Origin of the sequence: Limibacillus sp., from assembly GCA_037379885.1 — a bacterium.
In the GTDB taxonomy this organism is placed as follows: Bacteria; Pseudomonadota; Alphaproteobacteria; order Kiloniellales; family CECT-8803; genus JARRJC01.
Genome location: JARRJC010000011.1, coordinates 1 through 54,108 on the forward strand (window position 1 = coordinate 1; position 54,108 = coordinate 54,108).

The window sequence follows — 54,108 nt, forward strand, 5'->3', positions numbered from 1 at the left end:
AATTAGCAACCACGAGTGATCTAGAAAATCCGCCGCTGGCTTAATGCTGACCAATTGACGAACAACCAAGGGGATAGATTAATGAAAGTTCCTTTAGAGCGGCGTTACACCGATTGACTCTGATCTACCCACATCGGCAGCATTCCAGGGTCTTCTAAAAGTCATGATCAGTTCTTGGCAGGTATTCTGCAGGCGATAGGAGGTCTTTTCGGGTCTCCTCCGCATGAGTCAACCGAACAGCCTTTGGAGAGTAGCTTCTATCGTGCGCATTAAAGAAATCCGGGAAACCGTCGTGCCGATCAAGTCGGCGATCCGCAACGCCTACATCGACTTCAGCCAGATGACCGTCAGCGTCGTCGCCGTGATTACCGATCAGGTGCGCGACGGCAGGCCGGTGGTCGGCTACGGGTTCAATTCGAACGGCCGCTACGCGCCGCAGGGACTCCTGAGGGAACGTTTCATCCCGCGCCTGCAGCAGGCGGAGGCGGAGAGCCTGCAGGACGAAAACGGCCTCATCGACCCGCACAAGGCCTGGGACGCCATGATGGCGAACGAGAAGCCGGGCGGACATGGGGAGCGCTCGGTCGCCGTCGGCGTGCTCGACATGGCGATCTGGGACGCGCTCGCCAAGGCCGAAGAAAAGCCGCTCTACCGCCTGCTCGCGGAGCGCTACCGCGGCGGCGAGGAGGACGAGAAGGTCTTCGTCTATGCGGCGGGCGGCTACTACTACCCCGGCAAGGATGTCGAGCAGCTGCAGGAGGAGTTCCGCCGCTATCTCGGCATGGGCTATTCGGTCTGCAAGATGAAGATCGGCGGCGCCAGCCTGGAGGAGGACCTGCGCCGGATCGAGGCCGGAATCGAAGTGGTGGGCGAGCCCGGCCGCGTCGCGGTCGACGTCAACGGCCGTTTCGATCTGGAGACGGCGATCGCCTATGCCAGGGCGCTCGAGCCCTACGGTCTCTTCTGGTACGAGGAGATCGGAGATCCGCTGGATTTCCAGCTTCAGGCGGTCATGGCCGACTACTACGACAAGCCCATGGCGACCGGCGAGAACCTCTTCTCGCATCAGGACGCGCGCAACCTGCTGCGCTATGGCGGCATGCGGCCCGATCGCGACTACCTTCAGTTCGACTGCGCGCTCTCCTACGGGCTGGTGGAATACATGCGCACCCTGGACGAGGTGCGCGCCGCCGGATGGTCCCCCCGCCGCTGCATTCCGCATGGCGGGCACCAGATGTCGCTCAACATTGCAGCGGGCCTCGGTCTCGGCGGCAACGAGTCCTATCCGGAAATCTTCAAACCCTTCAACGGATTCGCCGACGGTGAGCCGGTGGTTGACGGCTACGTGGGCTTGCCCCAGGCGCCGGGCATCGGTTTCGAACTGAAGAACGAGCTTTACGCGGTCATGAGTCAGCTTTCTTCCTGATGGCTGGCTGGAGCGACAAGAGGAGCCGGCATGCGTGAACTCTACGATATTCCCCGCGAGGTGACCTACCTCAACTGCGCCTACGTATCGCCGCTGCTGAATTCGGTCGCCAGGGCCGTTTCCGAAGGCCTTGAGAGCGAGCGGCATCCCTGGAGCCTGACGCCGGACGATTTCTTCGACCCGCCGCAGCGCCTGCGCAGCCTCTTCGCCGGGCTGATCGGGGCGGAGGCGGAGGATATCGCCATCGTGCCCTCGGCCAGCTACGGGATCGCCACGGCAGCCGCCAACCTGCCGCTCGCCGAGGGGCAGAGCATCCTGATGCTGCAGGAGGAGTACCCCTCCAACGTCTATTCCTGGCGGCGCTTGGCCAAGCAGCGCGGGGCGGAGATCGTGACCGTGCCGCGCCCCGCCAGCGGGGACTGGACCGCGGCGATCCTGAAGCACCTGGACGAAAGGGTCGCCATCGCGGCGCTTGCGCAAAACCACTGGATGGACGGGGCGCTGATCGACCTTGAGCGGGTGGGCGAGGCCTTGCGGGACCAGGGCGCGGCCCTTGCCATCGACGCCAGTCAGTCCTGCGGCGCCCTGCCGTTCGATGTAAAGCGCATTCAGCCGGATTTCATGATCACCTGCGGCTACAAGTGGATGCACTGTCCCTACAGCATCTCCTTCCTCTACGCCGCGCCGGGCCGTCAGGCGGGCGTTCCCATCGAAGAGAACCCCATGAACCGCGAAGGCGGTCGGCAGTTCGCGCGGCTCGCCGACTACACGGAGCGCTATGGTCCCGGCGCGCTGCGCTACGACGTGGGGGAGCGGGCCAACTTCACGCTTCTGCCCGGCGCGATCGCCGCCTTGGAGCAACTGACCGAGTGGGGCGTTGAACAGATCCAGTCCGAGCTGCGTGCGAAGACCGCCCGGGTGGCGGAAGCCGGCAAGGCGCTGGGTCTCTCCGTCCTGCCGGAGGCTTTGCGGGCCGGGCATTTCCTCGGTCTGGTTTTCGAAGACGGCGTGCCCGAGGGCACGGCCCAGCGTTTGGCCGAGCAGAAGATCTTCGTCTCCGTGCGCGGCAACTCCGTCAGGGTCACGCCGCACCTCTACAACGACGACAGGGATATCGAGCGGTTCATCGAGGCGCTGAGGAAGCTCTAGCGCCAAGCCTCTCGAGCCCTGCTATTCTCCAGCTTTGCAGGTCAAGCATGGGGAGGTTCTGCGATGACGCGAGAGGTGACCATCGCTCTTTTGGACGAGATTCAGGATGGTTTCAACCGGCAGGACGTGGACGCGATCCTGTCGCACTTCGTGGAGGACTGCGTCTGGGTGATGGCGCGCGGGCCGGAGGCGCCCGAGGGCCGCGTCTGCCACGGCAAGGAAGAGATCGGCGAGGTCCTGCGCACGCGCTACCGCCAGATTCCGGACATGCGCTGGGAGGATATCCGGCACTGGATCTTCGGCCAGGAAAAGGCGCTCTCGGAATGGGTGGTGCGCGGCACGCCGGCCGGGGGTGAGGGCTTCGCCTACCTCGGCTGCGACCTCTGGGAGTTCCGGGACGGCTTCGTCACCAAGAAGGACACCTACTGGAAGTACATCGGCTAGGCGTCAGGCGCGCAGGAAGGCCGTCATGTCCGCCAGGACCGGCGCGCTGTCCCGCAGGGGCTTGGAAAGCGCCAAAAGAAGCCCGGCGTGCCCGATGTCCGGATAGCGCTTTTCCACCACCGGCACGCCCGCCGCACGGGCCGCTTGCGCCAGATTGGCGCTGTTCTTCGGCAGGACCGTGCTGTCGTCTTCGCCGCTGGCCAGGAAAAGCGGCGGCGCGTCCGGTCCCACCCGGTTGACCGGCTGCGTCGCCTCCAGGTCGCTGGCCCCCGCGAAGGCCCGCTTGGTGGCGCGCCACTTGAGGGGCAGGAAGTCGTAGGGCCCGGCCAGTCCGGCGATCCCAGCGATCCGATCGGGCGTCAGGCCATGGGGCTCCAGGAACTCCGGCGCCAGCCCCAGCATCACCGCGTTGTAGGCGCCCGCCGAGTGTCCTGCGAGAAAGACCTTATTGGTCTCGGCGCCGAAGCGTTCACCCTCCGCCAGGCACCAGGCGAGGGCGGCGGCGTTGTCCTCCAGGAAAGCGGGGTAGGTCACCTCCGGCACCAGCCGGTAGTCAGGGATCGCCACATAAAAACCGGCGGCTGCCAGGGCGTGACCCACGAAGGCGTAGTCCTGCCGCCTGCCCGAGTTCCAGGAGCCGCCGTAGAGGAAGACCACCAGCGGCGCGGGGCCGCCCTCTGCTGGGCCGCCCTTTGCGGGTCCGTAGAGGTCCAGCTTCTGGCGGTCGTGGGGCCCGAAGGAAAGACCGTCGCCCAGCAGCTTCGTGCCCTCGTCGAAGGAGACGACGGCGTTGAAGGCGCCAAGGCGCGTGCAGCCGGTCAGTAGGAGCGGCAGTCCGGCGGCGAGGAGCGTTCGTCTGGATAGCTTTGAGATCATGCCCTTTGAACTAGATCGCTGCGCGCGCGATGGCGAGGGCCTTGCTTTGGCTCTCATCTGAAGCAACTGTTTCTCCCATGAAAAACCTCTTCGCATCGCTTTTCGCCGTCTCGCTCCTAGCCGCGCCTGCAGCGGCGGAGGAAGACGCACCGCTGAAGCCGGTATCGGGTTTCGACGTCACGCGCTACCTGGGCGACTGGCACGAAATCGCTTCCATACCCGCCTGGTTCCAGGATCACTGCGCCAGCGACACCATGGCCAGCTATGGTGTGGAGCCGGAGAGCGGGCTGGTGACGGTGCTGAACCGATGCCGGGACGAGGCGGGGGAGTGGGACGCAGCCGACGGTTATGCCCGCTTTACCGGTCCGCGCGACGAGGGCGGTCTGGAGGTTACCTTCCTCAGCCTCTTCGGTACGCCGATCTGGTTGATTTCGGGCGACTACGTGGTGGTCGCGCTGGATGAGGACTACCGCTGGTCGGCGGTGGGGCATCCCTCGCGCGACTATGCCTGGATCCTGTCGCGCGAGCCGGAGATGGCGGAGGAGACGATCAAGGAGATCGCCGCCCGCTTCGCGGCTGTCGGCTACGACACCTGTGAAATCCTGACCAGTCCCCGCAAAGAAGAAGAGGCGCGCCGTCCGCTCTGTGAGCTCTAGCACGCCTCTACCATCTTCAAGAACGTCGGATCCTTTGAGGATCGCCGGTCAGTCCAGGATGCCGCCGGTGTCGCCTTCCTTCTCACCTTCGAAGGGGGCCTGCGCCTCCTTGTTCTGGTTGGCGCGCTCGCGGCCCTTGGCGCTCTTCAGCGCCTTTTCGACCGTGGCGTTCAACTCGCTCTGCGAACAGAGGCCGAGCAGGACGGGATCGCGCGGGCGAATGTTGGCGGAGTTCCAGTGGCTGCGCTCGCGCACTGCCTGGATGGTGTTCTTGGTGGTGCCGATCAGCTTGCCGACCTGGGCGTCCGACAGCTCAGGATGGTGGCGCAGCAGCCAGGCGACGCCATCGGGCTTGTCCTGACGCTTGGCGACGGGCGTGTAGCGCGGGCCCTTGGTGCGCTTTGCGGGCTGCGGCAGATCCTGCTTGGCCATCTGCAAGCTGGCGCTCGGGTCCGCCTGACAACGCTCCAGCTCTTCCTTGGTGAGCTGATTGTTGGCGACGGGGTCCATGCCGTGGATGCCGGTCGCCACCTCGCCGTCGGCGATGCCCTGAACCTCCAGGCGGTGCAGACCGCAGAAGTCGGCAATCTGCTCAAAGGAGAGCGAGGTGTTTTCGACCAACCATACGGCGGTCGCCTTGGGCATGAGCGGTTTGTTCATCGATCCTCCTTCTGCGCGGCCGGCGCGCTCTTCGGGCCTGTGCCTGGCCGCCTGCCGCCGGGGTCGCTCCCCTCGCGGCGCTTGTTGGCTTTTTCCTTTATGGAATGGCCGGGAATATAGGGGCTTGGCGCCTGCGGATAAAGCCCAATCAGTCGAAGGTCAACATGATCTTGCCGATATGTTCGGAAGATTCCATCAGCCGGTGGGCCTCGGCGGCCCCGGTCAGGGGAAAGCTGCTGTGGATCAGGGGTTTGACGCGGCCTTCCTCCAGCAGTGGCCAGACCTTTTCCCGGAGTTGGGCGGCGATGGCCGCCTTGAAGGCGACGTCGCGCGCCCGCAGGGTCGATCCGGTGATCTTCAGGCGCTTCAGCATGACCGGCAGGAAGTCGACTTCGGCCTTGGAGCCGCCCAGGAAGGCGATGAAGACCAGCCGCCCGTCGGGGGCCAGCAGCTTGATGTCGCGCGAGATGTAGTCGCCGCCCACCATGTCGAGGATCACGTCCACGCCCTTGCCGCCGCTCTCTTCCTTCAAGACCGCGACGAAATCCTCCTCGCGGTAGTTGACCGCGCGCTTGGCGCCGAGCGCGCGGCAGGCCTCCAGCTTCTCAGGCGATCCGGCGGTGGTGTAGACCTCCGCCCCGAAGGCGCTGGCGAGCTGGATCGCCGTGGTGCCGATGCCGCTGGACCCGCCATGCACCAGGAAGCGTTCTCCCGGTTGCAGGCCCGCCCGGTCGAAGACATTGGACCAGACGGTGAAGTAGGTCTCCGGAAGCGCCGCGGCGGCGGTCGCGTCGAAGCCCTTGGGGAAGGGCAGGCATTGGGCCGCCGGGGCTGCGCAATACTCGGCATAGCCGCCGCCGGTCACCAGAGCCGTGACCCGCTCGCCAAGGCCAGGGCTCTCCACGCCCTCGCCCCGCGCCACCACCTCGCCGGCCACCTCCAGGCCCGGAATGTCCGAAGCGCCGGGCGGCGGCGGATAGCCGCCCAGCCGTTGCAGCACGTCGGGCCGGTTCACGCCCGCCGCTTCGACCCGGATCAGGACTTCGCCCGCAGCGGCTTCCGGCAAGGGCCGCTTTGCGGGGCGCAGAACCTCCGGCCCGCCGGGTTCGGTGATCTCTATGGCGGTCATTTCGCTGGGAAGGGACATGAAGGGCTTGCTCCTGCTGAGACTGGCGGGTGGGCGGCGCTTGGCGCTGGCGCCTCTCGGACGCTAGACTGCCCCCCGACCGCGACCGAGTTCAAGCGCAGCCTTTGCAAGGAGGAGGGGCCATGGACAGCGATGACCTGGAGCCGAGAAAGGTGAAGCCCAAGCCCAAGGACCTGGAGCTCTTGGGCGTGGAGGAGTTGGAGGAATACATCGCCGGTCTACAGGCCGAGATCGACCGGGCGCGCGCCGTGATCGACGGCAAGCAGAGCCACAAGGGCGCCGCCGAGGCGCTGTTCAAGCCGCGCGGCTAGTCCCGCGCCAGAACATCAGCCAGCCGAGCGGCCCCAAGAACAACACGATCACCACCCAGCCGAAGCGCGGGCTCAAGGGGCAACGCGCGCCCTCGCGGGCCTTCCAGGGGCCGCCCCGGCTCGACAGCAGCACATGGGCGAGCGGCAGCAGCCAGCCCCCGATCAGGAGGCTCCAGGCAATTATCTGGGTGAGCAGGATCTGATCCATGACAGAGGGCACTCTGCCCTCTAGCGCGCCATTGATAAAGCGGCCTTTCATCAAGTTCTGGCTTTCCACGGGCCGCCCCTTGCGCTTAGCTTCGCCGCAGCGCAGCATAATCAGTATCCAAGAGAGAGAAAGGAAGCGGATCGCCATGCTCAAAGGAAAGGCGGCACTCGTCACCGGATCGACCAGCGGCATCGGGCTCGGCATGGCGCGGGCCTTCGCGGCGGAGGGCTGCAAGGTCATGCTGAATGGCCTGGGCGACGCCGCCGAGATCGAGGCCACCCGCGCGGCCCTGGCCGAGGAGTTCGGGGTCGAGGTGCGCTACAACGGCGCGGACATGACCAAACCGGACCAGATCGCCGCCATGGTCGAGGAGGCGGAGAACGCTTTCGGGTCGCTCGATATCCTGGTGAACAATGCCGGCATTCAGCACACCGCTGCGATCCCCGACTTCCCCGACGCGAAGTGGGAGGCGGTGATCGCGATCAACCTCTCGGCTGTGTTCTATGGGACCAAGGCCGCGCTGCCGGGCATGCAAAAACGCGGCTGGGGCCGGATCGTCAACATCGCTTCCGCCCACGGCAAGGTCGCCTCGCCCAACAAGTCCGCCTATGTCGCCGCCAAGCACGGGGTCGTCGGCCTGACCAAGGTCACGGCGCTGGAGAACGCGGGCAAGGGCGTCACCTGCAACGCCATCTGTCCGGGCTGGGTGCGCACCGATCTCGTGGAGCGGCAGATCGAGGCGCTGGCTGAAAAGCTGGGCGTCTCGGTCGAAGAGGGTGCGGTGGAGCTTTTGCGCGAAAAGCAGCCCTCGCTTCAGTTCGTAACGCCGGAACAGCTTGGCGGCTTCGCCGTCTTCCTTTGCGGTCCGGCGGCGGAACAGATCACGGGCGCTGCGCTCTCCATGGACGGCGGCTGGACCGCGATCTAACGGGCGAGATAGCTGGCGGCGGCTTCGATGACCCGCTCGACGCCTGCGTCGTCGACGTCCAGGTGGGTGACGAGACGAAGCCGAGTCGAGGGACCGCTGATGACGATGTTCTGCTCGGCCATGTGGGCGAGCAGCCCCTCCGCCAGTTCCAGCGACAGGTCCAGGAACAGCATGTTGGTCTCGACCGTCTCCAGATCGACTGAAAGCCCGGGCAGTTCGGCGAGGGCTTCGGCCAGACGCCGGGCGCGGGCGTGGTCGTCGGCCATGCGCTCTATGTTGTTGTCCAGGGCGTAAAGGCCCGCCGCCGCCAGAACGCCGGCCTGGCGCATGCCGCCGCCCAGCATCTTGCGCCAGTGACGCGCCCGTTCGATGAAGTCGCCGGGGCCGGCGAGCACCGAGCCGACCGGCGCGCCCAGGCCCTTGGAAAGACACAAGGACACCGTGTCAAAGCCTTCGGTCACCCGGTCCGGCGCTTCGCCGAGCTTTACCGCCGCATTCATCATGCGCGCGCCGTCCAGGTGCAGCGCCAGGCCCTTGTCGCGGGCCAGAGCCGCGGCGGCGGCCTGGTAGCCAAGCGGAAGCACGCGCCCCCAGTAGGTGTTCTCCAGCGAGATCAGCCGGGTCTTGGCGTAGTGCACGTCGTAGGGCCGCACGGCGGCGGCGAAGCGCTCTAGCGGAACCTGACCGTTATCGGGCGTCGGCAGGGGGTGGGCGCAGACACCGCCAAGCGCCATGGCCCCGCCGCCCTCGTACCCGAAGGTGTGGCAGCCTTCGCCCACCAGATACTCCTCGCCGCGCCCACAATGGGTGAGGAGCGCCAGCAGGTTGGTCTGCGTGCCGCTGGTGCAGAAGAGGGCGGATTCCTTGCCCAGCATCCGCGCCGATTTTTCTTCGAGAGCCCGGACGGTGGGATCGTCCCGGTAGACGTCGTCGCCCAGTTCGGCTTCCAGCATCGCCCGGCGCATCCCGGCGCTGGGCTGGGTCACCGTGTCGCTGCGCAGGTCGACCCGTCCGGGCGCGTTGGGCCGCTGCCGGGCGGCGGGATCGTTGATGGGGTAGGCGTCCGCCATGGGCGTTTTTGTCCGTTCTTCTCAAAACCGTTGCTCGAGTCGCTCAAGCCCGGGGAAATAGGGCAGCACGGGCGCTCCTCTTAAGTCCAGCCCCTTAAACAGTTTTTCGGCGCCGATCACGCTGTCGTCACGAATTCCGGCAATTTTAACTAATTGCTAATAATTTCCACGTTAAGATAGTGGTGCCGAAAAGGAGTCACCTCCTAATCGGTGAATGGTCATTCCATTCGAAGCCTCCCTGTTCCTTATAGGCCGTCGGCTCTGTTCGACGGCCTCTCTTTTTATTTGCCGCCCAAGATACCGAAGCATGCGCCGCTGGGCTGCGCCTGCTGTCGTGCTAGATTCTTGGCCATGACCGTTGGGCTCAAGAAAGTGAAAGATACCCTGTTGGTGGCTCTCTTCGCCGCGTTCCTGGCGTTGCCCGCCCGGGCCGAACCAGCAGATTTGACGCCTCGGGAAGAACGGCCCCTGCTTCATGAGCACCCAAACCGCCATCGCGTCGCGCCGATTCCGCCGCCGCGCAGCGTGCCGGTTCCCCCGCATGAAAAGCCAAAGCTCGCCGAGCCGCCGACGCCCGCCACCGAGAAGTACCGCGGCAGCTCGCCATCGGGGGACAGCGGGAGGACGGGATCCGGCTTGGGGAGCGGCGGGTCGCCCCCGCCAGGCGGACGCTTGTCGCCCCTTAACTAGGAAAGCGGTCTGAACTAGAGGATGGGCGAGGCGAGGCGGGCCAGGCGCACCGCCAGCTTGAAGAAAAGCGAACTGCTTTCATACTCCCCGACGCTGTACTCCCGGCAGTTGGCGAAATCGCGCAACAGCATCTCCTCGACCTCCTTGGCGAAGGCGGGGTCGATCACCACGGCGGTGATCTCGAAGTTCAAGCGGAAGGAGCGGTTGTCGAAGTTGGCCGAACCGACGGCGGCGGCCGTGCCATCCAGAAGGGCGACCTTCTGGTGAAGGAAGCCTTCGGTGTAACGGTAGAAACGCACCCCGTCGCCGACCGCGTCCTCGAAGAAGGAGAAGGCGGCGAGCCAGACCACCCAGTTGTCGGGCCTGTCCGGGATCATGATGCGCACATCGACGCCGCGCAGCGCGGCCAGGTGCAGGGCCGTCAAGACGTCCGAGTCCGGCACGAAGTAGGGACTGACGATCCAGATCCGCTCAACCGCGGAGTTGATCGCCTGCACGAAGAAGAGGCTGCAGGTCTCCACGGGATCGGCCGGGCCGCTCGCCATGACCAGAGCCGCCTGGTCGCCCTCGGGGGCGTCCAGGGCCTGCCAGTTTAGCGACAGATGCTGTTTGGTCGCCCAGAACCAGTCCTTCTCGAAGGAAAGCTGGGCGGCCTGCACGATGGGGCCTCTCAGCTCCACCTGCGTATCGCGCCAATGGCCGAACTTCTCGCTGAGGCCCATGTACTCATCGCCCACGTTCGCCCCGCCGATGAAGGCCACTCTACCGTCGGCGACGACGATCTTGCGGTGGTTGCGGAAGTTGAGCTGGAAGCGGTTGAAAATGCCGGTCGAGGAGCCGAAGCGTGAGACCTGCACCCCCTGGCGTCTCAGCTTCTCGAAGAAGGCGTCGCTGGTCTTGTGGCTGCCTATCTCGTCGTACAGCAGGTGACAGTGCAGGCCGCGCGCTGCGGCCGCCGCCAGCTTCTGCGCGAGCTGCCGGCCGGTGTCGTCGTCGCGGATGATGTAGAACTGAACCAGGACGTAGGACTCCGCCTTGTCGATCGCCCTGAAGATCGCCTCGAAGATGGCCGGGCCGTCGATCAGCAGCCTGGCGTCGTTGCCCAGGGTGAAGGGCATGTCGGCTAAACTTTCGATCACCTTGATCTCACCCAACTGGCGCTGCGAAAGCTCGGTCTGATCGGGGAAGACCTGCCGCTCCATGGGCGCTTGGTGGGCGATCAAGTCGGAAGAGCGCCGCCGGGCCACATAGCCCTGAAAGCGGCGGCGCCCGAAAATCAGGAACAACGGCAGCGCCAGATAAGGCATGGCGATCAGCGATATGGCCCAGGCGATCGCGCCCTCGCTGGTGCGTGCCCGCCAGATCGCAATGATGGCGCAGACGAACCCGGCAAGAACCGTTGCTGTCGCCAGGAGGGCCAGGATTTGGGTCAGTTCCATTGCGATCTTCCAGGTTTCAGGCGGGTCGGGCTCAACCGGTGTCGGCGATAACGCCATCCCCTATCCGGCAAGCAGGCCCTCGCTCTTGTGGCCGGTCTTGGCTTCCTCCCCGGGCTTCCTCGCTGCGACCTCCGCCCAGATCGGCAGATGGTCGGAGGCGATGCCCGCCAGGGGCGAGTGATGGACTCCAGCGGCGAGAACCTCGATCCCGTCATCATGGAACAGCCGGTCCAGCGGCGCTACCGGGCGGTAGGCCGGATAACTCTTGCCCGGAGCATGGCCGCTGTAGCGCTTGGAGATCGCTTCAAGACTGGGGGCGTCATGACTCCAATCGTTGAAGTCGCCGATGATCACCGTCGGCAGATGCCCCTCCAGCTCATCCAGACGCTTCAGGATCGCCGCCGCTTGCAGCCGCCGCCAGCGGCGCAAGAGCGACAGGTGCGCGCCGACGACGCGAAAGCGCAATCCTCTGTCCTCCAGTTCCACGATCACCGCGCCGCGCGGCTCCAGAGCCGGGAGTTCCAGGCGGTGCGCCTCGATGATCGCGACGCCGCGGCGCACGAGAACCGCATTGCCGTGCCAGCCCAGCGAGTCGGGCCGGATCGCGAGGTCGATGACCTGGTAGTCCGTATCCGCCTCAATGGCGCTGGGCGGCAGGCTGGAGGCGCGGCGGCGACCGAACCGGCGGTCGGCTTCCTGCAGGACCACGACGTCGGCGGCCAGTTCCTCCAACACGCCAAGAATGCGCTCGGGCTTGCGGCGGCGGTCGCGGCCGATCGACTTTCGGATGTTGTAAGAAGCGATGCGTATCACGCTGGCACGCGGACTCCGGTCCAAATGGATCCAAGGCCGCCGCCGGGTTCAATTCCGGCAGACGACCGCCGAGGGAATGTTTTAGGCTGCCCGCCAACGCGCGATACGGCAAGGCGAAGAGGGAATTTTGCGCCATGAGCGATCTGAACGAAGACTACCGGCGGCGCTTCGGGCTGGAGCCTGGCCAAGACCTCGAGGCAGCCGGCCCCGCGCCTGAAGGCGTCATCCAGCGGCTTCGGCACAGCAGCATCCGGAAGTTCACGGGAGCAGCGCTGCCGGAGCCGATGGTGACCGCACTGCTCGCCGCCGCGCAGTCCGCCCCCAGCAAGTCGAACCTGCAGCAGTACTCGATCCTGAGGCTCGAAGACCCGGCCAAGCGCGCAAGGCTAGCAGGCATGCTGGGCAACAGCGGATGGGCGCTGGATGCGCCGCTCTTCCTGGTCTTTCTCGGCGATCTGCGCCGCAACAGACGGGTCGGGGAGCTGCGCGGCTATCCCAACAGGAACGACAACGCCGACAGCTTCATGAACGCCGCCGTTGACGCCGCGCTCGCCCTGCAGAGCTTCATCGCGGCGGCCGAGGCCTGGGGCCTCGGCTGCTGCCCGATCAGTCAGGTGCGGGGCGATCTGGAGGGTCTGGGCGCGCTCCTGGAACTGCCGGAAGGCGTCTTCCCCATCGCCGGGCTGGCCGTCGGCTTTCCGGACGAGGAGCCTGCAACCTCCCAACGCCTGCCGCCCTCTCTGGTTCAGCACCTCGACCGCTATGACGATTCGCGCCTGGAAGAGGAGCTGGCCGCCTATGACGACAGGGTCTTCGCGGCGGCGCCCATTCCGCCTGAAAAGCAACGGCATCTGGACCTCTACGGTCCCGCCGAGCGGGGCACCTGGTCGGAGCAGACGGCCCGCCAGCTTTCGCAGCCCGAGCGGCAGGGATTCCGCGCCTGGCTTGCAAGGCAGGGGATATCGCTAGGCTAGGAGCTGCTCCATCACCTGGGCCGTGCGGTCCGGCTTCTCGTACATGATCCAGTGGCCGACGCCGGGCTCGACGTGCAGTTCCGCGCCAGGCTGCGCGGTCTTCAAGATGGCCTCGCGCTCCGGCAGGTAGGGGCCGATGGTGGCGTCCAGGGCGCCCACCAGCAGCTTGACCGGCGCCTCAACCTCCGCCAATGCGCGGGCCAGCGTATCGGTGCCGGATATGGGGCGGCTCTTGACGCGGTGCTGGGCCGTGTTCTGCGCCTGGATGTGGAGCGCCAGAGGATCGATGCAGCCGGGGTCCGAGACCATCAGGATTTCCAGGTTGCGCCGGTGCGCCGCCTCGATCTCCTCGGGCGTCATGTCCGGCCTGCGCCGCACCAAGTCGGGCATGGGGCCGCGCGGCGCGCCGAGCCCTCCCGGTGCGATCAGCAGCAAGAGGCGGCAGCGCGGGCCCAGCAGGCGCGCGAGGTGGCCGGCGATCACGCCGCCGAAGGAAAAGCCGCAGACCGCCGGGCGCTCTCCAGCCTCGAGCAAAGGCTCCAGAGAAAGCATCACACTCTCGGCGAGCGTTTCGGCGGAGACCGGCTGTGGGGCGTCGTCGGACTCCCCGAATCCGGGCATGTCGGGAACCAGCAGGCGGCGTCCGCGCGACAGCGGCGCGATCATCCTGACCCAATGCGCCCAGGTGCCATACCCGCCGTGCAGCAGCACCAGCGGCGGACCCTCGCCCCAGATCCGCCAGACGACCTTCTTGCCTTGCAGGCCGGGCAGGGCCTGCTTCCTGCCCGTCGCCTCCAGCGCTGCCAGCGCCTCGGGCGGACTGCCCTGGCTGAGGTCGATGTCCCGTGGGGTCAGAGCCATGCGAACTCCCGGGCCGCCTCGTAGAGGAAATAGAGTCCGCCGGAGAGGATCAACGCCTCCATGAAAAGCTTGTGGATGCGAAGCGGGGTGGAGCGCACGATCCAGCGTCCGACGTAGGCCAGACCGTAGCCGATCAGGAAGGGCGCCAGCAGCATGCCCGCGCCGAAGGTCGAGCCGGAGAGCAGGCCATAGGGCACCGCGGCGGCGGCGAGGCCCTTGTTGCCGACCTTTACGTCGAGGTGCGACATGGTGCGCTGAAGCGGTACCGACAGCACGAGAAACACGCCCAGCACCAAGGCGACGATGGCCACGGGCAGGGAGATGTAAATGATCGCGCTCAGGATGATGAAGGGCGTCGCCGTGCCGAAGATCGCCAGGAAGGCCCGCCATTCCACCGACTTGCGGAAGACCCAGACCCGCGTGCAGTTCGAGATGACCATGGCGGTGGCGGTCACCGGCACCGTCTCCTTCACCCCGATGATGGGCGCCAGGCAGATGGCCAGCAGCAACGCACCCGCAAATCCGCCGACCGAATGGAAGACGGCGGTGCCGAAAGCGGCGGCGAGCGCCAGAATCAGGGGAAGGGTGTCGATCTCCATCCTATCGCGTCCAAGGTCCGGGTTCGTCGTTTTGTCGACAATCCACTCTAGTGATGGCGCAGGTTTTGTCCAGGCCGGCGGGAAAGCGGCACTGTGGATTTAGCTTACAACGAATAGGGAAAAGGACCCCCGATCATGGCAGCCATGCGCGAGGGTGGTTTCAATGATCGCTTGAATTGTCTACAATCCCATCGCTGACAAGCCCGGTACAGCCTGAAGAATAGAAGCTTGGAGCCCATAGGGATGAACGCTGAGGACGCGAAGACCATCTTCGATAAGATCTGGGAGCAGCACGTCGTGGCCGAGCGCGACGACGGCGAAAGCCTGATCTACATCGACCGTCTGCTGTTGCAGGAGAACTCTTTCCACGCCTTCGACAAGATCCGGCGGGAGGGCCGCAAGGTCCGCAATCCAGGCCAGGCCTTTGCCTTTTCGGATCACTACGTGCCGACGACGGACCGTTCTCGCGGCCTCGATTCCATCGAGGATCCGGAGATCCGCAACATGGTCGAGATCATTGAGCGGGATTCCCGCGACTACGATATCGAGCTCTTCGGCATGGGCGATATCCGCCAAGGCATCCTGCATATCGTCGGGCCGGAGCAGGGCATAACCCAGCCAGGTCTGGTGATCGCGGGCGCGGATTCCCATACCTCCACCCACGGCGCGCTGGGCGCCTATGCATTTGGCGTGGGCTCCTCGGAAGTGGCGCATGTTCTTGCGGTCCAGGGCCTCTGGCGCAGCCGTCCCAAGACCATGAAGGTCGAGGTGGTCGATCCCATACCGTCGGGAACCACCTCCAAGGACTTGATCCTGGCCATCATCGGCAAGATCACGGCCGGCGGCGCGGTCGGCCATGTGATCGAATACGCCGGGCGCGGCATCGAAGAGCTGTCGGTGGAGCAGCGCATGACCGTCTGCAACATGTCGATCGAGGCGGGCGCGCGGGCCGGTCTGGTCTCGCCGGACCAGAAGGTCTTCGACTACATCAAGGGCCGCCCCTACGCGCCGGGCGAAGAGCACTGGGACGCTGCGCTCGCCCATTGGAAGAGCCTCAAGAGCGATCCCGCTGCACGCTACGATCGTCACGTCACCATCTCGGCGGAGGAGATCGCCCCGATGGTGACCTGGGGCACCAGCCCGGACCAGGTGGCGCCGGTCACCCAGCGCATCCCCGATCCGGCCTCCGAGAGCGATCCGCAGCGCCGGCAGCGCATGGAAAAGGCGCTCAAGTACATGGATCTGGAGCCGGGCCAGGAACTGCGCAAGATCGCGGTTGACCGGGTCTTCATCGGATCCTGCACCAACAGCCGCATCGAAGACCTGCGGGCCGCCGCCGCCGTGGCCAAGGGCAAGTCGGCGAAGGTTCCGACCATGGTGGTCCCAGGCTCCGGGCTCATCAAGAAGCAGGCGGAGGAGGAGGGCCTTCATGAGATTTTCCTGGCCGCCGGTTTCGAGTGGCGAGAGCCGGGCTGCTCCATGTGCGTCGGCATCAACGGCGACCAGTTGAAGCCCGGCGAGCGCTGCGCCTCCACCTCCAACCGCAACTTCGAGGGGCGGCAGGGCCGCGGCGGGCGCACCCATCTGGTGAGCCCGGCCATGGCCGCCGCCGCCGCGGTCACCGGCGGGCTCTGCGATGTCCGCGAACTGATGGGGGAGGGCTGAGACCATGGAACCCTTCAAGAAGGTCACCGGCACGGCAGCGCCTCTCGATCTGATGAACGTCAACACCGATCAGATCTTCCCCGCGCGCTTCATCAAGAAGCCGCGCTCGGTCGGCTATGCGCAGTTCACCTTCCACGATGTCCGGCGCGACGATGACGGCGAGCTGAGGGATGACTTCCCGCTCAACCAGCCGCGCTTCAAGGATGCCGCGATCATCGTCGGCAACGAGAACTTCGGCTGCGGGTCGTCGCGTGAGGGTGCCGTCTACACGCTTGAGGAGTCGGGGGTGCGCGTGGTCATCGCGCCCAGCTTCGGCGATATCTTCGCTGCGAACTGCATGAAGAACGGCCTCCTGACCATCCGCCTGCCCGCGGAGACGGTGGCCGACCTGCGTCGTGAGCTGGAAAAGGCAAACGATCCGAGCCTGACGGTCGACCTCGAGTCCGAGACCATCACCAAGCCCTCGGGCGAGACGCTCTCCTTCCAGGCGGACTCCTTCCAGAAGCACTGCCTCGTCAACGGGCTGAACGAGATCGACCTCTCGCTGGAGTTCGCCGACGAGGTGGAGGCTTTCGAGACAAGGCACCGCCAGCGCCTGCCCTGGCTCGCCCCCAAGGAGGCGTGAGCGCCGCAACCATGACGACACAGCCATGACGACACAGCCATGACGACACTCGCCGAGATCACGCTGACCAGGGTCGAGCTGCCGCTGATCACACCCTACAAGCTCTCCTACCGCACCTTCGAGAGCTTCGAGCCCTTTCTGATCGAGCTGCGCGATTCCGAGGGGCGGAGCGGTTGGGGCGAGCAGCATATCTCACCCGGTTCAAGCGCCGAGACCCGCGAGGGTGGCTGGGACTTCCTGCGCGACCTCTGCGAAGCCCTGCTGGGGCTCTCGCCCAGCGAGGCCAAGTCCAAGGTCCTGGCCCGCGCCGAGGAGAGCAAGGTCGCGGCCACCACCTTGGTCACCGCGATCGAGATGCTGGAGGGCGCGGCCTGCCTGGAGAACCGTCAGGAGCGGCGCTTTCGCCTGCTGACCGCCTTCAACGCCTCCGACCGCGAGGGCATCGCCGAGGAGGTCGAGCGGCGTCTGGCCGAGGGCTTCCGAACCTTCAAGATCAAGGTCGGCAAGGACGTGGAGGCGGACATCGAGCGCTTCGCCTGGATCCAGCAGTGCGTCGCCGGCCGGGCCACGCTTCGCGTGGACGCCAACCGGGGTTATTCACGCGAGCAAGGGTGCCGCTTCGCCTCCGCCATCGCGCCGGAAGGGGTCGAGCTCTTCGAGCAGCCCTGCGCGGCGGAGGACTGGGATGCGAACGCCGCCGTCGCCGCCGTCTCGAACGTGCCCTTGATGCTGGACGAGCCGATCTGCGCGCTGGCCGACATCGACCGGGCAGGCGGCATTGAAGGGGTGGGTCTCTGCAAGGTGAAGCTGAAGCGCTTCGGCTCTCTCGAAGCCCTCCAGGCCGCCCTGAAGCGCACCAGGGACAACGGCCTGGGCGCGGTGCTGGGGGACGGTCTGGGCGCTGAGATCAACTGCTGGATGGAGGCCCGCGCCTCGGACGGCCTGTTGGAGAACGCCGGGGAGTTCAACGGCTTCGTGAAGATCCGGCCCGAGGCCCGCCTGCTGGCCGAACCGCTGCCGTTCGAGGCGGGAGAGATTATTCTGCCCGCCGGCTGGTGGCCGCAGATGGACAGGAAACGCCTGGCCGAGCGCAGGCTGGCGAGCGAGCGCTTTGCAAAGCCAGCCGTAAGCCTCACATGACTCATCAAGAACAATGCCAAGACTTGAAGAAGGAGGAACAGCCATGGAGATCATTCCAACAGGGGCCGCTCTGGGCGCCGAGATCAAAGGCCTCAACCTTTCCGAGCCACTGAGCGCCGGAGAAGCCGAGCAACTGCGCGCGGCCTGGGACAAGCACCTGGTGCTGACCTTTCGCGGACAGGACCTGAGCGACCCTGAGCTTCTGGCCTTCAGCCGCAACTTCGGGGAGTTGGACCCGCCGGGCCCCAATCCCTACGGCACCACCTTTCTGCCCGAGTACCCGGAGATCAACGTCATCTCCAACGTGAAGGACGACCAGGGTCGGCCGATCGGCAACCTGGGCGCGGGCGAGGCCGTCTGGCACGCCGACATGACCTATGTCGATCTGCCGCCCAAGGCCGCCATCCTGCATGCGCTGGAGGTGCCGGTGGGCCAGGGCGACACCTACTTCGCCAACATGGTCGAAGCCTACGCGGACCTGCCCGAAGACCTGAAAAAGGCGATCGAGGGCAAGGAGGCGATCCACGACGCTGCCCACAATTCGGCCGGCATGCTGCGCAAGGGCTACGAGGAGGTCTCCGACCCGCGCAAGACGCCGGGCGCCCATCACCCGCTGGTGCGCTACGACAAGGCCACGGGCCGGCGTGCGCTCTTCCTTGGCCGCCGCCCGCATGCCTACATCATCGGGATGGAGCAGGAGGAGAGCGACAAGCTCCTGGATGCACTCTGGGAGCATGCGACCGACCCGAAATACGCCTGGTCGCACCAATGGCAGAAGGGCGACGTCCTGATGTGGCAGAACCTCTGGGTCCTGCACCGCCGGGACGGCTTCGACCCCGACGTGCGCCGCATCATGCACCGCACCCAGATCAAGGGGGACGAGGCGATCGTCGCCTGATGCGCGGTCACGCCTAAAGCGTGATGGTTTGGCCGATCCCCTGGGCCTCGGCACGGTCCAGCACCTGCTTGGCCATGGCGAGGTCGCAGACCGCCATGCCCTGGATCACGGCGATGATGGTCTCCTCGTCATGGCTGCGGCCGGGTTTCGCGCCGACGGCGACCTCACCGATGTCGGCGTCGACGCGGGCGAGCAGGTCTTCCCTGGAAATGGCCCCCGACTTCACCCAGTGATGGAGATCGCCCTGTGCGAGCGCGTAGTCGGTGTCGTCGACGATCAGACGGTCGGCCTCTCCCAGCACCTCGAAGGACACCTCCGGCACCCCGCCCATGGAGAGCAGCAAGGCGCCCTTCTTCAGCCAGCCGGCCGGGATGAAGGGCTCTTTCGCCTGCGTGATGGTGGCGACCACGTCCGCGCCCTTCACGGCTTTCTCGATGGAGCAGGGGGTCAGGACCGTATCCTTCACCTTGCCGCCGAAGGACTCTGCCAGCGCCTCGGCGTTCTCGAGTGAGCGCGAGGCGATCCGCAGCTCCTCGAAGGGCAGCGCGTGGGTCAGGGTGCGCACGAACTCCCGCCCGATCTTGCCCGTGCCGATCAAGGCGGCGGTCCTGGCGCCGGGGGCGGCAAGCCATCTGGCGGCCAGGCCGCCGGTGGCGGCGGTGCGGCGGCGGTGCAGCCAGTCCTCGCCGACCAGCGCGATGGGCTGTCCCCCTTCGAAGTCGGTCAGCCAGCAATAGTAGTAGCCGGGAGTCGCAAGGCGGGCGCCGGCCACGCCCATGGTCTTAAGGTGCGCGCCCTTCAGCCGGCACTTGGCCGGCTTCTCGCGCGGCAGCGTCGTAAAGGCGGAGGAGGGGTGGGAAAGGACGTCGCGCTGGTCGCCGTAGTAGCGATAAGCCAGTTCGCAAGCCTCGAAGGCCCCGTCCAGGTCTTCTTCGGCCAGGGCCATGACTTCCGCTTCGCTAAGATACCGCATGCTTCAATAGATCTCCTTGGTTGCTTAGCCGCCGAAGCGCTCGGCGAACGCCAGCCAGTCGTCCTGATCGACCACCACGTCCCGCTCGGGCAGGGGGCAGAGCCGGTCGGAGAGCGCGCCGGAGTCGCCGTCGCGCCGGATCGCCTGCAAAACATCCGACATCGTCTGGATCACAGCCCGTTGCAGGTCGGAGGGGATGATGACAAGGGAGAAGCCAAGCTCGCCCAGGCGCTCGACCGGGGTGAAGGGCGTGCGCCCGCCCTTGAACATATTGATCATCAAGGGCCCTTCCAGACGCTGCGGTATCGCCGCGATCTGCTCCGGGGTCTCGGGCGCCTCAACGAAGAGAATGTCCGCACCGGCTTCCTTGTAGGCCTGCACGCGCTCCAGCGCGGCCTCGAACCCCTCGACCGCGATGGCGTCGCTGCGCGCGGCGATCAGGAAATCGTCATCACGGCGCGCGTCGGTCGCCGCCTTCAGCTTGTCGGTCATTTCTCCCGTGGAAACCAGCGACTTCCCGGCCAGATGGCCGCAGCGCTTTGGGAATCCCTGGTCTTCGAGGTGGAGGCCCGCGATGCCGGCGGCTTCGAAGCTGCGTACCGTGCGGCGCACGTGAAGCGAAGTGCCGTGCCCGGTGTCGCCGTCCGCCAGGACGGGCAGGCCGGAGGCCTCCACGATCTGGCCGAGACGCTGGGCCATCTCGGCCATATTGACCAAGCCCAGGTCGGGCAGGCCCATGGAGCGGGCGATTGCGCCGCCGCTGGCGTAGACGGCTTCGAATCCGGCGCGGCTCACCATGCCGGCGGAGAGGCCGTCGAACACGCCCGGTGCGACCAAAGGCGCCTTGGCGGCCATCAGAGTCTTCAAGGATTTGCCGGGTCCCGGCATGGAGTCCCTCCCTTCCTGGCTGGCGGAGCCTCAACGTCGTGGACTGTCTACAATAATAGAGCGAGGCACCGTGGATTTTTTACTCAATTAGCAGGAAATATGCGGATTTCCCAGAGTTTTCCCCAGGTCCCCTGGCTGCCATTCGAAAAATCCGCGTCATTTTGTTGACAATTTGCGCCTTGGTCGCCCATCCTAAGGATCTCTGCCGGACCGGCTGCCTTTTGGGGTGTCCAATTTCTCGACAGAGCAGTCTTCCGGCCCGCCGAATGGTCGGTAACAGAGAACGAGTTTATGGGAGGAAAATATGAACCGCACTCTTAAGAACCTCGGTGGGGGCATGATGCTGGCTGCGGCCGGCGCGCTCCTCGCTTTTTCGGGCGACGCCAAAGCCCAGGAACTGCCTGATTGCAACATCGAGGTTGTGATCCACTCCAGCTACGGCGGCGGCACCGACACCACCGCCCGCATGATGATGATCCGCACCCGCCGCGAGCTCGACCGCGATATGGCGGTGGTGGCTCAGCGCGGCGGCTCCGGCGCGAAGGCTCAGAATTACGTGCTGAGCAAGCCCGCCGACGGCTGCACCATCATGGCGCTGACCCAGTCGCACCTCTACACCATGGCCCGCGGCCAGTCCGACATGAAGATCGAAGACATCACCGGCGTTGCCCGCGCGATGGACGATCCCACCTTCATCGTCGTGCGTGGCGACAGCGACATGAACACGCTCGAAGAGATGATCGCCAAGTCCAAGGAGACCCCGCTCAACTTCGGCGTGGCGCAGATCGGCGGCACCGAGCACATCGGTCTTGCCCAGTTCGCCGAGCTGTCCGGCTTGCAGTTCAAGGTCGTGCCCTTCGGCTCCGGCGCGCAGATGGTCCAGGCCCTGCTGTCCGGCGCCATCGACGGCACCGTTCCGAACGTCTCCGAGGCGGGCAACCAGGTCGATGACGGCAGCTTCAAGGCGCTGGCCGTGATGGCCGAAGAGCGTCTGGACGACTATCCGAACGTGCCCTCGACCTACGAGCTCGGCTATGAGGCCAAGACCTCTACGACCCGTGGTTACGCTGTTCTGGCTTCCACCCCGCAGCCGATCATCGATCTGCTGTCCGAGGCGATGGTCAAGGCCATGAAGCACGACACCTTCGCCAACTATCTGGCGAGCGCCGGTCTGAAGCCGGAGACTTCCGTCGCCGGCACGGAAGTGTGGGACAAGCACCTGAAGGAAGAGTACGCGAAGGCCGCCAAGGCCCTCAAAGATCTCGGCCTGATGGACCAGTAACCCAAGACGGAAGTCTCCGCCTCTAAGGAGGACCTCAATGTCCGAACAGCCCGGTGGGGCCGGAGGCATGGAGGGCGCGCGATCCAGCAATGGGATCGTGCGCCTCCTCCATCCGGTCGACACGGTCGTTGCGCTCCTGATCCTGGCCTTCGTGGGATTCCTGTTCTACGAAACCACCCAGTTCGACCGCGTATCGGCCCTCTTCAGTCAGAACATTCCGCCGACCATGTTTCCGCGGATGCTGCTGATCTTTATCGCGGCCCTGGCTCTCGTGATGCCCTTCGAGCACATCCTTTTGAAGCGCAAGGGCAAGAACATCGACAAGGACCGCAGCGACACGGTGAAATGGATCACCTGGGCGACCATCATCGTCCTGACGGTAATCCTGGCCACATCTGAGGTGCTGGGTACCCTTTTGACCCTGGTTTCGGTCTGTCTGTTCATTCCGATGCTGTGGGGCGAGCGGAGGCTGCGGGTCGTGTTGCCTTTCGCGATCATCTTCCCGGTTTGTGTGGCTGCGCTGTTCGAGCTGGTGCTGAAGGTATTCTTCGCGCCCGGCGTTCTGAACATCAGTCTTCGAGCTTTGACCTAAGGGAGTCCCAGATGGAACCGATCCTAGTAGGTCTGGGGCTTCTCTTTGACCCCTTCAATATCATGCTGATCCTGGGCGGCGTCCTGATCGGCGTGCTGGTTGGCGCTCTGCCGGGGCTGTCTTCGCCCATGGCGATCGCACTCTTGATTCCCTTCACGATCCAACTGGAGCCGATCCCGGCCATCGCGATGATGGCGGCGCTGTACTGCGCGGGAACCTTCGGCGGATCGATCACCGCCATCCTGATCAATGCGCCCGGCGCCCCACCAGCGGCCGCCACGGCGCTGGACGGCTATCCCATGGCCAAGAAGGGCGAACCCGGCCGGGCCCTGGGCCTCGCCACCGTCTCCTCGGTGGTGGGTGGCGTCATCAGCCTCATCATCTTCATTTTCGCCGCACCGCTGCTGGCCAAGGTGGCGTTGGAGTTCCGTCCGCCCGAGTACTTCGCGCTGGCGATCTTCGCGCTCTCCATGCTGGCCTCCATGAGCGGCAAGTCCTCGCTGCGCAACCTGATTTCAGGGGCCTTCGGTGTGCTGTTGGGCACCATCGGCGTCCACCTGACGACCGGCGTCGAGCGCTTCACCTTCGACTTCTCTGAGCTTCAGGAGGGCATCAACTTCGTGCCCGTCCTGATCGGGCTCTTTGCGCTGGGTGAGATGCTGAGCCAGTCGCAGACCCTGGACACCGCCTTCGAGCGGATCAAGGCGACGGCCATGAAGCTGCCGACCTTCAAGGAGCTGAAGGAGTTGAAGGGCACGATCCTGCGTTCTTCCGGCCTCGGCACCTTCATCGGCATCCTGCCCGCCGAGGGATCAACGGTCGCCGCCATCATGGGCTACAACGAAGCCAAGCGCTGGTCCAAGAAGAAGGAGGAGTTCGGCACCGGCACGCCCGAGGGCATCGTCGGTCCGGAAGCGGCCAACAACGCGGCCGCAGGCGGCGCCATGGTTCCGACCCTGGCGCTCGGCATTCCGGGCTCGGGCTCCACGGCCCTGATCCTGGCCGCGCTGATCATGCACGGCTTCCGCCCCGGTCCCTACCTGATCAACGAGACGCCGGAATTCATCTACGCGATCTTCGGCGCGATGCTGGTGGCCAACCTCGGCTTCCTGGTGATCGGTCTGGTGGGCGCGAAGTTCTTCTCGATGGTGACCTTCATTCCCAACCGGCTCCTGTGGCCGGCGGTGGTGGTCTTCTCGATGATCGGCGCCTATGCCTACGGCGGGTCCATGTTCGACGTCTGGGTCATGCTGATCTCGGGCATCGTCGGCTTCTTCATGCTGCGTCACGGCTTTGCGCCCGCGCCGCTGGTCATGGGTCTCATCCTGGGACCCCTGGTCGAGGAGAAGTTCTCTCAGGCCATGATCATCTACGACAACAACTTCTTCCGCTTCTTCGAGAGCTGGATCGTGATCCTGTTCTTCGTCCTGACGGTGATCAGCCTCTCCACGCCTCTCTGGGGCGTCTTGAGGGACCGCAGGTCGGCCAAGAAGAAGCCTGCGTAAGAAAGGGGGAGGTGTCAGGTCATGAGCCAAGCCGGAGACAACCCCGTGGCGATCGTCACGGGCGCGGCCCGAAACATCGGCCGCGCGAGCGCTCTCGCACTCTCCGGGCTTGGCTTTGACCTGGTCGTTCACTCCGGCTCCAACCGGGAAGGCTTGGAGGAGACCGTGCGTCTCCTGGAAGCGGCGGGCGTCAGGGCGACGGCCGTGCTGGGCGACCTGACCGAACCGGCGACGGCCGACGCGCTGGTCGAGGCCGCTCGCGGGCTCGGACGCGTCGCCGTCCTGGTGAACAACGCCGCTCTTCGAAGGGCCGTGCCTTTTGAGGAAATGAGCCTTGAGGAGTGGCGGGCCGTGATGGCGATCAATCAAGACGCGGCCTTCCTGACCAGCCGGGCGGCCATCGGCGACATGCTGAAGGCCGGCTGGGGCCGGATCATCAACATCGGCGGTCTTTCCGGCCACATGGGGGCCGCCAAGCGCGCCCATGTGGTGACGACCAAGGCGGCGATGGTGGGCTTCTCCAAGGCGCTCGCGATTGAGTACGCCGATCGGGGCATCACCGCCAACTGCGTGGTGCCCGGGGAGATCGAGACCGAGCGCGGCGGCGCCGCCGGCGAGCGCGCCGCCCATCCCGGCAAGCAGGCCTTTCCCCCGGTCGGCCGGCGCGGCGAGCCGGAAGAGGTGGCCGCCGTCATCGCGCTGCTCTGCGGACCCAATTCGGGTTACATGACCGGCCAGACCTATCACGTCAACGGGGGGCGCTACCTGCCATGATCCAGGACAAGGTCTTCGCGGCGGAAACGCTTGCCGCCTGGGCCTCCGGGCTCAAGGCCGGCGACCTGCCTCAGGAGGTGCGCACCGCCCTTGCGCGGACCGTCTATGACTCTCTCGGGCTGATGGTGGCCGCGCGCAACGAGACCTATGTCCAGGCCGTGATCAAGGCGGCGGACGCCGAGGGCCCCTGCACCCTGGTAGGCCACCCCGGCGGCTACGACGTCATGACGGCGGCGCTGGTCAACGGCACGGCCGTCCACGGAGAGGACTACGACGATACCTTCGAGGGCACGCCGGTCCATGTCGGCGCTGTCGTGGTGCCGGCCCTGCTGGCCGCCGCAGAACGCCAGAAGCTTTCCGGCGAGGATGTCCTGCGCGGCTTGGCGGTGGGCGCGGAGCTTGTCTGCCGTCTGGCGCTCGTGGCGCCCACGGCCATGCATCGCCAGGGCTTTCACCCAACAGCGGTCTGCGGCGCCTTCGGCGCGGCGGCGGGCGTGGCGACGGCCCTGCGCCTGCCCCCGCAGCAGACCGCTTCGGCGCTCGGCATCGTGGGCTCCATGGCCTCGGGCATCATCGAGTACCTGGCCGAAGGCACCTGGACCAAGCGCATGCATCCCGGCTGGGCGGCCGGCGCGGGCTGGCGCGCCGCGCGCATGGCCGAGGCGGGCTTTGTCGGTCCGCGCTCCGTGTTCGAGGGCGAACACGGCGCTTTCCACGCCTTTGCCGTGCCGACCATCGAGCGCGACTTCAGCCATCTCCTGGAAGGCTGGGGCAGCCGCTGGGAGGTATCGAACCTCGCCTTCAAGCCCTACGCCTGTGGGACCATGGCCCAACCCTTCGTGGACTGCGCGCTCGCGCTGCGCGAACAGATCGGCGATCTGGGCGCCATCGAGTCCATCGTCGCGCAGGTCGGCGAGGGCACGGTCCACCGGCTTTGGGAGCCGAAGGCCGAGAAGGCGAAGCCCTCGACCCCCTATGGGGCGAAGTTCTCCGTTCCCTATTGCGTCGCCGTGACCCTGAAGGACGGGGCGGCGGGTCTTGGGCAGTTCACCGAGGCGCGCATCGCAGAGGCCGACATCCTGGCGCTGGCGGAGAAGGTCTCCTACGAGATCGATCCCGAGAACGAGTATCCCAAGAACTACACTGGCGATCTGAAGGCGACGCTGAAGGACGGCAGGGTGCTGGAGGCCAATCAGCCCTGCTTCAAGGGCGGCCGCCGCCAGCCCTTGAGCGACGAGGAGATGGCCAAGAAGTTCCATGAAAACGCGCGATTTGGCGGCTGGTCGGATGACCAAGCCCAGGCTCTGGAGAGCTATGCCCGCGGCCTGTTCGAGCAGCCGGACCTCTCGGGCCTGCGAGAATTCGCGACTTGATAGCAAGGAGAGACGCCGAACCGCTTCCACCGAGAAGGAGAGCGGAAGGCGCGGAAACCAAACAGGGAGATCGATAGGACCATGCCGCACGTACCAGCATCCGATGCTCTGTCGCACATCCGCGTGCTCGACGTCACGCGGGTGCGGTCCGGTCCCACCGCCGCCCGCCAGCTGGCTGATTGGGGCGCGGACGTCGTCAAGATCGAGCCGCCCGAAAGCATCGAGCCGGACGGGTCGCTCGGCGCCGCGCGCCATACGCCGGACTTCCAGAACCTGCAGCGCAACAAGCGCAGCCTGACGCTCAACCTGAAGGAGGCCGAGGGCCTGGAGATCTTCCGCAAGCTGGTGGCGGACGCCGACGTGGTGATCGAGAACTTCCGTCCGGACGTCAAGCAGCGCCTGGGCATCGATTATCCGGAACTGAAGAAGATCAACCCCAAGATCATCATGGCCAGCATCTCCGGCTTCGGTCAGGACGGGCCCTACGCCAAACGTCCCGGTTTCGACCAGATCGCCCAGGGCATGGGCGGGCTGATGTCGATCACCGGCGAGCCGGGGCGCGGCCCCATGCGCGTGGGCATCCCCATCGCGGACCTGACGGCCGGGCTGTTCTGCGCGCACGGCGTGCTGGTGGCCCTGATCAGCCGCGAGAAGACGGGGGAGGGCCAGTGGCTTCACACCTCCCTGCTGCAGTCGCAGATCTTCATGTTGGATTTCCAGGCCGCGCGCTGGCTCACCAAAGGCGAAGTCGCGGACCAGGCCGGTAACAATCACCCCACCTCCGTTCCCACCGGCGTCTTCCAGACCCAGGACGGCTCGGTCAACATCGCGGTGGCGGGCGAGGGCATCTGGAAGCGGCTCTGCAAGGTCCTTGGCAAAGAGGATTGGACCCAGAACCCCGACTATCTCGACAACGCCGCGCGCCTTGCGCATCGCGATCAGCTCAACGACGAGATCGAGGCCATCACCAAGACATACAAGAGCGTCGATCTGGTCGAGATGCTGCTGGAAGCCGGAGTCCCGAGCGGCGAGATCAACAAGATCGACGAGGTCTTCGCCGACCCGCAGGTCCAGCATCTGGGGATCGCCACAGAGGCGGACACGATCCCCTATGGCAGGACCAGCCTTGTCGGACAGCCGGTCGTGCTGACCGGGACCCCCAGCAAGATCGTTCAGCATCCCCCGGAGAAGGGCGAGCACACCTCCGAAATCCTGGAGGAACTCGGGTACGATGCGGCGCGCCTCGCCGATCTGCGCGAGCGGCAAATCATCTGAGCCCTGAAGACGGGGCGGCATTCACCACCAAGACGAAAGAGCGAGAGCCATCATGGAGCAGACGACGGACAAGATGCTGTCCCGCAAGGACGGGGCCATCGGGCATGTGATCTTCAACAATCCGGAGAAACACAACGCCGTTTCCCTGGAGATGTGGGACGCCTGCGACCGCATCATGGACGATTTCGAAAAGGACGGGGATATCCGCGTCGTGGTGCTTTCGGGGGCAGGCGGAAAGTCCTTCGTCTCCGGCGCCGACATCTCGAAGTTCGAGAAGGAGCGCGGCTCCATGGAGGCGGTCAAGCACTACAACGACCGCATCAAGGTGGTCTACGAGCGCATCCAGTACTTTCCCAAGCCGACCATCGCCATGATCAACGGCTACTGTATCGGTGGCGGGCTCAATCTGGCGGCTGCTTGCGACCTTCGCTTCTGCTCCGACAAGTCCAAGTTCGCGATGCCGGCGGCGAAGCTCGCGCTGGGCTATCCCTTCGCCGCCATCAAGCGCTTGATCGACGCGGTCGGTCCGGCCGCCGCCAAGCACTTCATGTTTACCGCCGATCGGATCGACGCCGAGGAGGCCTACCGCGTGGGCTTCGTGTCCAAGGTGGTGAGCGAAGAAGAGCTTGAGGCGTTCGTGACTGAGTACGCCGGCAAGATCTCCGCCAACGCGCCGCTCACGGTCAAGGCCATGAAGCTGATCTCGAACGAGGTCCTGAAGGACGCCGAGGCCCGCGACCTGGCGCTTTGCGACGAGCTGGTGGACGCCTGCTTTGCCAGCGAAGACTACAAGGAAGGGCGCCGCGCCTTCATGGAAAAGCGCCCGCCTGAGTTCAAGGGACGTTAAGGGCGCCGGACAGGTAGGCGCTGCGAACTAGGGATTGCTTTTGCCCTTGCGGGCCTGCCTCAAGGGACTTGCAGCCGCCTCGGCGCTCCGCTCGGCCTCCACCGCCGCCAGTAGACGTTGTTTGGCCGCCATCACGTGGCTCTTCATGTTGACGCCGGCGGCGATGGGATCGCGCGCGGCGATGGCGTGGACGATCTGACGGTGCTCTTCATTCGAGATGCGCATGGACCCCTGCTGCAGGAGCCCCTTGCGGCGGAAGAGGTGCAGTTCCTTGATCAGGCTGCGGTAGAGCCGCTCCAGCCGCTGGTTGTGCGCGTAGGACAGCAGCTTGTTGTGGAACTCTAGATTGGTCGGGTAGTAACGCTCCAGGTCCCGTGACGCCGCCGCCTCGTCCATTTGCTCGACGAGGGAATTGAGTTCGGCCACTTGGGCGTCGCTCGCGCGTTCGGCGATCAGCCGCCCCATCAGTTCGTCGAGCGCGGAGCGGATGTCATAGACCTCCAAGGCTTCGCGGAGACCCAACTCCCGCACGAAGACGCCGCGATTGGGGATGGCGACCAGCAGCCCCTCCTGCGCCAGAGCCCGGCAGGCTTCGCGCAAGGGGCCCCGGCTGGTGCCGAACTTCTCGGACAGCGCGATCTCGTTCACGCGGTCGCCGCCGCGCAACTCACCGCTCATGATCATCTCTTCGATCGCGGCTTGCACGCGACCGCTGAGCGAACCGGCCTCGCCGTATTTGGCCAAACTGTCGTCCATCGTGACCAACCTCGAAAGCGTCAATCAAGTCGAACTATTGTTGACGAAACAGTTCTGTTTATGAAGCCCTAATTATTGAGCAACGGGAGGGGTTTGCTCGAACTGGATAAGCAAGCGGCCCCGAATCCCGTAATTTCGACCATCGTTGAAGTGTCTACAATTGTCGACAAAGTTGGGCGCCTTCTTCGATTAGAAGGGCTTTGCCTGCATGCACACCCATTTCGTATGCATGCGTATACAGCATGGCTGACAAGAGGCTTCTGCGGATTGTGCGCCGCAGCATCGCTGCTTATCTTTTGGTCATAGAAAGAAGAGGAGAAGAGCCATGACCGCACTCGCCAGCAAGCTTCATCTGCATGTTCCCTCGCCGCTCGCGCTGTTGACCCGCGTTGCCAGGTTCTTCACCGCGATCGGATCGAGCTACGCGACGGCGCTTGTCGTGTCGCGCATGATTGAGAGGGACGGGACCCTGTCCGAAGACGGCCGCCGTCTTCTGGGCCTGGAGGAGTAAAGAGGCGTTCTCTCAGGAAAAGGAACTCAATGAAAAAGGCCAGAGCATTGCCCCGGCCTTTTCCTTTTCCGTCAGAGTTCCCGAAAAAAGCGATCAGGAGCAGCCCTCAACGCAGTTTCCTCCGGCGTCGAACGACAGGGTGCGCCCGCTCAAGGGGACATGGACCGGCATGTTGCTGGCCTTCATGAAGGCCTCGGTGCGGGTTCCCGCGATCACCTCGCCGCCCTTGGTCGCTTCCTCGTTGGCGTGAGAGGCGATGACCGAGGCCGGCTTCACCAGTTCGTTGACCACATAGGCCGCCTCGGTCGGACCGGTGGTGAAGGTGTCGCCGATGTTCATGACCGCGAGCTTCGCGCCGTAATGCCCGCGCACGACGAGATCCTGCTCGGCGGTGATGCCGGTGTCGCCGGAAAGGTAGACCACGAGACCGTTGGTGAAGGTCAGGACATAGCCGGTCGGCGGGCCGACATAGGCGGTAAGTCCGGCTTCGGCCATGTGCTCGCCCATCGGGCCGCCGATGAAGCCCGGGGCCAGCCCGTTCGAGTGCACGGCGGGCACCGTGGTGATCTTGACCCCGCCGATGGTCTGGCTGGCGCCGAAGCGCGCCAACAGGGACTTCTTGGGGTCGCCGCCGGCGGCCTTGAGCTTTCCGGCGAAGAAGCTCGGCATCTCGGACCCGGTGACGATGGTCGCGTCCTTGGCGACGGCGATCTCGACCGAGCTCGAGTGGGGCGTCGCGCTGACCGACATGTCCGGCTGTCCGCAGGCCCCGGCGTTCACCGCCGACGTACGGCTGTCACCGATATGGTCGCCGTGTACGTGGCTGACGAGAACTACGTCGATCTTGCCAAGACGCGGGTCTTCGGGACCCGCCACCGTGCGCCCGGCATCATAGAGAAGACGTGTGCCGTTCGGATCCTCGAAGACCATGGCGCGGTCGAGAAGACAGAACTCTCCTTCCTGTCCGCCGAGCGGCGTGACCTTCACGGTGTCCTGCGCGGCGGCGGCAAGCGGGGTGGCAAGCGCGAGCAGGGAGGCGAGGGCGGCTAAGCGACTTAGCATGAATGGCGTCTCCTTCTTTTGGTGTTCGATTTCCGTATCTACCCATGTAGTTCCGCTGTCCGCTCCTACCAGGGGGAGGGGCCGAAGGGTCGGTCATAGGATGGGCTGCTCCAAGACATTCTCAAGCGCGCTCCAGACCAGTCTGGCGGCGAGCAGCAGCAGTATGGCGCTCAAGACAGGCTTGAAGTAGCGCTCACCCAGGTGCACGAGGATCTGGCGGCCCAGCATGGTGCCTAGGAAGCCTGACAGGATCATGGCGGCCATCAGGAAAAGGTACGGCCCGAAGGCGAAGCCCAGAAAGCCGAACATGATGATCTTCAGGCCGTGCTGGATGGTCATGAGGGCCGAATGGGTTGCGACGTGTTCCAGCGGCGGCAGTTTCAGCGTCCTGACCATTGCCGCGACGAACGTGCCGGTGGCGCCGAAGAACATGGTCAGGAAGGTCGAGAATGCGCCGCCCGCGAAGACATGATGGCGTCCGATGGCCGGCAGCTTGCCCAGCACGGACCAGACGATGAAGGCCGCGATGGCGAACTGCACGACCCAGGGCGGAACCTGGATGAAGAGGACACCGCCGAGGGCGGCGCCCAGCAGGGAGCCGAAGCTGAAGGGCAGGATCATGGCCGTTTGAACCTGCCGCAGCATCAAGAGCGTGCGCCCCAGGTTGGAGCCGACCTGAACCACGCCGTGAACCGGGATCAGCGCCACCGGCGGCAGCAACACGGCCAGGAGGGCCAGCAGCATGATCCCGCCGCCAATCCCGAAAGCCGCCGTGATGAAGGAGGTGCCGAAGCTGGCCGCCACCATCGCAAGGGCCGCCCAAACCTCAACCTCGGCGGGGAGCCAAGCGAGGTCGGAGAGGAATCCGGCTTCGCTCACGCCCGGCTGCCCCCGGTCTGTCCGTCAGCGCTTGGCGGCATAGTAGGAAACCCGGCGCTCCAGGTAGGCGAAGAACTCCGAGATCGAGAAGGCGAGCCCGAAGAGCACGATCAGGACCGCCCAGAAGTGCGCCATGAGGAAGTTCGAGGAGTAGAGCTCGAACAAGGCGCCGAAACCGACGATCGAGATCAGCAACTGGCCGATGATGACGCCCTTGACCGCCCGGATGACGCCGATGCGGATGCCGCTCAGAATCTCGGGCAGGGCGGCCCAGATATATATCTTGAAGAAAGCGTCGCGCGGCGAGGCGCCGAAACAGCGGCCCATCTCGACCAGCGAGCGGTTTATCTGCAACAGTCCGGCGCGCGAGTTCAGGATGATGATCCATATGGCGAAGAGCGTGGTCGTGATGATGATCGACTTCATGCCGAAGCCGAACAACACCATCAGCACCGGCACCAGGGCGGTAAGCGGCGCGCTCAAGAAGATGTTGACCCAGGGCAGCAGCATCTCGTCCAGCAGCCGGTTCTTGCCCATCAGCACGCCGACCGGCACGCCGATCAGGATCGCCGCTGCGACTCCTGCAAGGAAGGCATAGGCCGTCTCGCTCAAGGCCTTGATGAAGGCATCGGTGCCGATGATCTCGAACAGCGTCCCGATGACCTCGGAGAGCGGCGGGATGAAGAAGGTCAGGTCCAACTGCCCGAATGCCTCCCAGATCAGGCCCCAGAGGATCAGCGATGACATCCCGGGGAGTTGATATCCAAAGATCTTCATGCCCTTCGCCGCCTATTCAACATAGCTTCTGAGCGAGGCCCAGATGCGGTCGACGATATCGAGATACTCGGAATCGCGCCGGATCGCATCCCGGTCCTTGTGGCGGAATCCGCTGGGCCTGATTATCTCAGACACCCGGCTGGGGCGCGGCAGCAGGATCGCCACCTGATCGGAGACATAGACCGCCTCCTCGATCGAGTGGGTCACGAAGATGAAGGTCTTGTTCTCCTCCTGCACCAGCTCCAATAGGTCTTCCTGGAACTTTCGCCGCGTCTGTTCGTCCACGGCGGAGAAGGGTTCGTCCATCAAGAGCACCTGAGCGTCGACCGAGAGCGCGCGCGCGAGGCCGACGCGCTGGCGCATGCCGCCGGACAGTTCGTGGGGGAAGCTCTCCTCGAAGCCCGCGAGGCCGACATGGCGGATGTACTTCTCGGCGATCGCTTCGCGCTCTGACTTCGCGATGCCGCGCAGCTCGAGGCCGAAAGCCACGTTGCGCATCACGCTGGCCCAGGGCAGCAGAGCGAAATCCTGGAACACGAAGGCGCGGTCGGGACCGGGCCCGGTAACCAGCTTGCCGCTGACCTCGACCTCGCCGCTGTCGGGTTGCAGCAGTCCGGCGATGATCTTGAGAAGCGTGGTCTTGCCGCAACCCGAGGGACCGAGCAGCGAGGTGAGCTGCCCGCGCGGAAACTCCAGGGAGAGGTTCTTGAGCGCTTCCACCTCGCCGTAGTTCTTCGAGATGTTCCGGGCTGAAACCGCGCTCTCCACCGAGAGCGTCTCGCCGGCATCCGGGCTTTCTTTAGTCGGAGATATAGCCAAGGTCGTTTCCTTTGAAGAGATAGCGCTCGAGCCTCTCAAGCAGGTTCAAGAACAGGACGGCCAGCAGGATGATCGAGAAGATCGCCGCATACATGCTGGGATAATCTGCAATGGAGCGGCTGTAGGTGATGATGTCGCCGACGCCGGTCGGGGTGATCTTGAGCTCGGAGAGGATCGCACCGATGAAGCCCGCCGAGATGCCGAGCCGAAGACCTGAGAAGATGATGGGCGAGGCGGCCGGAATGATGATCTTCAGAATGATGTCGCTGTCGCTGCCGAGGAAGGAGCGGCCCATCTCCTTGATCGAGGTCGGGGTGTTGCGCACGGCGCTCGCCGTGTTCAGCACGATGACCGGCATCGCCATGATGCAGACCACGGAGACCTTGGAGGTGAGCCCGATCCCATAGGCCATGACCAGCAGCGGGATGAGGGCGGCCAGCGGTGCTGCCTGCATCACGATGAAGATCGGCGAGAAGAACCAGTCGAACTTGGCCGACAAGCCGATCCAGAGCCCCGCGCCGATGCCCACGACCGCTGAAATTGCGATCCCGACCACGAGAGGGCGCAGCGTCTCCGCGTAGGCGGTGAAAAGCGAGCCGTCGAAGGTCAAGGCGACCAGCGCGGTCATGGACTCTATGAAGGTCGGAAAGGCATAGCTGACCGGGATGCGCCCCGCGATCTCCCACGCGCCGAACACGATGGCCGCGGAGAGCAGTTTCAGGGCGAGCGAGCGTTTGAGCATCGGGACAGGTTTCCTAGCCTTGAAAAGAAGCGAAAGGGAACGGCCGGCGGCCACAGGGTGGGGCCGCCAGCCGTCCAAGCGGGCTTACTTGGCCGCTTCGTCCAGGGGCTTCAGGTACCAGAAGTCCTCGATATTCAGTTCGGCCGGATCGCCGGTCAGCTGTCCGGCTGCCGAATACCACTCGATATCGGCCATGGCCGCCTTGCGGCCGCCGCCGTTCGGGTCGTAGAGGCCACCCTCCACGGCGTCCTTATAGAAGCCGTCCAGGCCGTCCAGGATCTCCTTGGGCAGCTGGCCGATCGGGCCGTCGGGATTGGTCTCCCGGGCGATGATCGTCGGGTCTTCGTTCATGTCCTGCCAGGTGCTGAGCAGGGCCTTGACGAAGATGTCCACCTGCGCCTCGTTCTCCTTGATCCAGTCGAGGTTGGCGAAGAGCGCCTCGTCGCTGGCGTCGACCTCGAACATCGGCAACACGTTGAACTTGTCGCCTTCCTGCTTCATCAGCTTGTTCTTGTTGGAGAGGTCGACGATGGTCGCGTCGGTCTGGCCGGCGATCAGCGCCACGATGCGGTTGGCCGACCCGGGCACGTAGGAGCGCTCCCCAAACTTGATGCCCAGGCGGTCTTCGATCACGTTCGCGATGGAATCGGTGCCGCCGCCGCGCGAGTGCAGCATGATCGGCTCGCCGTCCAGATCCTCGAGCTTGCTGTACTTCTTGGAGGTGACCGGGAAGAACTTCAGCTTGGAGAGCTGGAACACGATACGGATCGGGGCCTTTGATTTCTGCATGGCCGCATAGGGCGTGCCGAAGCCGATGTCCATCTGGCCGCTCAGGACCGCCTGGATGGCGAGTTCCTCGTCGGAGAAGGCCGTCCACTCATAGTCCAGCCCGTTCGCCTTGGCGCGCTCCAGCGCGACGAAGAAGGCTGCGAGTTCGTCCGAAGGCGTTTCCGCCAAGGCGATCCGGATCGTGTCGGCCTTCGCCTGGCCGAGGGTCACGCCCGCAACCAGCAGGACTGCGAAGAGACTCCCGGCGATTTTTTTAAGCAAATGCTTCATGGTCTTATCCTCCCTTGAGGTTGATGTTTTTTCTCTAGCTTCTTTGTTGCTCCTCCCGGTTTTCGGGAGGAGGGTCTTTTCTTCACCGCAGCGCGGCGGTCCTCGGTTCGTCCCGCCGCTCCAACAGGCCGCTCTCCACTTTCGTCAGATGCTTGCGCATCAGGGTCTGCGCGGAGGCGCTGTCGCGCTCCTCGATGGCGGAGACGATGGCGTCGTGCTCGTCGAAGGAGTGATGGTTCGCCGGAGGCGAGGAGGGCCCCTCGCGCAGCCGTCCCCAGACGACCGCCCGCCGCACCGCGTTCAGGTGATCGAACAGGGCCACGAGCAGGGTGTTGTGGGTCGCCTCGGCGATGGTCCGATGCAGGCGGTTGTCCCAGGTCTCGTATTGGCGCCAGCTTTTGGTCTCGCGCGAGCGCTCCAAACAGACGCGCATCTCTAAGAGATCGCCGGAGGTCGCGTGCAGCGCGGCCTCGGCTGCGATCTCCGGCTCGATCAGCAGGCGCGCGCGCATGACCTGCGCCGGATTGCTGTGCTGTGCGACTTCCGAGATCTTGGCGAGTTCGCTCTGCGGGCGCGCACCGATGAAGGTCCCCTTGCCGACATGCCGCCAGACCATCTTTTCCTGCTCGAGGACGGCCAGGGCCTTGCGCAGTTCGGCGCGTGACACGCCCTGCGTCTCGCAGAGCTCGCGCTCAGGCGGCAGCTTGGTGTCGCGCTTCAAGTCGTGCTGTGCAAGAAAGGCGCGAAGCTGGGTGAGAGCGCCTTGACCTTCGTCCATGAACCGGTGAACCCCTCGAAATCAAGACCAATCGCTTGACCAATCTTCTCTGATCATAATACCAATATGGAATTGGTTTCAAATCGGTTCTGAGGGCCTGCCGGGTCGTCGGAGCTGTTTCATGGCCTCGCCAGCCAAGCCCAAAGCCAGCCAGACCCTAAGCCAGCCAGGGAGCATCCTAGAACCATGAGCTATCTTTTCAGCCCGCCGGCCGTGCCGGCCCTGCCGATCCGCGGCAAGGACAGCCTCTTCCCGATCCACCGCATCTATTGCGTGGGCCGCAACTACGCAGCGCACGCGGTGGAGATGGGAGGTGACCCGGACAAGGAGCCGCCGTTCTTCTTTCAGAAGAATCCGGACAACCTCTTGGTCGGCGGCGGCAAGTTTCCCTATCCGCCCGCATCGAACGACGTGCACCACGAGATGGAGCTTGTGATCGCGCTGCATAAGGGCGGCAAGGACATCCCGGTGGAGAGCGCCCTGGATCATGTCTACGGCTATGCCGCCGGGCTCGACATGACCCGCCGCGACCTGCAGGGCGAGGCCAAGAAGGCCGGCCGCCCCTGGGAGGTCGGCAAGGCCTTCGAGCAGTCCGCGCCTTGCGGAGAGCTGGTCGCTGCCGAGGACATCGGCCACCCGACGGAGGGGGCCATCTGGCTGGACATCAATGGCGAGCGGCGCCAGACCGGCGACCTCAACCAGTTGATCTGGAAGGTGCCCGAGGTGGTCTCTTACCTCTCCGGGCTCTTCGAGTTGCAGCCGGGCGACCTGATCTTCACCGGGACGCCGTCGGGCGTCGGCGCGGTGGAGCGGGGCGACAAGCTGCACGGCCACATCGACGGCATCGGTGATATCGCCGTAGAGGTGGTCTGAGGCCCCCTGGCCTTTTTGCCCTGGTCATTCTCGATGGCGGCCCTAGCTGCCTCCTGATGGGGCGGCCCGCAATCGCCGCCCGTTCCGTGACTAGGGGAGCCATTCGATGTCGGATGAGAACAGCCTTGCCGTGATCGGCGCGGGCCTCGCGGGCCTCACCTGCGCCCGGGCATTGGCCGATGCCGGCCTCCGGGTCGAGGTTTTCGACAAGGGGCGCGGGCTCGGCGGGCGGCTCGCCACGCGGCGGATCGACGGCGGGCAGTTCGACCACGGCGCTGCGACCCTGACGGCGGAGCGCGCCGCCTTTGGCGCCTTCCTGGAGAGCAACCCCAGCGCCTGCGCCTGGCCTGAGGGTGGCGGCTGGGTCGGCGATCCCCGCATGAGCGCGCTGGTCCGGCCCCTGGCGGAGGGCCTGGATATCTCGAACTCCGTTGAGATCACCGGTCTCTCGAAGGACCCGGAGGGCTGGCGGCTTCAGACCTCGACCGGTGACCTTGACGGCCGCTACCGGCGTCTGGTGCTGGCGATCCCGCAGCCCCAGGCCGAAGCGCTGCTCCAGCCCTGGCCGGGCATGGCGTCGGCGGTGGCGAAGGCCGCCATGCGGCCCTGCTGGGCGGCGCTGGCGGCGTTCTCCGAGCCGCTGTCCCTCAAGGACCCTCTGCTACGCTTTACCGCCGGACCGCTGGCAAGCGCGATCCACGACAGCGCGAAGCCCGGGCGCGGCGGCGGGCTCGACTGCTGGGTTCTTCAGGCGCGCGAGGATTGGAGCCGCGAGCATCTCGAGCTTGAGAAGCCGGAGGCCGCGGAGCGACTGCTGGCGGCGTTCTTCGAGGCTGCGGAGGTCGCGCCGCGAAAACCGGCGCACCTGGCCGGGCACCGCTGGCGCTACGGTTTCACGGAGAGGCCCCTGGGCGAGCCCTTCCTCTTCAACGCGGAACTCGGGCTCGGGGTCTGCGGCGACTGGTGTCTCGGGGCGGATGCGGAGGCGGCCTACGACAGCGGCCGCGCTCTGGCCGCCGCGATCTGTCTTACCTGAGAGTCACGAGCCGCCGCGCCGCCGAAGCAAGGCGAAGACCATCGGCGCGAACAGGATCACGAGCAGGATCCTGACGACATGGTGGCTCGCCACATAGGCGACCTCGGCGTTCATGGCGAGCGCCACCAGGCTCATCTCCGCCAGACCGCCGGGCGAGTAGGCGAGCAGCACCTGCGCGATGCTCTGCTGGAAAAGCTGATGGAAGGCGAGCGCGAAGAAGGCCGTGATCGCCAGCATCAGGACGGAGGCTCCGAGGCTCAAAAGCAGCGCCCGGCCGACCGTCGAGGCCGCGCTTCCAAGGAAGCGGCAGCCGATCACCGATCCCAAGAAAATCTGCGCCACCATGACCAGTTCCTGCGGCGGCGGCGCGTGGGCGAGATTCGTCAGGTGAACGATCGCGCTCACCAGCATGGGCCCCAGCAGGTGAGGAGCGGGCAGGCGCAGCAGCTTGCCAAGGAAGAATCCGACGATGGCGCAGGCGGCGAGGATCGCGAGCTCCATCCCCGGGATCTCGGAGAAGGGAACGCCGAACTGGCTGCGGTCGCCCAGGTCATAGCCCGCGAAGACCCTGAAGTAGAGGGCCACCATGCAGACCACCACAAAGATGCGGCTGGCGTGCGCGAGCGCGATCTTGCGGTCGTCGCCGCCCATGTCCTTGCCGATCAGCAGCATCTCGTTGAGGCCGCCGGGCATGCCGGCGAAGTAGGCGGTCACCGAATCGAAGCCGCCCACCTTCCGGTAGTAGGGCACCACGATCAGGCCGGCCGCCAGAAGGTAGAGCCCAAGGAAGGAAAGGGAGAGCGCCCAGGCGTCCAGATGGTCGAGAATCTGGGGCGTGAAGCCGGAGCCCAGCATTACCCCCAGGACGGTGATCACGTAGGGCCGCACCTTCAAGGCGGGCAGGATCGGCGCCTTCAGGACGGCGGCGACGGTGTTGAAGGCCATGGCCCCCAGCATCCAGGGCAGCGGCATGGTCAGCCAGTTGAAAACGACGCCGCCGATTGTGCCAATGACCAACGCCAGGGCCATCTTGCCGAGGATGCGGGCGCGGTCCTGTTGCGCGGGCGTTTGGCTGTCCTCTTGCTGGTCTTCTGTTTCAGACATGCGCCTTGATTACACCGAACCCCGGAGGGCGCGCCAGATGCGTTCGGGCGTGGCAGGCATGTCGATATGGTGGACCCCCTTTTGTGAAAGAGCGTCGGAGACGGCGCTGATCACGGCGGGCAGCGAACCCACGACACCCGCTTCCCCGGCTCCCTTGACCCCCAGAGGGTTGGTCGGCGTCGGCACCGGGTGGCTCAGCACCCTGAGCGCGGGCAGGTCGCTGGCGCGCGGCATGGCGTAGTCCATGAAGGAGGCGGTCAGGAGCTGCCCGGAGCCTTCCTCGTAGACCAGCTGCTCCAACAGTGCCTGGCCCAAGCCCTGGGCGACGCCGCCCTGGATCTGCCCGGCCATGAGCAGGGGGTTGAGGACGCGGCCCACGTCGTCTGCGACCAGATAGCTGAGCACCTCCAGGCCGCCGGTTTCCGGGTCGAGCTCTACCTCGCAGATGTGGCAGCCGTTGGGAAAGCTGCAGTTCTGCGTGCTGTCGAAGGATTCGGCCGAGTAGCTGCGCTTGCGCTGGCGCGCCAGCTCTTGCAGCGTCAGGCCCCGGTCGGTCCCGACGATCAGGAAGCGCCCCTCTTCGAAGACGATGTCGGCCTCCGCCGCCTCCAGCTCTTCGGCGGCGTCCGGCTTGGCTTCGGCGATGATCTGCTCGGCCACCTTTCCCAGACTGACGCCGATGGCGGCTGCGCTTCTGGAACCGAAGGTGCCGGTCCCCTTTTCGATGACGCCGGTGTCGCCGTCACGGAACCGGATGTCCTCCACCTCGATCCCCAGGGTTTCGCCCAGCAGTTGGGCGAAGGTGGTGCGGTGACCTTGGCCGGTGTCGCTGGTCCCGACCCGCAGGTCGGCGCCGCCGGTCTCGTCGATGGTGAGGGCGGCGAACTCCGGTTGCGGGCTTCCGATAGGCCCGCCGGCGATCTCGATGGGGTTGGCGATGCCGAGTCCCCTCAGCTTGCCGCGCGCCGCCGACTCTTCGCGTCTGGCGGAAAATCCGGCCCAGTCCGCTTCTTTCAGGGCCTGTTCCATGACCGCCGGGAAGTCACCCGAGTCATAGCTGTAGGTGAGCGGCGTCTTATAGGGCATCTCCTCCGGCTGGATGAAGTTGCGCCGGCGTACCTCTGGCAGCTCCAGGCCGAGGTCGCGGGCGACGAGATCGCAGAGCCGCTCGATGATGTAGGTGGCTTCCGGCCGTCCGGCGCCCCGGTAGGGGGCCATGGATTGCGTGTGGGTATGGATGCCCTCGATCTCCACGAAGACCGGGCCGGTCTTATAGACGCCGACCACCGTCCCGATGTTGTTGACCATGGGGTTGGTGCCGGTCTGGCCCAGATAGGCGCCGATGTTCGCCAGGATGCTGACCTTGAGGCCTTTGAAGCGCCCGTCCTCGTCGTAGGCGATGGCGGCGGTGGCGATCTGCTCGCGGGCGTGGTTGTCGCCCAGGAAGGACTCCAGGCGGCTGGAGGTCCAGCGGACCGGGCGGCCCAATTCGCGCGCGGCGAAGAGCGCGAGGGCGTATTCGGGATAGGGGCCGTTCTTGATGCCAAAGGCGCCGCCCACGTCGCCGGAGACGACCCGGATCTTCTCGCGCGGCACGCCCAGGATCGCGGCCATGCCGTCGGCGATGCGGTGGGGCGCTTGGGTGCCGAGGTAGAGCAGGTAGCTCTCCTCCGCTGCGTCGTAGAGCGCCAGGGCGTTGCGGTTCTCCAGCGCCGCCGCCGCGACGCGGGAGATGTCGAGGCGCTGTTCCAGGCGGCGGGGCGCGGCGGCAAAGGCGGCCTCGGCCGCCTCCCGGTCGCCGAGCTCGACCCGGAAGGCGCGGTTGTCGGGCACCTCGTCCCAGACCGCGGGCGCGCCCTCGGCGATGGCGGCCTCCGGCGTCACCACCGCATCCTCGTCCTCGATATCCAGCTCGATCAACTCCAGTGCGTCCTCGGCGGCCTCGCGCGTCTCCGCGACCACGACGGCCAGCGGATCTCCGACATAGCGCACCCGATCGCTGCTCAAGGGATAGAAGGGCGGTGTGAAGAAGTCGCTGCCGTCCGGCTTGGGCGGTTTGGAGCGGGGCTCGAAACGTCCCATGCCTGCCGCTTTTATGTCCTCGGCTGTGTAGATCGCGAGCACGCCTGGGGCCTGCCGCGCTTCGGACGTCTCCAGCCTCTTGATCGCGCCGTTGGCCGCCGGAGAGCGCAGCACGGCCATGGCGGTTTCGCCTTCCGCTGTCTGGTCCGCGGTATAGCGGCCCTGACCCAGCAGCAGGCGGTCGTCCTCCAGCCGCACCTGGGATTGCCCGATCTTGAAGAGCATCGCTGTCGCTTCCTTAGTCTTGCATTTATCCTGCGCGCGTCCGGCGAGAACCCGGATCCGGGATCGGACGGCTAGAGAAGAGTCTAGGGCCCCAGGCCGTGAAAGCTACCGGGAGCGGGGCGGTTCGGCGCGTCAGGCCGCCTTGATGTTGGACCGTTGGATGTGGTCGAGGTTGCTGCCTTCGATGCGGATCAGGCGGGTCGGCGCGACCCGCTTGGGCGAGTGCACGTGACCGACCTTGTAGAAGTGGGCGTCGCCGGGCTTGAGGGTGTAGCTGCGCGCCTTTTCGACCAGGGCCGGTTCGTCGCCCGAGCCCGGCTTGACGATCTTCCAGTCGATCATCTCGGTGCTGCCCTCGGCCTGCCCATAGATCGCCCAGCTCGGTCCGTGGTCGTGCGGGTTGCCGATTGCCTCGCCGCTGTAGACATGGCCGCAGATGCAAAAGCCGAGATCGGGATCCTCGTAAAGCACTTCGCGGGGCGCTTCGCCCTCCGCGCGGTCCGGCAGGTGTTTGGCGACGAAATCCTTGTCCTTGAGGGCTTTGGAGACAAAGGCGCAGAGTTCCTCCGCGCAGTCCTCCACCGGCTTCTTGGAGAGTTCCGCCCGGATGTCGGCGGCGAGGTCGTTAAGGCTGTAGGGCATTCTCTTCGCGTCCTCCTGTTGATCCCTGTTGAAAGACCGTATTCCTAAGAATTCTAGAACGAAGGAGGTGACCCCTCCTAGAGCCAAAAGGCGCATTTTCCGTGGATTTAGCCCTCTCCAAATGGTTCCATCTCGCCCGTCGCACCGCACAGCGGGCGAGGAAGAAGAACAAGAGGCGGGAGGACGCCATGGAAATCCAATTGCTGGACGGCGGCATGGGCCAGGAGCTGACGCGCCGCAGCAGTCTGCCGCTGACCCCGCTCTGGTCGGCGCTGATGCTGCTTGAGGAGCCGGACTTGGTCGAGCAGCTCCATCTGGAGTTCATCGAGGCGGGCGCGCGCGTCGTGACCCTCAACAGCTATGCGGTCACCGGGCCGCGCCTCACCCTGGAAGGTGCGGGCGAGAGCTTTTCGGCCATGCAGGAGGCGGCCGTCTGCGCCGCGCTGCGGGCCCGTCAGCGCAGCGGACGTCCCGACGTCGCCATCGCCGGGTGCCTGCCGCCGCTGGTCGCCAGCTACCGGTCGGACGTGGTGCCCAGCTACGAGGACTGTCTTGCGGAGTACCGCCGGATGGTGGCCGCACAGGATGCGGGCGTGGACCTGTTTCTCTGTGAAACCCTGACGCGGGCGCGTGAAGTGCGCGCCGCGGTCGGGGCTGCGCATGAAAGTGGCAGGCCGGTGTGGTGCGCCCTGACGGTGGATGACGCGGACGGCAGCCGTGCGCGATCCGGTCAGAGCCTGGGGGAACTGGCGACGGTCGCCGCGGAGGCGGGGGCGCAAGCGCTGCTGATCAACTGCTCGACGCCTGAGGCCACGACCACCGCGCTGAAGACCTTGAGAGGCTGCGGCCTGACGCTGGGCGCCTACGCCAACGGCTTCACCTCGGTCGAGGCGCTGGAGCCAGGCGGCACCGTCGAGGTGCTGGAGGCCCGCAAGGACCTGGGGCCGGGCAGCTATGCCCGGCATGCGCTCGATTGGGTGGAGGAAGGGGCCAGCATCATCGGCGGTTGCTGCGAGATCGGGCCTACCCACATCGCCGAACTCGCGCGGCAGTTGACCGCCGCCGGACACAGCATCTCCGCACCCCTGAAGGCGGCCGGTTAGGGCCATGGGGTTCCGTCCGCTCGACGAGGCCGCCCAGCCGCCGCGTCTGCGGGCGCCTGCCGGCGCCTGCGATTGCCACATGCATTTCTACAACGCCCGCTTTCCCTCCGCGCCCTCGGCCCTGATCACACCGGATGACGCCTGGATCGAGGACTACCGGAAGCTACAGGCGCATCTGGGGTTGGAGCGCGTGGTGGTGGTGCAGCCCACGACCTACGGTCTGGACAACAGCTGTCAGATCGCAGCTCTTGAGGCCTTCGGGAAGAGCGCGCGCGCTGTCTTCGTGGTGGACCGGGATACAAGCGAAGCGGAGTTGCAGCGCCTTCATGCTCTCGGTGGGCGTGGCGCGCGGTTTCATATGCTGCCCGGCGGCGCCCTGGCCTGGGACGCCTTGGAGGATGTGGCCGCCAAGATCGCGCCGCTGGGATGGCACATCCAGCTTCAGCTGAACGGCCGCGAACTGCCCGACCATGCCGCGCGCCTGGCGGCCTTGCCCTGTCCCCTGGTGATCGACCATCTGGGCCGCTTCACGCCGCCGGTGGAGCCGGATCACCCGGCCTTCAGACTGCTGCTCGACCTGCTCGAAAGCGGGCGTTGTTGGGTGAAGCTCTCCGCGCCCTACGAATCCTTCGCCGATGCGCCTTTGGACTATGCGCTACTGGCGCCGCTGGCGCGCGCGCTGGTCAAGGCGGCGCCGGAGCGCATGCTCTGGGCCAGCAACTGGCCGCATCCGGGAAAGGACTGGCTGCCGGAGGACGCCCCGCTTCTGGACCTGCTGTTGGAATGGGTGGGGGACGAGACGCTCTGCGAGCAAATTCTCGTGGACAATCCTGCGGCGCTCTACGGATTTTAGAAGTGCGCGCCGCCTAGGAAGGGCAGATCACGCCTTTGACGATCGCGGTGCGGCCCTGGTCCTGCCGTTCGATGATCTTGTGGGACTGGCAGCGGGAGTAAATCGCGACGGCGCGGATCAGTTCCTGATCGTCGTTCGCAGCACCCCGCTTGGGGGTGACGTAATAGAGGTTCCGCTCCCCGGTAAGGCTCCCGACGATATATTCCCGTCCGTCGATTGTCTTGGGCGCGCCGAAGCGCAAGCCGGGCGCGCTGCGGTACTCGGTCTGATTCGCACAGGCGGCCAAGCCCGTGAAGAGGAAAACGGTCGCGAGGAGGGAGAGGAGTGTCTGTCTCATGATGCGCCGAAAATATGCCAAGCCTTCCCGCAAGGCCAGTATCTTTGACGGCTGGCGCTTCGCTTTTTGGACCTCGGCGGCTCAAGCCCTATATAGTTTCGAGGATCAATGGAGACGGCCGAGAGCGGCCAACGCTGTATAGGAGGATCGCCATGAGCCAACGACGCTGGACCGTTTATCTTTCCGGGGAAATCCACTCCGACTGGCGCGAGCGCATCGCTCAGGGCGTCAAGGAAGCGGGCCTGCCCGTGGAGATCACCGCACCCATCACGGTGCATGAAGACTCGGACGACTGCGGCGTTGCGATCTTCGGCGCCGAGAGCGACAAGTTCTGGCATGACCGGAAGGGCGCGCAGCTGAACGCCATCCGCACCCAGACGCTGCTTCAGGACGCGGATTTGGTCGTGGTGCGCTTCGGAGAGAAGTACAAGCAGTGGAATGCCGCCTTCGACGCAGGCTATGCCGCCGCGCTCGGCAAGCCCTACATCACGCTGCATCCCGGCGAGCACGATCACGCCTTGAAAGAGGTTGACGGCGCCGCCCAGGCCGTGGCGCGCGAGCCCGAGCAGGTGGTCGAGGCGCTGGCCTACATCATCAACGGCAGCATGCCGCAGCGCCGGGCCAACGCCGCCGAGTAGCCTGGTGAACCACATGATTCGATAGTTAAGAGGGCCGTCTCCTTCGAGGCGGCCTTCTTCGTTTCGCCGGTTGTGTCAACTCACCTGATCGAGGCAATAGCGGTACCCCTTGGTGAAGCCGATCAAGGAGACAGACCCCCGCCGCGTGCCGGAGGGCAAAACGTACTCATACCGAAGAATGAGCCCCGCCTTCATGGCGCCGATGAGCGCCGGGCCGCCAATCGATTCCTCGCCGCTGAACTCGTTTCCGTCGATGTCCGCGTAGAAGGATCTCGGAAAGGACGCCTCTTCACTGCCGTACTGGGTCAGCCACTCGCCCCTGTAGCCCTGCTCCTCGATGGCCCAGATGTAGAAGGCGACCTCTCCGTTGATCAGCCAGCAGAGCTTTTCTCCAGGAACGCTGTGATCGAAGCCACTGGTCCAGCGGCCGAAGCGTTTCTCCTCAGAGGCCGAGGTCGGCGAAGGGGACAGCACGGCGAAAAGAAGAGCAAAGACGAACGCTCCGAACGCAGCGCCGCCGCCGCTTTTTCTTGAGTTGGAAGACATGCGCGGAGCTTAACGGCAATCCCCTTAACGAGGAAATTCTCTATCGCTGGCGCAGGGGCTTTCGGCTGCCGGCCAGTCCGGGGGCAGAGCAAACCTCGAGGAGCCAATCGGCGGCTTCAGGCGTTCGGGCGGCCACGCTCCAAGGCGATCAAGCGCTCGTTCATGCTTCTCAAGCGCTTTATGACCGCGGAGAGAACGTGACGAGCGTCATCCGTCAGCTCTCCCATCAAGCGGTCGAACTGGTGAGGGTTGACGGCGTAGACCGTGGTTTCTTCCTTCGCCCTGGCGCTGACCGAGCGGGTTGTCTTGTCCAGCAAGGCCATCTCGCCGAAAATCTCCCCCGCGCCCAGCTCGGCGAGCACGATAATGCCTTCGTCGTCCCTGTGGAGAATCTCCACCGCGCCATCGATGATGAGATAGGCCTCCTTGCCTTCATCGCCGATCTCGTAAATGTCTTCTGCGCGCGCAAAGGTCTTCTTCTGCATGGTTCCCTCCAACGCTCAAAGTTTAGAGCCGACAGAACTAGCGATCGGAGAGAGAAGATAGGGCGAATTTCTTGCAGAGAAATGACCAACCAGTAATTGAGTCGTTTTTTGGAGCGGCCTTGTCACCCTTCGGCGCGCTCCAGCACCCTATCGCCCCCTGGGCTGGGCAAGCTTCGCCGAGCCCCGTCCGAGGGCCCGCAAGAGCTTGACCGCCTGGGTTGCGGGTATGTCCAGCGGCGAGACACGGCTTGCTTCGACGAGAAGGGTGGAGCCCGACCAAGGGCTCGGCGCGCCGGGCAGATAGATCACGACCTGCTCGTCCTGGCGTTCCACCTCGAATGCGATCTGGGAATAGTCGTCGAAGCGGACGATCACCGGGTGCAGCGTGCCGGCCTCGTCCTCCGCCTTGGCGATGGAAGAGATGATGGTCTTGATGATGGCGTAAAGCGGAACGTTGTTCGCCAGGACCTCGTCCAGTCCGCCCACCTTGGATCTAATCAGAGCGACCTTGGCTGCGAGCCCGGCGAGGTAACAGACCGCCAGGAGCAAGATCACGGCCAGGAGGTCGATGAGAGCGATGCCCGCAACGCTCTCAACCGGGACCATTGTCTGGATCGGCTTTGCCAGGAGAAGGGTGAGTTGAAGGGCCTTGCCCAAGACCAACACAAGGATCACCAGGGGCAGGAGAAACAGTATCCCGCCGAAGATGGTGGTTTTGATCATCCGCATCGTCTCACCCTCCGCCTCAGCCCGTTCACGAGTAAAGAATGATGCATAAGCAGGTATCTCTCAATTATAGAGAATACAAACCTTCGGATTGGCGCTTTCACCGGTTTTGGCTGCGGGAGGGGGTCGCTTAGAGTCCGAAGGCTTGGTTGGAGTGCCAACCCCAGGCGTCGCTCAAGATCCGCGCCAAGGGGGTCGTTGCCCTCCAGGAGAGCAGGCTCTCTGCCAGCGTGGGGTCAGCGACGAGTTCGGCGGGATCCCCGGGGCGCCGGTCCTTTAAGGAGTAGGGGACCTTCCGCCCCGTGGCCTTTTCCGCTGCCTGGACGATCTCCAGAACCGATGCGCCTGTTCCGGTGCCGATGTTGACAGAGGTCGTCTGCCCGCCGTCCCGAAGGTAGCGAAGGGCGGCCAGGTGAGCCGCGGCCAGGTCGTTTACGTGGATATAGTCGCGGATGGCTGTCCCGTCTGGCGTATTGAAGTCGCTTCCAAAAACCTCGAGCGCCGCTCCCTGTCCCGAAGCGGCCCTGAGGGCGAGGGGGATCAGGTGGGTTTCGGGGCTGTGGGCTTCGCCGATTTCGCCGCTCGGGTCCGCGCCGGCGGCGTTGAAGTATCTGAGGCTTATGGAGCGGATGCCCTGGCCTTCGGAGAAGGTCTTCAGGGCCCGCTCGGCCTCCAGCTTCGTCTGTCCGTAGGGATTGATCGGCGCGCAGGAAAAGCTCTCGTCGATGGGACTTGTCTCAGGGGCTCCATAGACCGCGCAGCTCGACGAGAACACCAGGTTGGTGAGCCCATGGGCCCTCATGGCTTCCAAGAGATTGAGCGTGCCCGCGACGTTGTTCCGGTGGTAGCGGTCCGGATGTTCCAGTGACTCGGGGATCAGGGTCAGGGCGGCGAAATGGACGACCGCATCCGGCCGCTGGTCCGTGAAGACCTGAGAGACTGCCTCCGGGTCCAGAAGGTCGCCCTTGAAGAAGGGTCCTCATTTGACCGCTTCGCGGTGGCCGGTCGACAGGTTGTCGAAGACGATGGGGGTGATCCCGCTCTCGCTCAGCAGCTTTGCGCAATGGCTGCCGATGTAGCCCGCTCCGCCAACGACGAGGACCTTCTTCATTGATGAATAGCCTCACCCACGCTGCGCTGAGCTGAAGGCTGGAGGTAGGCGCCAAAGCGCGGCAGGTGAAGAAAGCCTTCGCGGCCCACGGCCATTCCTCCCAAGTCTCGTGTAAAGACCGCGCGGCCAAGCTGAGCGTTCATCCGCGAATCGTGCCTCCTTGCCGGTAGCTAGTAAAGGGGCCGCCCCCTTTTCTGTCCGATTGCGCAACTCCTTCTCAATTGAGATATAATGCAATCTGCGACGTGAAGATCTCCCATCAGGAGCAACTAGAATGGAAATCACCTCAAGCCTGATCGCCATGGTGCTGATCGTGGTTCTATGGATTGTCTATCTGATCGACAGGACGCGGCAGGCCGCGAAAGCGGGCGTCCTGGAGGACCGTCTTCAGCATCTAGAGTCGAAACTCAAGGATCTGAAATCCAGGCAAGAGAGCGACAACGACAAGCTCACGCAGCTTGAGATCGAAGTCAGCAACATCCGTTAGCGCCCGCGGTTCTATCCAGTTCCTCAGACCGGCAGGATGATCCGCGTCATCGTCAGGCCGGCGATGATCTCCGTCAGCCAGTCGACCGGCGCCAGGATGAGCCAGTAGAAGGCGTTGAAGTTTATCCCGACCCTTTCAAGGATCAGGGGCAGGGCGAAGAAAAGGCCCAACACGATCCAAAGCCCATAGGCGTCCAGGTCCAGGAAGCGGCGCGACAAACTTCCGGGCAGGAGAGACGCGACCACGCGGCTACCGTCCAGAGGCGGCAGCGGAAGCCCATTGAAGACCCCCAGAAGCAGGTTGATGAAGATCGCGTTGAGCAGGTTGCTCTCGACCCACTCCGCCGCGCCCGCCGGGGCAAGGGGAACCAGGTGAAGCGAGAGGGCCGCCGCGACGGCCATGGCGAAATTGATCCCCGGCCCCGCCGCCGCGACCAGGATCGCATCGCGTCGGGGGTGACGCAGCCGCGCGAAGGAGACGGGCACCGGCTTGGCCCATCCGAAGATCAGCGGGAAGCGCAACAGGACCAAGAGGCCCGGTATCACGATGGTGCCGAGAAGGTCGATATGGCGGAGAGGATTGAAGCTGACGCGGTTTTGCCGCTTGGCCGTATCGTCGCCCAGTTTCCAGGCGACATAGCCGTGAGCGGCCTCGTGCAAGGTGATGGCGAAGACAAGGGGCAGCACCCACGTGGAGACGGCCAGCAGCGACAGCGTTGCCTGATCCTGGTTCACCTCGTCACCAGCCTTTCTCTTCGGGCCTCGACCTGCCCGAGCAGTGCTTTCCCCGGGTCATCGCCCCTCGCAAAGCCGCTTCACCAACTCCTCGGAATAGGAGGGATTCTCCCTTTCCATCCGGAGAAGGCAGTCTGCCAGAGGTTCTCCCTTCTTCTGCAACCCTTCCACCAACCCCTTTTCCGGCTCGTCGGAACCGGACGCGAGATAGCTCAGGACCAGGGCCAGAACGACCGCCATGACAATCAGGGCAAAGCCCATCCAAACCTTTCGCGTAATCGGTGATCGCGCCCCATTCATGCCGCTCTCCTTGCGTCATTGAAGCCGAATAGGGAGCATACCCTGCTGACCGGGAGCGCCAACCGCTTTTCACAAAAGGATTTGTCCTTGTGGCGGCGTTTGTGGCCCTTATGAAGGAATCGGATGAAAGAGGTGAGCCCGCCCCATGTCTCTAGCCAAGTTCAATAAGGCCTTCGCCGCAAAGCCTGGAAAGAAGATGTCCCTTTCGGACTGGGACCCGCGCGACAAGTCGTTCTTCGAGAGCCGTGAAGCAGCGGAGGCTTCTCTCGAGGAGGATACGAGGGCGATCGACCATTTGCAGGATCGCCTCTTTGCCGAGGGCAAGCAGTCGCTCCTGTTGATCTTTCAGGCGACCGACGCCGCAGGCAAGGACGGGACCATCAGGAAGGTGTTCGGTCCGGTCGATCCGCTGGGCATCCGCGTTCACAGCTTCAAGAAGCCCACCGAACAGGAACTGGCCCACGACTTCCTCTGGCGGGTTCACGCCAAGGCCCCCGGCAAGGGTGAGATCGCGATCTTCAACCGCTCCCACTATGAGGACGTGTTGGTGGTGCGCGTTCACGGCTGGGTGGACAAGACGGTCATCGAGGCGCGCTACGACCAGATCAACGAGTTCGAGCGCCTGCTGGCGTTCTATGGGACCAGGATCGTGAAGGTCTTCCTGCACGTCTCGAAGGAAGAGCAGCGCGAGCGCCTGCAGGAGCGGATTGATATTCCGAAGAAGAACTGGAAGTTCAATCCGGGCGACCTTGAGGAACGCAAGCTTTGGGACGACTACGAGGAGGCCTTCGAACAGGCCATCGAGCGCTGTTCCACCGATTGGGCTCCCTGGTACGTGATCCCGGCCGACCGGAACTGGTGCAGGAATGCGCTCGCCGCCCGGCTCGTGCGGCTGACGCTAGAGGACATGGATCCACGCTATCCCGAGCCGGAGTTCGATCCGGGCGGCATCACCGTGGAATAGAGAGGCCGCCCGGTCGATCCTTGCCCTATCTCTAGTAGGTGATCGCGGGCTTCAGAGTCTTTGCCTGGGCGACCCACTTGGCGACCCGCACTTCGCCGGGCACCTGGCGGACAAGCTTCTTGGCCTTGTTCACCTCGGCCATCTTGGCGGCCAGGTTATCCGGCTTGCGGTTGCGCAGTTCCTTGACGGTATCCACCCCGGCTGCCTCCAGCAGTTCCGAATACTCTTCGCCGACGCCGGAGATGCGCATCAGGTCGGCCATGTTGGCCCATTTGAGGAGCCGTTTGGCGTCGACGCCGCTGGCCTCCTCGGTGGCCTTGCGGCCCTTCGGCGTGGCGCAGGCCTTCAAGAGGCCCTCGGTGGTCTTGATGCCGGCTTTGGCCAGCTTCTTGGCAAAGGACGGTCCGATGCCTTCGATGTCTTCGATCTTGTAGCTCATGGAAGCTCTCCCTCTCTGCTACCTCAGAACGACGATTTCTTTCCCGCCCGCGATGCATCGTTTCTTATGGACGGGGCGGTCGTGCCGCCGCCCCTTGAAGGAAAGGTCTATCAGCGCCGCCAGGACCCCAGGACGCCGCGCAGGATCTCCCGGCCCAGGCGGCTTCCCACCGCGCGCGCCAGGGACTTGGTGAAAGCTTCCCCGACAGACTGCCGGCTGGAACCGCTTTTGCTGCTTTTCGCCGCTTTCTGCCGCGCCTTCTCGGCGGCGGTCTCGGCCTCCGCCGCCTCGCGCTGGCGGGTCAGCTCTTCGGCGCGGGCGGTCAGGATTTCGTGGGCGGATTCCCGGTCGACCGGCTGGTCGTAGATGCCGGCCACGGGGCTGCGGCTCATGACCTGCTTGCGCTCCGCCTCGCTGGCCGGGCCGAGGCGCGAGGAGGGGGGCCGGATCAGGGTCTGTTGAACCATGCCCGGAACGCCCTTCAGGTCCAAAAGCGATGTCAGGGCTTCGCCCACGCCCAACTCCGTGATCACCCGCTCGGTGTCGAGGTCCGGGTTCGGCCGGAAGGTCTGGGCCGCCGTGCGCACCGCCTTGGCGTCGCGCGGCGTATAAGCGCGCAGCGCGTGCTGGACCCTGTTGCCGAGCTGGCCCAGCACCTCGTCGGGCAGGTCGAGCGGGTTCTGCGTTACGAAGAACACCCCCACGCCCTTGGAGCGGATCAGGCGGACCACCTGCGCGATCCGGTCCACCAGCGCCTTGGGCGCATCGTCGAACAGCAGGTGCGCCTCGTCGAAGAAGAACACCAGCTTGGGCTTGTCCGGGTCGCCGACCTCCGGCAGGTCCTCGAAAAGCTCGGACAGCAGCCAGAGCAGGACCGTGCCATAGACCTTTGGCGATTCGATCAGCGTGTCGGCCGCCAGGATGTTGATGAAGCCGCGCCCCTCATAGGTGGTCCGCATGAAGTCCGCCAGCTTCAGCGCGGGCTCCCCGAAGAAGTGATCGGCGCCTTGCGATTCCAGGGCAAGAAGGCGGCGCTGAATGGCGCCGATCGAGGAGGCCGCGACATTGCCGTACTCACGGCCGATGGTGTCGGCGTTCTCCCCAAGGAAGGTCAGCATCGATCTCAGGTCATTGAGATCGAGCAGCAAGAGTCCCTGATCGTCGGCCACCTTGAAGGCGACATAGAGGACGCCTTCCTGGGTATCGTTCAACTCAAGCAGGCGCGAGAGAAGCAGCGGGCCCATCTCCGAGATGGTGCTGCGCACGGGATGGCCCTTCTCGCCGAAGACGTCCCAGAATACGACCGGGGAGGGGGCGAAGCCGTAGTCCGAAAGCCCGATCTTCTCCGCCCGCTTGAACAGGAAGTCCTTGGGTTCCCCGGGCTGGCTCATGCCTGACAGGTCGCCTTTCACATCGGCCATGAAGACCGGCACGCCTTGCTGGGCGAAGCCCTCGGCCAGGATCTGAAGCGTCACCGTCTTGCCGGTGCCGGTCGCCCCGGCGATCAGGCCATGCCGGTTCGCGCGGGAAAGTTCGAGAAACTGAGGGGAGATGCCGCCGTCGCTTGATGGAGCGGCCCCGACGAAAACCTTGCCATCTTGAACCATGGAATGAAAAAGCCCTGCTTCCGCCGCCAATGGAGTGTGACTTCACTGATTAACGCAATTCAATAAAGCGCTTTGCAACATGAAACTCCTGCTTCAGGTAGCGCTATCCGAGGACCGGCCAAGCGACCCCGTCGCATTTGGCTTGACGGTCGAAGGGGATTTCGCGTATTGAACTCTGAATTCAGAATTCAATTGAGTGTCCGCCATGTCGATCATTCAAACAGCGCCGGGTCTCACAGAGCAGGTCTATCAGGCCATTCTCGATGAAATTTGCGACGGCGTTCTGCCGCCGGGGGCGCATTTGGTGCAGGAGCAACTGGCCGAGCGCTTCGGCGTGTCCCGGCAGCCGGTTCAGCAGGCGCTGGCGCTGCTGAAGTCGGATGGATTGATCCAGGAGATCGGCAAGCGCGGTCTGCGGGTCGCCGAACTCGACCTGACCCTGATGCAGCATCACTACGCCATCCGCGCCGCCCTCGACGGTTTGGCGGCGCGTTCGGCGGCGCTCCGCGCCAAGCAGGACCCGGCGGTGGCGGCGCAGATCGAAGAGGCCGGGAGCGCCATGATCGAGCGTGGCCTCGGCGCGGTCGAGCGGAAGGACACGCTTGAGCAAATACGCGCCGATGAAGCCTTCCACAAGCTGATCTACGAAGCGTCCGGCAATCCTTTGCTGACAGGCACCGCTGAAGTGCATTGGCGCTTTCTGCGCCGGGTGATGAGCGATGTGCTTCGCCGCGCCCAGCCGCCGGTCAGCATCTGGAGCCAGCATGCCGCCATCCTGGCCGCCGTCGTGGCGGGCGACGAGCAGCTCGCGGAAACGCGGGCGTCCGACCATATCGGCATTGCCGCTTCCGCGCTCGCCGAAGCCTATGGCGCCAGCCCGGACAGCCTCTTGGCCCCGGCAGAGAGTGCGGCCTCCTAGGTCCGTTTGATCGAGTAACCGAGATGTTGAAAGCACCGCTGACATTGGGCCAGGTCCTGACCGCTCAGGCCCGCTTGCAACCGGATCGGCGCGCCGCGCAGGACTTCACGCGGGCCATGACCTACCGCGAATGGAACGAACGCGCCTGCCGGCTGGCCAACGGCCTGCTCGGGCTCGGTCTTTCGAAGGGCGACCGGGTGGCGGTTCTCGCCTACAACCGCATCGAGTGGGCCGAGATCTACGCGGCGACGGCCAAAGCCGGGCTGGTCGCGGTGCCGATCAACTTCCGCCTGACGGGTCAGGAAGCGCTGCACATCCTGGAGGACAGCGGTGCGGCTGCGATCCTGGTCGATCCGCCGCTGTGCGCTGTGCTGGAGGAGGTCCGAACCTCGATCGACCTTCCCGACAGCCGCATCCTGACCTTCGCTTCGCCGGACGATCCGGCGGCAACAGGGGGCGGCTACGAAGACCTGATCGCCGGGGCCTCGGACCGGGAGCCCACGGTGGAGGTCGGCGCCGACGATCCCTGGTGCCTCATGTACACCTCCGGCACCACGGGCCGGCCCAAGGGCGCCATCCGCGGCCATCGGGGCATGGCGATGCTGGCGCTGATGACAGAGGTGGAGCTGTCGCTGCATCGCCGGGACACCGCGCTCCTGGTCATGCCCATGTGCCATGCGAACTCCCTCAACTTCTTCACCTCCTTCGTCTACTGCGGGGGAGGGGTGGCGATCTATTCCCAGAAGAGTTTCGACCCGGCGCGCTGTCTCCGGGCTTTCGCCGACACGGGCGCAAGCTTCACCTCTCTCGTGCCGACCCAGTACACGATGCTGCTGGAGGTGCCGGAGGCTGAGCGCGCCGCAAGCGGCTTCGAGCGGGTCGAGAAGCTCATGATCTCCTCCGCGCCGGCGCTGGCCGACACCAAGCGGGCGATCATGGAGATGTTTCCCAACTCCGGCCTCTTCGAGCTCTACGGGTCGACCGAGGCGGGCTGGGTGACCATGCTGCACCCCCACGAGCAGTTCGAGAAACTCGGCTCGGTCGGGCGCGAGGTGGTCGGCTCTCAGCCCATCCGCCTGCTCGACGACGAGGGCCTGGAGGTGCCGGACGGGCAGCCCGGTGAGCTTTTCTCCTGCAGCCCCTATTGCTTCGACGGCTACTGGAAGAACCCGGAGAAGACGGCGGAGGTGCTGCGGGGCGACTACCTGACCGTGGGCGACATCGCGCTGCGGGACGAAGACGGATTCATCCGGCTGATCGACAGAAAGAAGAACCTGATCATCTCCGGCGGAGAGAACATCTACCCCTCCGAAGTGGAGACCGTCCTTGGCGCGCACCCGGCGGTGCGCGATGTGGCCGTGGTCGGAAGGCCCGACCCGAAATGGGGAGAGAGCGTGCAGGCAGCCGTCGTCCTGCGGCGCGGCAA

General features: G+C 65.0%; 58 protein-coding genes and 1 pseudogene (1 of these 59 only partly in view). 28 read left to right on the forward strand and 31 right to left on the reverse strand.

The window, feature by feature from the left end; all coding sequences use genetic code 11:
- Window positions 1-262: 262 nt before the first annotated feature.
- The 3 genes from P8X75_05495 to P8X75_05505 all read left to right on the forward strand — a co-directional run bounded on the left by P8X75_05495 (window position 263) and on the right by P8X75_05505 (window position 3,019).
- Window positions 263-1,426, forward strand: coding sequence for a mandelate racemase/muconate lactonizing enzyme family protein (locus P8X75_05495; GenBank protein MEJ1994655.1), 1,164 nt, complete (start codon window positions 263-265; stop codon window positions 1,424-1,426).
- A gap of 30 nt (window positions 1,427-1,456) precedes the next feature.
- Window positions 1,457-2,575 carry an aminotransferase class V-fold PLP-dependent enzyme gene (locus P8X75_05500; protein ID MEJ1994656.1) on the forward strand — a complete coding sequence of 373 codons (1,119 nt, stop codon included), beginning with the start codon at window positions 1,457-1,459 and terminating at the stop codon, window positions 2,573-2,575.
- A gap of 63 nt (window positions 2,576-2,638) precedes the next feature.
- Complete coding sequence (locus P8X75_05505) at window positions 2,639-3,019, forward strand: nuclear transport factor 2 family protein (protein ID MEJ1994657.1); 381 nt, start codon at window positions 2,639-2,641, stop codon at window positions 3,017-3,019.
- A 3-nt stretch (window positions 3,020-3,022) separates the two neighbouring features.
- Here P8X75_05505 and P8X75_05510 read toward each other — a convergent pair whose 3' ends face one another.
- Window positions 3,023-3,895, reverse strand: coding sequence for an alpha/beta hydrolase (locus P8X75_05510; GenBank protein ID MEJ1994658.1), 873 nt, complete (start codon window positions 3,893-3,895; stop codon window positions 3,023-3,025).
- A 77-nt stretch (window positions 3,896-3,972) separates the two neighbouring features.
- Between P8X75_05510 and P8X75_05515 the strand changes: the two genes are divergently transcribed.
- A complete protein-coding gene (locus P8X75_05515) occupies window positions 3,973-4,551 on the forward strand; it encodes a lipocalin family protein (GenBank protein MEJ1994659.1) in 579 nt (192 codons plus the stop codon).
- A 48-nt stretch (window positions 4,552-4,599) separates the two neighbouring features.
- Here the strand turns inward: P8X75_05515 and P8X75_05520 are convergent, their stop codons facing one another.
- Window positions 4,600-5,211, reverse strand: a complete 612-nt coding sequence (locus P8X75_05520; GenBank protein ID MEJ1994660.1) for a DUF1013 domain-containing protein — start codon at window positions 5,209-5,211, stop codon at window positions 4,600-4,602.
- Window positions 5,212-5,359: 148 nt separating this feature from the next.
- Window positions 5,360-6,358, reverse strand: coding sequence for an NAD(P)H-quinone oxidoreductase (locus P8X75_05525; protein ID MEJ1994661.1), 999 nt, complete (start codon window positions 6,356-6,358; stop codon window positions 5,360-5,362).
- 122 nt (window positions 6,359-6,480) lie between these two features.
- On the opposite strand from P8X75_05525, the gene P8X75_05530 reads away from it, so the two are divergent.
- Window positions 6,481-6,669 (forward strand): DUF1192 domain-containing protein, encoded by a 189-nt coding sequence (locus P8X75_05530; GenBank protein MEJ1994662.1) that lies wholly within the window; start codon window positions 6,481-6,483, stop codon window positions 6,667-6,669.
- Here P8X75_05530 and P8X75_05535 read toward each other — a convergent pair.
- The gene (locus P8X75_05535) at window positions 6,653-6,877 is read right to left on the reverse strand and encodes a hypothetical protein (GenBank protein ID MEJ1994663.1); all 225 of its coding nucleotides are present in this window, start codon (window positions 6,875-6,877) and stop codon (window positions 6,653-6,655) included. The two genes, P8X75_05530 and P8X75_05535, sit on opposite strands and share 17 nt — an antisense overlap.
- A gap of 145 nt (window positions 6,878-7,022) precedes the next feature.
- Between P8X75_05535 and P8X75_05540 the strand changes: the two genes are divergently transcribed.
- Window positions 7,023-7,805: a 3-hydroxybutyrate dehydrogenase gene (locus P8X75_05540; GenBank protein MEJ1994664.1), complete on the forward strand. Its 783-nt coding sequence runs from the start codon at window positions 7,023-7,025 to the stop codon at window positions 7,803-7,805.
- Here the strand turns inward: P8X75_05540 and ltaE are convergent.
- The 3 genes from ltaE to P8X75_05555 all read right to left on the reverse strand — a co-directional run bounded on the left by ltaE (window position 7,802) and on the right by P8X75_05555 (window position 11,817).
- Window positions 7,802-8,875, reverse strand: a complete 1,074-nt coding sequence (ltaE, locus tag P8X75_05545) for a low-specificity L-threonine aldolase (GenBank protein MEJ1994665.1) — start codon at window positions 8,873-8,875, stop codon at window positions 7,802-7,804. The genes P8X75_05540 and ltaE overlap by 4 nt on opposite strands.
- A gap of 704 nt (window positions 8,876-9,579) precedes the next feature.
- Window positions 9,580-11,004 (reverse strand): cardiolipin synthase, encoded by a 1,425-nt coding sequence (gene cls / locus P8X75_05550; GenBank protein MEJ1994666.1) that lies wholly within the window; start codon window positions 11,002-11,004, stop codon window positions 9,580-9,582.
- A gap of 60 nt (window positions 11,005-11,064) precedes the next feature.
- Window positions 11,065-11,817 carry an endonuclease/exonuclease/phosphatase family protein gene (locus tag P8X75_05555; protein ID MEJ1994667.1) on the reverse strand — a complete coding sequence of 251 codons (753 nt, stop codon included), beginning with the start codon at window positions 11,815-11,817 and terminating at the stop codon, window positions 11,065-11,067.
- Window positions 11,818-11,951: 134 nt separating this feature from the next.
- Here P8X75_05555 and P8X75_05560 point away from each other — a divergent pair, with 134 nt between their 5' ends.
- Window positions 11,952-12,791, forward strand: coding sequence for a nitroreductase family protein (locus tag P8X75_05560; protein ID MEJ1994668.1), 840 nt, complete (start codon window positions 11,952-11,954; stop codon window positions 12,789-12,791).
- Here P8X75_05560 and P8X75_05565 read toward each other — a convergent pair.
- Both P8X75_05565 and P8X75_05570 read right to left on the reverse strand, forming a co-directional pair.
- Window positions 12,783-13,652: an alpha/beta hydrolase gene (locus tag P8X75_05565; protein ID MEJ1994669.1), complete on the reverse strand. Its 870-nt coding sequence runs from the start codon at window positions 13,650-13,652 to the stop codon at window positions 12,783-12,785. The two genes, P8X75_05560 and P8X75_05565, sit on opposite strands and share 9 nt — an antisense overlap.
- Entirely contained in the window at window positions 13,643-14,251 is a 609-nt protein-coding gene (locus P8X75_05570) for a hypothetical protein (GenBank protein MEJ1994670.1), read from the reverse strand. The genes P8X75_05565 and P8X75_05570 overlap by 10 nt, the downstream gene beginning before the upstream one ends.
- Before the next feature lie 243 nt (window positions 14,252-14,494).
- Between P8X75_05570 and leuC the strand changes: the two genes are divergently transcribed.
- From leuC to P8X75_05590, 4 genes are read left to right on the forward strand one after another with little or no spacing between them, the layout of a single operon-like run.
- The gene (gene leuC / locus P8X75_05575) at window positions 14,495-15,916 is read left to right on the forward strand and encodes a 3-isopropylmalate dehydratase large subunit (GenBank protein ID MEJ1994671.1); all 1,422 of its coding nucleotides are present in this window, start codon (window positions 14,495-14,497) and stop codon (window positions 15,914-15,916) included.
- 4 nt (window positions 15,917-15,920) lie between these two features.
- Window positions 15,921-16,541 (forward strand): 3-isopropylmalate dehydratase small subunit, encoded by a 621-nt coding sequence (gene leuD, locus P8X75_05580; GenBank protein MEJ1994672.1) that lies wholly within the window; start codon window positions 15,921-15,923, stop codon window positions 16,539-16,541.
- A 39-nt stretch (window positions 16,542-16,580) separates the two neighbouring features.
- Window positions 16,581-17,681 carry an enolase C-terminal domain-like protein gene (locus tag P8X75_05585; protein MEJ1994673.1) on the forward strand — a complete coding sequence of 367 codons (1,101 nt, stop codon included), beginning with the start codon at window positions 16,581-16,583 and terminating at the stop codon, window positions 17,679-17,681.
- 43 nt (window positions 17,682-17,724) lie between these two features.
- Entirely contained in the window at window positions 17,725-18,579 is an 855-nt protein-coding gene (locus P8X75_05590) for a TauD/TfdA family dioxygenase (protein ID MEJ1994674.1), read from the forward strand.
- A 13-nt stretch (window positions 18,580-18,592) separates the two neighbouring features.
- Here the strand turns inward: P8X75_05590 and P8X75_05595 are convergent, their stop codons facing one another.
- Entirely contained in the window at window positions 18,593-19,552 is a 960-nt protein-coding gene (locus P8X75_05595; GenBank protein ID MEJ1994675.1) for an ornithine cyclodeaminase family protein, read from the reverse strand.
- Between the two features lie 24 nt (window positions 19,553-19,576).
- Window positions 19,577-20,440, reverse strand: a complete 864-nt coding sequence (locus P8X75_05600; GenBank protein MEJ1994676.1) for an oxaloacetate decarboxylase — start codon at window positions 20,438-20,440, stop codon at window positions 19,577-19,579.
- Window positions 20,441-20,744: 304 nt separating this feature from the next.
- Here P8X75_05600 and P8X75_05605 point away from each other — a divergent pair, with 304 nt between their 5' ends.
- From P8X75_05605 to P8X75_05635, 7 genes are all read left to right on the forward strand, one after another.
- A complete protein-coding gene (locus tag P8X75_05605; protein MEJ1994677.1) occupies window positions 20,745-21,722 on the forward strand; it encodes a tripartite tricarboxylate transporter substrate binding protein in 978 nt (325 codons plus the stop codon).
- A gap of 37 nt (window positions 21,723-21,759) precedes the next feature.
- Window positions 21,760-22,314 (forward strand): tripartite tricarboxylate transporter TctB family protein, encoded by a 555-nt coding sequence (locus P8X75_05610; protein MEJ1994678.1) that lies wholly within the window; start codon window positions 21,760-21,762, stop codon window positions 22,312-22,314.
- Window positions 22,315-22,325: 11 nt separating this feature from the next.
- Complete coding sequence (locus tag P8X75_05615) at window positions 22,326-23,819, forward strand: tripartite tricarboxylate transporter permease (protein MEJ1994679.1); 1,494 nt, start codon at window positions 22,326-22,328, stop codon at window positions 23,817-23,819.
- A 21-nt stretch (window positions 23,820-23,840) separates the two neighbouring features.
- A complete protein-coding gene (locus tag P8X75_05620) occupies window positions 23,841-24,593 on the forward strand; it encodes an SDR family oxidoreductase (GenBank protein ID MEJ1994680.1) in 753 nt (250 codons plus the stop codon).
- Window positions 24,590-25,966 (forward strand): MmgE/PrpD family protein, encoded by a 1,377-nt coding sequence (locus tag P8X75_05625; protein MEJ1994681.1) that lies wholly within the window; start codon window positions 24,590-24,592, stop codon window positions 25,964-25,966. Before P8X75_05620 ends, P8X75_05625 begins: the two co-directional genes overlap by 4 nt.
- A gap of 81 nt (window positions 25,967-26,047) precedes the next feature.
- Entirely contained in the window at window positions 26,048-27,241 is a 1,194-nt protein-coding gene (locus P8X75_05630; GenBank protein ID MEJ1994682.1) for a CaiB/BaiF CoA-transferase family protein, read from the forward strand.
- Window positions 27,242-27,293: 52 nt separating this feature from the next.
- Entirely contained in the window at window positions 27,294-28,088 is a 795-nt protein-coding gene (locus tag P8X75_05635) for an enoyl-CoA hydratase (GenBank protein ID MEJ1994683.1), read from the forward strand.
- Window positions 28,089-28,115: 27 nt separating this feature from the next.
- Here the strand turns inward: P8X75_05635 and P8X75_05640 are convergent, their stop codons facing one another.
- A complete protein-coding gene (locus tag P8X75_05640; protein MEJ1994684.1) occupies window positions 28,116-28,844 on the reverse strand; it encodes an FCD domain-containing protein in 729 nt (242 codons plus the stop codon).
- 325 nt (window positions 28,845-29,169) lie between these two features.
- Between P8X75_05640 and P8X75_05645 the strand changes: the two genes are divergently transcribed.
- Window positions 29,170-29,355 (forward strand): hypothetical protein, encoded by a 186-nt coding sequence (locus tag P8X75_05645; GenBank protein MEJ1994685.1) that lies wholly within the window; start codon window positions 29,170-29,172, stop codon window positions 29,353-29,355.
- A gap of 93 nt (window positions 29,356-29,448) precedes the next feature.
- Here P8X75_05645 and P8X75_05650 read toward each other — a convergent pair whose 3' ends face one another.
- The 7 genes from P8X75_05650 to P8X75_05680 form a co-directional block, all read right to left on the reverse strand.
- Window positions 29,449-30,417 carry an MBL fold metallo-hydrolase gene (locus P8X75_05650; GenBank protein MEJ1994686.1) on the reverse strand — a complete coding sequence of 323 codons (969 nt, stop codon included), beginning with the start codon at window positions 30,415-30,417 and terminating at the stop codon, window positions 29,449-29,451.
- Between the two features lie 93 nt (window positions 30,418-30,510).
- On the reverse strand, window positions 30,511-31,296 hold the full coding sequence (locus P8X75_05655) for a sulfite exporter TauE/SafE family protein (GenBank protein ID MEJ1994687.1): 786 nt from the start codon (window positions 31,294-31,296) through the stop codon (window positions 30,511-30,513).
- A gap of 24 nt (window positions 31,297-31,320) precedes the next feature.
- Window positions 31,321-32,073: an ABC transporter permease subunit gene (locus tag P8X75_05660; protein ID MEJ1994688.1), complete on the reverse strand. Its 753-nt coding sequence runs from the start codon at window positions 32,071-32,073 to the stop codon at window positions 31,321-31,323.
- Between the two features lie 12 nt (window positions 32,074-32,085).
- Window positions 32,086-32,841, reverse strand: a complete 756-nt coding sequence (locus P8X75_05665) for an ABC transporter ATP-binding protein (protein ID MEJ1994689.1) — start codon at window positions 32,839-32,841, stop codon at window positions 32,086-32,088.
- 31 nt (window positions 32,842-32,872) lie between these two features.
- The gene (locus P8X75_05670) at window positions 32,873-33,634 is read right to left on the reverse strand and encodes an ABC transporter permease subunit (GenBank protein MEJ1994690.1); all 762 of its coding nucleotides are present in this window, start codon (window positions 33,632-33,634) and stop codon (window positions 32,873-32,875) included.
- 84 nt (window positions 33,635-33,718) lie between these two features.
- Window positions 33,719-34,693: an ABC transporter substrate-binding protein gene (locus tag P8X75_05675; protein ID MEJ1994691.1), complete on the reverse strand. Its 975-nt coding sequence runs from the start codon at window positions 34,691-34,693 to the stop codon at window positions 33,719-33,721.
- 82 nt (window positions 34,694-34,775) lie between these two features.
- A complete protein-coding gene (locus P8X75_05680; GenBank protein ID MEJ1994692.1) occupies window positions 34,776-35,471 on the reverse strand; it encodes an FCD domain-containing protein in 696 nt (231 codons plus the stop codon).
- 186 nt (window positions 35,472-35,657) lie between these two features.
- On the opposite strand from P8X75_05680, the gene P8X75_05685 reads away from it, so the two are divergent.
- Complete coding sequence (locus P8X75_05685) at window positions 35,658-36,344, forward strand: fumarylacetoacetate hydrolase family protein (GenBank protein MEJ1994693.1); 687 nt, start codon at window positions 35,658-35,660, stop codon at window positions 36,342-36,344.
- A 106-nt stretch (window positions 36,345-36,450) separates the two neighbouring features.
- Window positions 36,451-37,380: an NAD(P)-binding protein gene (locus P8X75_05690; GenBank protein MEJ1994694.1), complete on the forward strand. Its 930-nt coding sequence runs from the start codon at window positions 36,451-36,453 to the stop codon at window positions 37,378-37,380.
- 3 nt (window positions 37,381-37,383) lie between these two features.
- On the opposite strand, the gene P8X75_05695 is transcribed toward P8X75_05690, so the two are convergent.
- The 3 genes from P8X75_05695 to P8X75_05705 form a co-directional block, all read right to left on the reverse strand.
- Entirely contained in the window at window positions 37,384-38,484 is a 1,101-nt protein-coding gene (locus tag P8X75_05695) for an AbrB family transcriptional regulator (protein MEJ1994695.1), read from the reverse strand.
- A gap of 9 nt (window positions 38,485-38,493) precedes the next feature.
- Window positions 38,494-40,791, reverse strand: coding sequence for a xanthine dehydrogenase family protein molybdopterin-binding subunit (locus P8X75_05700; GenBank protein MEJ1994696.1), 2,298 nt, complete (start codon window positions 40,789-40,791; stop codon window positions 38,494-38,496).
- A 132-nt stretch (window positions 40,792-40,923) separates the two neighbouring features.
- Window positions 40,924-41,433 (reverse strand): hypothetical protein, encoded by a 510-nt coding sequence (locus P8X75_05705; protein ID MEJ1994697.1) that lies wholly within the window; start codon window positions 41,431-41,433, stop codon window positions 40,924-40,926.
- 188 nt (window positions 41,434-41,621) lie between these two features.
- On the opposite strand from P8X75_05705, the gene P8X75_05710 reads away from it, so the two are divergent.
- On the forward strand, window positions 41,622-42,536 hold the full coding sequence (locus P8X75_05710; GenBank protein MEJ1994698.1) for a homocysteine S-methyltransferase family protein: 915 nt from the start codon (window positions 41,622-41,624) through the stop codon (window positions 42,534-42,536).
- Between the two features lie 4 nt (window positions 42,537-42,540).
- Complete coding sequence (locus P8X75_05715) at window positions 42,541-43,389, forward strand: amidohydrolase family protein (GenBank protein MEJ1994699.1); 849 nt, start codon at window positions 42,541-42,543, stop codon at window positions 43,387-43,389.
- 13 nt (window positions 43,390-43,402) lie between these two features.
- Here P8X75_05715 and P8X75_05720 read toward each other — a convergent pair whose 3' ends face one another.
- Window positions 43,403-43,726, reverse strand: coding sequence for a hypothetical protein (locus P8X75_05720; GenBank protein ID MEJ1994700.1), 324 nt, complete (start codon window positions 43,724-43,726; stop codon window positions 43,403-43,405).
- Between the two features lie 152 nt (window positions 43,727-43,878).
- On the opposite strand from P8X75_05720, the gene P8X75_05725 reads away from it, so the two are divergent.
- Window positions 43,879-44,364: a YtoQ family protein gene (locus tag P8X75_05725; protein ID MEJ1994701.1), complete on the forward strand. Its 486-nt coding sequence runs from the start codon at window positions 43,879-43,881 to the stop codon at window positions 44,362-44,364.
- 75 nt (window positions 44,365-44,439) lie between these two features.
- Here P8X75_05725 and P8X75_05730 read toward each other — a convergent pair whose 3' ends face one another.
- The 4 genes and pseudogenes from P8X75_05730 to galE all read right to left on the reverse strand — a co-directional run bounded on the left by P8X75_05730 (window position 44,440) and on the right by galE (window position 47,232).
- Window positions 44,440-44,910 (reverse strand): hypothetical protein, encoded by a 471-nt coding sequence (locus tag P8X75_05730; protein ID MEJ1994702.1) that lies wholly within the window; start codon window positions 44,908-44,910, stop codon window positions 44,440-44,442.
- Between the two features lie 116 nt (window positions 44,911-45,026).
- A complete protein-coding gene (locus P8X75_05735; GenBank protein ID MEJ1994703.1) occupies window positions 45,027-45,395 on the reverse strand; it encodes a cyclic nucleotide-binding domain-containing protein in 369 nt (122 codons plus the stop codon).
- Between the two features lie 147 nt (window positions 45,396-45,542).
- Complete coding sequence (locus P8X75_05740; GenBank protein ID MEJ1994704.1) at window positions 45,543-46,124, reverse strand: DUF502 domain-containing protein; 582 nt, start codon at window positions 46,122-46,124, stop codon at window positions 45,543-45,545.
- Between the two features lie 127 nt (window positions 46,125-46,251).
- Window positions 46,252-47,232: pseudogene (gene galE, locus P8X75_05745) on the reverse strand (UDP-glucose 4-epimerase GalE).
- A 274-nt stretch (window positions 47,233-47,506) separates the two neighbouring features.
- Here galE and P8X75_05750 point away from each other — a divergent pair.
- A complete protein-coding gene (locus P8X75_05750) occupies window positions 47,507-47,719 on the forward strand; it encodes a hypothetical protein (protein ID MEJ1994705.1) in 213 nt (70 codons plus the stop codon).
- A 23-nt stretch (window positions 47,720-47,742) separates the two neighbouring features.
- Here P8X75_05750 and P8X75_05755 read toward each other — a convergent pair whose 3' ends face one another.
- Complete coding sequence (locus P8X75_05755; protein ID MEJ1994706.1) at window positions 47,743-48,453, reverse strand: site-2 protease family protein; 711 nt, start codon at window positions 48,451-48,453, stop codon at window positions 47,743-47,745.
- 57 nt (window positions 48,454-48,510) lie between these two features.
- The gene (locus P8X75_05760; GenBank protein ID MEJ1994707.1) at window positions 48,511-48,753 is read right to left on the reverse strand and encodes a hypothetical protein; all 243 of its coding nucleotides are present in this window, start codon (window positions 48,751-48,753) and stop codon (window positions 48,511-48,513) included.
- A gap of 145 nt (window positions 48,754-48,898) precedes the next feature.
- Between P8X75_05760 and P8X75_05765 the strand changes: the two genes are divergently transcribed.
- Window positions 48,899-49,717 (forward strand): polyphosphate kinase 2 family protein, encoded by an 819-nt coding sequence (locus tag P8X75_05765; GenBank protein MEJ1994708.1) that lies wholly within the window; start codon window positions 48,899-48,901, stop codon window positions 49,715-49,717.
- A 31-nt stretch (window positions 49,718-49,748) separates the two neighbouring features.
- On the opposite strand, the gene P8X75_05770 is transcribed toward P8X75_05765, so the two are convergent.
- Window positions 49,749-50,156 carry a DUF4332 domain-containing protein gene (locus tag P8X75_05770; protein ID MEJ1994709.1) on the reverse strand — a complete coding sequence of 136 codons (408 nt, stop codon included), beginning with the start codon at window positions 50,154-50,156 and terminating at the stop codon, window positions 49,749-49,751.
- Window positions 50,157-50,266: 110 nt separating this feature from the next.
- Window positions 50,267-51,763 (reverse strand): DUF853 family protein, encoded by a 1,497-nt coding sequence (locus P8X75_05775; protein ID MEJ1994710.1) that lies wholly within the window; start codon window positions 51,761-51,763, stop codon window positions 50,267-50,269.
- A gap of 205 nt (window positions 51,764-51,968) precedes the next feature.
- On the opposite strand from P8X75_05775, the gene P8X75_05780 reads away from it, so the two are divergent.
- Window positions 51,969-52,682: a GntR family transcriptional regulator gene (locus P8X75_05780; GenBank protein ID MEJ1994711.1), complete on the forward strand. Its 714-nt coding sequence runs from the start codon at window positions 51,969-51,971 to the stop codon at window positions 52,680-52,682.
- A 23-nt stretch (window positions 52,683-52,705) separates the two neighbouring features.
- Window positions 52,706-54,108 carry the 5' portion of an AMP-binding protein gene (locus P8X75_05785; protein ID MEJ1994712.1) on the forward strand. Its footprint extends 187 nt past the window's final position, so the window shows 1,403 of its 1,590 coding nt (coding positions 1-1,403); the start codon lies at window positions 52,706-52,708; its stop codon lies off the right edge, out of view.

Coding starts and splice junctions, on each gene's coding strand:
- P8X75_05510 (MEJ1994658.1), bottom strand. CDS start 3,895: ATGATCTCAAAGCTATCCAGACGAACGCTCCTCGCCGCCGGACTGCCG.
- P8X75_05570 (MEJ1994670.1), bottom strand. CDS start 14,251: ATGGAGATCGACACCCTTCCCCTGATTCTGGCGCTCGCCGCCGCTTTC.
- P8X75_05720 (MEJ1994700.1), bottom strand. CDS start 43,726: ATGAGACAGACACTCCTCTCCCTCCTCGCGACCGTTTTCCTCTTCACG.
- P8X75_05615 (MEJ1994679.1), top strand. CDS start 22,326: ATGGAACCGATCCTAGTAGGTCTGGGGCTTCTCTTTGACCCCTTCAAT.
- P8X75_05515 (MEJ1994659.1), top strand. CDS start 3,973: ATGAAAAACCTCTTCGCATCGCTTTTCGCCGTCTCGCTCCTAGCCGCG.
- P8X75_05605 (MEJ1994677.1), top strand. CDS start 20,745: ATGAACCGCACTCTTAAGAACCTCGGTGGGGGCATGATGCTGGCTGCG.
- P8X75_05770 (MEJ1994709.1), bottom strand. CDS start 50,156: ATGAGCTACAAGATCGAAGACATCGAAGGCATCGGACCGTCCTTTGCC.
- P8X75_05750 (MEJ1994705.1), top strand. CDS start 47,507: ATGGAAATCACCTCAAGCCTGATCGCCATGGTGCTGATCGTGGTTCTA.
- P8X75_05590 (MEJ1994674.1), top strand. CDS start 17,725: ATGGAGATCATTCCAACAGGGGCCGCTCTGGGCGCCGAGATCAAAGGC.
- P8X75_05535 (MEJ1994663.1), bottom strand. CDS start 6,877: ATGGATCAGATCCTGCTCACCCAGATAATTGCCTGGAGCCTCCTGATC.
- P8X75_05625 (MEJ1994681.1), top strand. CDS start 24,590: ATGATCCAGGACAAGGTCTTCGCGGCGGAAACGCTTGCCGCCTGGGCC.
- P8X75_05680 (MEJ1994692.1), bottom strand. CDS start 35,471: ATGGACGAAGGTCAAGGCGCTCTCACCCAGCTTCGCGCCTTTCTTGCA.
- P8X75_05635 (MEJ1994683.1), top strand. CDS start 27,294: ATGGAGCAGACGACGGACAAGATGCTGTCCCGCAAGGACGGGGCCATC.
- P8X75_05705 (MEJ1994697.1), bottom strand. CDS start 41,433: ATGCCCTACAGCCTTAACGACCTCGCCGCCGACATCCGGGCGGAACTC.
- P8X75_05505 (MEJ1994657.1), top strand. CDS start 2,639: ATGACGCGAGAGGTGACCATCGCTCTTTTGGACGAGATTCAGGATGGT.
- P8X75_05775 (MEJ1994710.1), bottom strand. CDS start 51,763: ATGGTTCAAGATGGCAAGGTTTTCGTCGGGGCCGCTCCATCAAGCGAC.
- P8X75_05620 (MEJ1994680.1), top strand. CDS start 23,841: ATGAGCCAAGCCGGAGACAACCCCGTGGCGATCGTCACGGGCGCGGCC.
- P8X75_05640 (MEJ1994684.1), bottom strand. CDS start 28,844: ATGGACGACAGTTTGGCCAAATACGGCGAGGCCGGTTCGCTCAGCGGT.
- P8X75_05780 (MEJ1994711.1), top strand. CDS start 51,969: ATGTCGATCATTCAAACAGCGCCGGGTCTCACAGAGCAGGTCTATCAG.
- P8X75_05730 (MEJ1994702.1), bottom strand. CDS start 44,910: ATGTCTTCCAACTCAAGAAAAAGCGGCGGCGGCGCTGCGTTCGGAGCG.
- P8X75_05675 (MEJ1994691.1), bottom strand. CDS start 34,693: ATGAAGCATTTGCTTAAAAAAATCGCCGGGAGTCTCTTCGCAGTCCTG.
- P8X75_05565 (MEJ1994669.1), bottom strand. CDS start 13,652: ATGGCTCTGACCCCACGGGACATCGACCTCAGCCAGGGCAGTCCGCCC.
- P8X75_05685 (MEJ1994693.1), top strand. CDS start 35,658: ATGAGCTATCTTTTCAGCCCGCCGGCCGTGCCGGCCCTGCCGATCCGC.
- ltaE (MEJ1994665.1), bottom strand. CDS start 8,875: ATGGCGGACGCCTACCCCATCAACGATCCCGCCGCCCGGCAGCGGCCC.
- P8X75_05660 (MEJ1994688.1), bottom strand. CDS start 32,073: ATGAAGATCTTTGGATATCAACTCCCCGGGATGTCATCGCTGATCCTC.
- cls (MEJ1994666.1), bottom strand. CDS start 11,004: ATGGAACTGACCCAAATCCTGGCCCTCCTGGCGACAGCAACGGTTCTT.
- P8X75_05560 (MEJ1994668.1), top strand. CDS start 11,952: ATGAGCGATCTGAACGAAGACTACCGGCGGCGCTTCGGGCTGGAGCCT.
- P8X75_05700 (MEJ1994696.1), bottom strand. CDS start 40,791: ATGCTCTTCAAGATCGGGCAATCCCAGGTGCGGCTGGAGGACGACCGC.
- P8X75_05530 (MEJ1994662.1), top strand. CDS start 6,481: ATGGACAGCGATGACCTGGAGCCGAGAAAGGTGAAGCCCAAGCCCAAG.
- P8X75_05500 (MEJ1994656.1), top strand. CDS start 1,457: ATGCGTGAACTCTACGATATTCCCCGCGAGGTGACCTACCTCAACTGC.
- P8X75_05710 (MEJ1994698.1), top strand. CDS start 41,622: ATGGAAATCCAATTGCTGGACGGCGGCATGGGCCAGGAGCTGACGCGC.
- P8X75_05540 (MEJ1994664.1), top strand. CDS start 7,023: ATGCTCAAAGGAAAGGCGGCACTCGTCACCGGATCGACCAGCGGCATC.
- P8X75_05610 (MEJ1994678.1), top strand. CDS start 21,760: ATGTCCGAACAGCCCGGTGGGGCCGGAGGCATGGAGGGCGCGCGATCC.
- leuC (MEJ1994671.1), top strand. CDS start 14,495: ATGAACGCTGAGGACGCGAAGACCATCTTCGATAAGATCTGGGAGCAG.
- P8X75_05715 (MEJ1994699.1), top strand. CDS start 42,541: ATGGGGTTCCGTCCGCTCGACGAGGCCGCCCAGCCGCCGCGTCTGCGG.
- P8X75_05695 (MEJ1994695.1), bottom strand. CDS start 38,484: ATGTCTGAAACAGAAGACCAGCAAGAGGACAGCCAAACGCCCGCGCAA.
- P8X75_05765 (MEJ1994708.1), top strand. CDS start 48,899: ATGTCTCTAGCCAAGTTCAATAAGGCCTTCGCCGCAAAGCCTGGAAAG.
- P8X75_05670 (MEJ1994690.1), bottom strand. CDS start 33,634: ATGCTCAAACGCTCGCTCGCCCTGAAACTGCTCTCCGCGGCCATCGTG.
- leuD (MEJ1994672.1), top strand. CDS start 15,921: ATGGAACCCTTCAAGAAGGTCACCGGCACGGCAGCGCCTCTCGATCTG.
- P8X75_05595 (MEJ1994675.1), bottom strand. CDS start 19,552: ATGCGGTATCTTAGCGAAGCGGAAGTCATGGCCCTGGCCGAAGAAGAC.
- P8X75_05690 (MEJ1994694.1), top strand. CDS start 36,451: ATGTCGGATGAGAACAGCCTTGCCGTGATCGGCGCGGGCCTCGCGGGC.
- P8X75_05760 (MEJ1994707.1), bottom strand. CDS start 48,753: ATGAATGGGGCGCGATCACCGATTACGCGAAAGGTTTGGATGGGCTTT.
- P8X75_05525 (MEJ1994661.1), bottom strand. CDS start 6,358: ATGTCCCTTCCCAGCGAAATGACCGCCATAGAGATCACCGAACCCGGC.
- P8X75_05650 (MEJ1994686.1), bottom strand. CDS start 30,417: ATGCTAAGTCGCTTAGCCGCCCTCGCCTCCCTGCTCGCGCTTGCCACC.
- P8X75_05645 (MEJ1994685.1), top strand. CDS start 29,170: ATGACCGCACTCGCCAGCAAGCTTCATCTGCATGTTCCCTCGCCGCTC.
- P8X75_05740 (MEJ1994704.1), bottom strand. CDS start 46,124: ATGCGGATGATCAAAACCACCATCTTCGGCGGGATACTGTTTCTCCTG.
- P8X75_05735 (MEJ1994703.1), bottom strand. CDS start 45,395: ATGCAGAAGAAGACCTTTGCGCGCGCAGAAGACATTTACGAGATCGGC.
- P8X75_05600 (MEJ1994676.1), bottom strand. CDS start 20,440: ATGCCGGGACCCGGCAAATCCTTGAAGACTCTGATGGCCGCCAAGGCG.
- P8X75_05585 (MEJ1994673.1), top strand. CDS start 16,581: ATGACGACACTCGCCGAGATCACGCTGACCAGGGTCGAGCTGCCGCTG.
- P8X75_05630 (MEJ1994682.1), top strand. CDS start 26,048: ATGCCGCACGTACCAGCATCCGATGCTCTGTCGCACATCCGCGTGCTC.
- P8X75_05725 (MEJ1994701.1), top strand. CDS start 43,879: ATGAGCCAACGACGCTGGACCGTTTATCTTTCCGGGGAAATCCACTCC.
- P8X75_05520 (MEJ1994660.1), bottom strand. CDS start 5,211: ATGAACAAACCGCTCATGCCCAAGGCGACCGCCGTATGGTTGGTCGAA.